Annotated in this window: 52 protein-coding genes and 1 pseudogene (1 of these 53 running past the window's edge); 34 read left to right on the forward strand and 19 right to left on the reverse strand. The window is 71.4% G+C overall.

All coding sequences use genetic code 11. The features are described 5' to 3' along the window. The 21 genes from thrB to ACFY2B_RS27420 all read left to right on the forward strand — a co-directional run. Positions 1-756 carry the 3' portion of a homoserine kinase gene (gene thrB, locus ACFY2B_RS27320; RefSeq protein WP_390765712.1) on the forward strand. 162 nt of this gene lie to the left of the window's left edge, so 756 of the gene's 918 nt are visible here — the last part of the coding sequence; its start codon lies beyond the left edge, outside the window; it ends in the stop codon at positions 754-756. Between the two features lie 402 nt (positions 757-1,158). Further along, a complete protein-coding gene (rho, locus tag ACFY2B_RS27325; protein ID WP_390765713.1) occupies positions 1,159-3,189 on the forward strand; it encodes a transcription termination factor Rho in 2,031 nt (676 codons plus the stop codon). 381 nt (positions 3,190-3,570) lie between these two features. Further along, on the forward strand, positions 3,571-5,373 hold the full coding sequence (locus ACFY2B_RS27330; protein WP_390765782.1) for a trypsin-like serine protease: 1,803 nt from the start codon (positions 3,571-3,573) through the stop codon (positions 5,371-5,373). A gap of 200 nt (positions 5,374-5,573) precedes the next feature. After that, complete coding sequence (locus ACFY2B_RS27335) at positions 5,574-6,689, forward strand: LCP family protein (RefSeq protein ID WP_390765714.1); 1,116 nt, start codon at positions 5,574-5,576, stop codon at positions 6,687-6,689. Between the two features lie 256 nt (positions 6,690-6,945). Next, a complete protein-coding gene (rpmE, locus tag ACFY2B_RS27340; RefSeq protein ID WP_014675000.1) occupies positions 6,946-7,170 on the forward strand; it encodes a 50S ribosomal protein L31 in 225 nt (74 codons plus the stop codon). Positions 7,171-7,279: 109 nt separating this feature from the next. Continuing rightward, positions 7,280-8,347 carry a peptide chain release factor 1 gene (gene prfA, locus ACFY2B_RS27345; protein ID WP_390765715.1) on the forward strand — a complete coding sequence of 356 codons (1,068 nt, stop codon included), beginning with the start codon at positions 7,280-7,282 and terminating at the stop codon, positions 8,345-8,347. A gap of 88 nt (positions 8,348-8,435) precedes the next feature. Continuing rightward, positions 8,436-9,275 carry a peptide chain release factor N(5)-glutamine methyltransferase gene (prmC, locus tag ACFY2B_RS27350; RefSeq protein WP_390765716.1) on the forward strand — a complete coding sequence of 280 codons (840 nt, stop codon included), beginning with the start codon at positions 8,436-8,438 and terminating at the stop codon, positions 9,273-9,275. Between the two features lie 88 nt (positions 9,276-9,363). Then, complete coding sequence (locus tag ACFY2B_RS27355; protein ID WP_376530371.1) at positions 9,364-10,011, forward strand: L-threonylcarbamoyladenylate synthase; 648 nt, start codon at positions 9,364-9,366, stop codon at positions 10,009-10,011. Between the two features lie 61 nt (positions 10,012-10,072). Then, a complete protein-coding gene (locus ACFY2B_RS27360) occupies positions 10,073-10,729 on the forward strand; it encodes a protein-tyrosine-phosphatase (RefSeq protein WP_390765717.1) in 657 nt (218 codons plus the stop codon). Positions 10,730-10,798: 69 nt separating this feature from the next. Continuing rightward, entirely contained in the window at positions 10,799-12,040 is a 1,242-nt protein-coding gene (gene glyA, locus ACFY2B_RS27365; protein WP_390765718.1) for a serine hydroxymethyltransferase, read from the forward strand. Positions 12,041-12,178: 138 nt separating this feature from the next. Further along, the gene (locus tag ACFY2B_RS27370; RefSeq protein ID WP_390765719.1) at positions 12,179-13,510 is read left to right on the forward strand and encodes an MraY family glycosyltransferase; all 1,332 of its coding nucleotides are present in this window, start codon (positions 12,179-12,181) and stop codon (positions 13,508-13,510) included. Between the two features lie 303 nt (positions 13,511-13,813). Continuing rightward, positions 13,814-14,260 (forward strand): hypothetical protein, encoded by a 447-nt coding sequence (locus ACFY2B_RS27375; RefSeq protein WP_390765720.1) that lies wholly within the window; start codon positions 13,814-13,816, stop codon positions 14,258-14,260. A 225-nt stretch (positions 14,261-14,485) separates the two neighbouring features. Continuing rightward, positions 14,486-15,307: a F0F1 ATP synthase subunit A gene (atpB, locus tag ACFY2B_RS27380; protein ID WP_390765721.1), complete on the forward strand. Its 822-nt coding sequence runs from the start codon at positions 14,486-14,488 to the stop codon at positions 15,305-15,307. Positions 15,308-15,380: 73 nt separating this feature from the next. Further along, positions 15,381-15,611, forward strand: a complete 231-nt coding sequence (gene atpE, locus ACFY2B_RS27385; protein ID WP_376530358.1) for an ATP synthase F0 subunit C — start codon at positions 15,381-15,383, stop codon at positions 15,609-15,611. 42 nt (positions 15,612-15,653) lie between these two features. Continuing rightward, positions 15,654-16,199 carry a F0F1 ATP synthase subunit B gene (locus ACFY2B_RS27390; RefSeq protein ID WP_390765722.1) on the forward strand — a complete coding sequence of 182 codons (546 nt, stop codon included), beginning with the start codon at positions 15,654-15,656 and terminating at the stop codon, positions 16,197-16,199. Further along, complete coding sequence (locus ACFY2B_RS27395; RefSeq protein WP_390765723.1) at positions 16,196-17,011, forward strand: F0F1 ATP synthase subunit delta; 816 nt, start codon at positions 16,196-16,198, stop codon at positions 17,009-17,011. Before ACFY2B_RS27390 ends, ACFY2B_RS27395 begins: the two co-directional genes overlap by 4 nt. Before the next feature lie 133 nt (positions 17,012-17,144). After that, on the forward strand, positions 17,145-18,737 hold the full coding sequence (gene atpA / locus ACFY2B_RS27400) for a F0F1 ATP synthase subunit alpha (RefSeq protein ID WP_390765724.1): 1,593 nt from the start codon (positions 17,145-17,147) through the stop codon (positions 18,735-18,737). 21 nt (positions 18,738-18,758) lie between these two features. Next, positions 18,759-19,673, forward strand: a complete 915-nt coding sequence (locus tag ACFY2B_RS27405) for a F0F1 ATP synthase subunit gamma (RefSeq protein ID WP_390765725.1) — start codon at positions 18,759-18,761, stop codon at positions 19,671-19,673. After that, complete coding sequence (atpD, locus tag ACFY2B_RS27410) at positions 19,673-21,109, forward strand: F0F1 ATP synthase subunit beta (RefSeq protein ID WP_390765726.1); 1,437 nt, start codon at positions 19,673-19,675, stop codon at positions 21,107-21,109. Before ACFY2B_RS27405 ends, atpD begins: the two co-directional genes overlap by 1 nt. A gap of 129 nt (positions 21,110-21,238) precedes the next feature. Next, positions 21,239-21,613, forward strand: a complete 375-nt coding sequence (locus ACFY2B_RS27415; protein ID WP_389013182.1) for a F0F1 ATP synthase subunit epsilon — start codon at positions 21,239-21,241, stop codon at positions 21,611-21,613. Between the two features lie 157 nt (positions 21,614-21,770). Continuing rightward, on the forward strand, positions 21,771-22,217 hold the full coding sequence (locus ACFY2B_RS27420; protein WP_376530344.1) for a DUF2550 domain-containing protein: 447 nt from the start codon (positions 21,771-21,773) through the stop codon (positions 22,215-22,217). Between the two features lie 93 nt (positions 22,218-22,310). Here ACFY2B_RS27420 and ACFY2B_RS27425 read toward each other — a convergent pair whose 3' ends face one another. The 3 genes from ACFY2B_RS27425 to ACFY2B_RS27435 all read right to left on the reverse strand — a co-directional run bounded on the left by ACFY2B_RS27425 (position 22,311) and on the right by ACFY2B_RS27435 (position 26,118). Beyond that, the gene (locus tag ACFY2B_RS27425; RefSeq protein ID WP_390765727.1) at positions 22,311-24,143 is read right to left on the reverse strand and encodes a glycosyl hydrolase family 18 protein; all 1,833 of its coding nucleotides are present in this window, start codon (positions 24,141-24,143) and stop codon (positions 22,311-22,313) included. Between the two features lie 155 nt (positions 24,144-24,298). Further along, complete coding sequence (locus ACFY2B_RS27430; protein WP_390765783.1) at positions 24,299-24,940, reverse strand: response regulator; 642 nt, start codon at positions 24,938-24,940, stop codon at positions 24,299-24,301. A gap of 8 nt (positions 24,941-24,948) precedes the next feature. After that, entirely contained in the window at positions 24,949-26,118 is a 1,170-nt protein-coding gene (locus ACFY2B_RS27435) for a sensor histidine kinase (protein ID WP_390765728.1), read from the reverse strand. 163 nt (positions 26,119-26,281) lie between these two features. Between ACFY2B_RS27435 and ACFY2B_RS27440 the strand changes: the two genes are divergently transcribed. Next, entirely contained in the window at positions 26,282-26,836 is a 555-nt protein-coding gene (locus ACFY2B_RS27440) for a hypothetical protein (protein WP_390765729.1), read from the forward strand. A 343-nt stretch (positions 26,837-27,179) separates the two neighbouring features. On the opposite strand, the gene ACFY2B_RS27445 is transcribed toward ACFY2B_RS27440, so the two are convergent. The 3 genes and pseudogenes from ACFY2B_RS27445 to ACFY2B_RS27455 form a co-directional block, all read right to left on the reverse strand. Further along, entirely contained in the window at positions 27,180-27,752 is a 573-nt protein-coding gene (locus ACFY2B_RS27445) for a cob(I)yrinic acid a,c-diamide adenosyltransferase (protein ID WP_390765730.1), read from the reverse strand. Between the two features lie 27 nt (positions 27,753-27,779). Continuing rightward, positions 27,780-28,529 carry an ABC transporter permease gene (locus tag ACFY2B_RS27450; protein ID WP_390765731.1) on the reverse strand — a complete coding sequence of 250 codons (750 nt, stop codon included), beginning with the start codon at positions 28,527-28,529 and terminating at the stop codon, positions 27,780-27,782. A gap of 13 nt (positions 28,530-28,542) precedes the next feature. After that, positions 28,543-29,321, reverse strand: a pseudogene (locus tag ACFY2B_RS27455) (ABC transporter ATP-binding protein); the annotation flags it as partial. Between the two features lie 91 nt (positions 29,322-29,412). Between ACFY2B_RS27455 and ACFY2B_RS27460 the strand changes: the two are divergent. The 4 genes from ACFY2B_RS27460 to ACFY2B_RS27475 all read left to right on the forward strand — a co-directional run bounded on the left by ACFY2B_RS27460 (position 29,413) and on the right by ACFY2B_RS27475 (position 34,360). Next, the gene (locus ACFY2B_RS27460) at positions 29,413-30,054 is read left to right on the forward strand and encodes a TetR/AcrR family transcriptional regulator (RefSeq protein ID WP_390765732.1); all 642 of its coding nucleotides are present in this window, start codon (positions 29,413-29,415) and stop codon (positions 30,052-30,054) included. Between the two features lie 124 nt (positions 30,055-30,178). Continuing rightward, the gene (locus tag ACFY2B_RS27465) at positions 30,179-31,027 is read left to right on the forward strand and encodes a 3-hydroxyacyl-CoA dehydrogenase family protein (protein ID WP_390765733.1); all 849 of its coding nucleotides are present in this window, start codon (positions 30,179-30,181) and stop codon (positions 31,025-31,027) included. 175 nt (positions 31,028-31,202) lie between these two features. Next, a complete protein-coding gene (locus ACFY2B_RS27470; RefSeq protein WP_186284954.1) occupies positions 31,203-31,526 on the forward strand; it encodes an STAS domain-containing protein in 324 nt (107 codons plus the stop codon). 275 nt (positions 31,527-31,801) lie between these two features. Beyond that, positions 31,802-34,360: an ATP-binding protein gene (locus ACFY2B_RS27475; protein ID WP_390765784.1), complete on the forward strand. Its 2,559-nt coding sequence runs from the start codon at positions 31,802-31,804 to the stop codon at positions 34,358-34,360. Positions 34,361-34,689: 329 nt separating this feature from the next. Here the strand turns inward: ACFY2B_RS27475 and nucS are convergent, their stop codons facing one another. Then, positions 34,690-35,370, reverse strand: a complete 681-nt coding sequence (gene nucS, locus ACFY2B_RS27480; protein ID WP_390765734.1) for an endonuclease NucS — start codon at positions 35,368-35,370, stop codon at positions 34,690-34,692. Positions 35,371-35,668: 298 nt separating this feature from the next. On the opposite strand from nucS, the gene ACFY2B_RS27485 reads away from it, so the two are divergent. After that, positions 35,669-36,061 carry an SCO5389 family protein gene (locus ACFY2B_RS27485; protein WP_376530320.1) on the forward strand — a complete coding sequence of 131 codons (393 nt, stop codon included), beginning with the start codon at positions 35,669-35,671 and terminating at the stop codon, positions 36,059-36,061. A 93-nt stretch (positions 36,062-36,154) separates the two neighbouring features. On the opposite strand, the gene ACFY2B_RS27490 is transcribed toward ACFY2B_RS27485, so the two are convergent. Next, on the reverse strand, positions 36,155-37,183 hold the full coding sequence (locus ACFY2B_RS27490; protein ID WP_390765735.1) for an LLM class flavin-dependent oxidoreductase: 1,029 nt from the start codon (positions 37,181-37,183) through the stop codon (positions 36,155-36,157). A 222-nt stretch (positions 37,184-37,405) separates the two neighbouring features. Here ACFY2B_RS27490 and ACFY2B_RS27495 point away from each other — a divergent pair, with 222 nt between their 5' ends. After that, positions 37,406-37,747 carry an ATP/GTP-binding protein gene (locus ACFY2B_RS27495; RefSeq protein WP_376530316.1) on the forward strand — a complete coding sequence of 114 codons (342 nt, stop codon included), beginning with the start codon at positions 37,406-37,408 and terminating at the stop codon, positions 37,745-37,747. Between the two features lie 210 nt (positions 37,748-37,957). Here ACFY2B_RS27495 and ACFY2B_RS27500 read toward each other — a convergent pair whose 3' ends face one another. From ACFY2B_RS27500 to mce, 7 genes are all read right to left on the reverse strand, one after another. After that, positions 37,958-38,839: an ABC transporter permease gene (locus ACFY2B_RS27500; protein WP_390765736.1), complete on the reverse strand. Its 882-nt coding sequence runs from the start codon at positions 38,837-38,839 to the stop codon at positions 37,958-37,960. Then, complete coding sequence (locus ACFY2B_RS27505) at positions 38,836-40,143, reverse strand: ATP-binding cassette domain-containing protein (protein WP_390765737.1); 1,308 nt, start codon at positions 40,141-40,143, stop codon at positions 38,836-38,838. The genes ACFY2B_RS27500 and ACFY2B_RS27505 overlap by 4 nt, the downstream gene beginning before the upstream one ends. Positions 40,144-40,269: 126 nt before the next feature. Continuing rightward, positions 40,270-41,040 carry an ABC transporter permease gene (locus ACFY2B_RS27510; RefSeq protein ID WP_390765738.1) on the reverse strand — a complete coding sequence of 257 codons (771 nt, stop codon included), beginning with the start codon at positions 41,038-41,040 and terminating at the stop codon, positions 40,270-40,272. A 3-nt stretch (positions 41,041-41,043) separates the two neighbouring features. Then, a complete protein-coding gene (locus tag ACFY2B_RS27515) occupies positions 41,044-41,997 on the reverse strand; it encodes an ABC transporter ATP-binding protein (protein WP_390765739.1) in 954 nt (317 codons plus the stop codon). Between the two features lie 85 nt (positions 41,998-42,082). After that, entirely contained in the window at positions 42,083-43,018 is a 936-nt protein-coding gene (locus ACFY2B_RS27520; RefSeq protein WP_390765740.1) for a cellulose-binding protein, read from the reverse strand. Positions 43,019-43,201: 183 nt separating this feature from the next. Next, a complete protein-coding gene (gene scy / locus ACFY2B_RS27525; RefSeq protein WP_390765741.1) occupies positions 43,202-47,050 on the reverse strand; it encodes a polarized growth protein Scy in 3,849 nt (1,282 codons plus the stop codon). A 382-nt stretch (positions 47,051-47,432) separates the two neighbouring features. Next, entirely contained in the window at positions 47,433-47,873 is a 441-nt protein-coding gene (gene mce, locus ACFY2B_RS27530) for a methylmalonyl-CoA epimerase (protein WP_390765742.1), read from the reverse strand. 150 nt (positions 47,874-48,023) lie between these two features. Here mce and ACFY2B_RS27535 point away from each other — a divergent pair, with 150 nt between their 5' ends. The 3 genes from ACFY2B_RS27535 to ACFY2B_RS27545 all read left to right on the forward strand — a co-directional run bounded on the left by ACFY2B_RS27535 (position 48,024) and on the right by ACFY2B_RS27545 (position 52,043). After that, positions 48,024-49,226 (forward strand): acetyl-CoA C-acetyltransferase, encoded by a 1,203-nt coding sequence (locus ACFY2B_RS27535; protein WP_390765743.1) that lies wholly within the window; start codon positions 48,024-48,026, stop codon positions 49,224-49,226. Between the two features lie 55 nt (positions 49,227-49,281). After that, positions 49,282-50,238 (forward strand): methylmalonyl Co-A mutase-associated GTPase MeaB, encoded by a 957-nt coding sequence (gene meaB / locus ACFY2B_RS27540; protein ID WP_390765744.1) that lies wholly within the window; start codon positions 49,282-49,284, stop codon positions 50,236-50,238. Positions 50,239-50,813: 575 nt separating this feature from the next. Continuing rightward, entirely contained in the window at positions 50,814-52,043 is a 1,230-nt protein-coding gene (locus tag ACFY2B_RS27545) for an MFS transporter (protein WP_390765745.1), read from the forward strand. Positions 52,044-52,078: 35 nt separating this feature from the next. Here the strand turns inward: ACFY2B_RS27545 and ACFY2B_RS27550 are convergent, their stop codons facing one another. The 4 genes from ACFY2B_RS27550 to ACFY2B_RS27565 form a co-directional block, all read right to left on the reverse strand. Continuing rightward, positions 52,079-52,555: a MarR family winged helix-turn-helix transcriptional regulator gene (locus ACFY2B_RS27550; RefSeq protein ID WP_390765746.1), complete on the reverse strand. Its 477-nt coding sequence runs from the start codon at positions 52,553-52,555 to the stop codon at positions 52,079-52,081. A gap of 92 nt (positions 52,556-52,647) precedes the next feature. Next, the gene (locus ACFY2B_RS27555; protein WP_390765747.1) at positions 52,648-53,448 is read right to left on the reverse strand and encodes an AIM24 family protein; all 801 of its coding nucleotides are present in this window, start codon (positions 53,446-53,448) and stop codon (positions 52,648-52,650) included. Then, entirely contained in the window at positions 53,445-54,095 is a 651-nt protein-coding gene (locus ACFY2B_RS27560) for an AIM24 family protein (protein ID WP_390765785.1), read from the reverse strand. The genes ACFY2B_RS27555 and ACFY2B_RS27560 overlap by 4 nt, the downstream gene beginning before the upstream one ends. A gap of 1 nt (position 54,096) precedes the next feature. Beyond that, positions 54,097-54,729, reverse strand: a complete 633-nt coding sequence (locus ACFY2B_RS27565; protein ID WP_390765786.1) for an AIM24 family protein — start codon at positions 54,727-54,729, stop codon at positions 54,097-54,099. A 250-nt stretch (positions 54,730-54,979) separates the two neighbouring features. Between ACFY2B_RS27565 and ACFY2B_RS27570 the strand changes: the two genes are divergently transcribed. The 3 genes from ACFY2B_RS27570 (at position 54,980) to ACFY2B_RS27580 (ending at position 56,631) form a co-directional block, all read left to right on the forward strand. Next, positions 54,980-55,324 (forward strand): DUF3817 domain-containing protein, encoded by a 345-nt coding sequence (locus ACFY2B_RS27570; RefSeq protein WP_390765748.1) that lies wholly within the window; start codon positions 54,980-54,982, stop codon positions 55,322-55,324. Then, on the forward strand, positions 55,321-55,614 hold the full coding sequence (locus tag ACFY2B_RS27575) for an MTH1187 family thiamine-binding protein (RefSeq protein ID WP_376530278.1): 294 nt from the start codon (positions 55,321-55,323) through the stop codon (positions 55,612-55,614). Before ACFY2B_RS27570 ends, ACFY2B_RS27575 begins: the two co-directional genes overlap by 4 nt. Positions 55,615-55,878: 264 nt before the next feature. Next, complete coding sequence (locus ACFY2B_RS27580) at positions 55,879-56,631, forward strand: hypothetical protein (RefSeq protein WP_390765749.1); 753 nt, start codon at positions 55,879-55,881, stop codon at positions 56,629-56,631. Positions 56,632-56,640 lie beyond the last annotated feature (9 nt).

A 56,640-nucleotide genomic window follows, 5' to 3' on the forward strand; every position in this document is an offset into this window, starting at 1 on the left:
GAAGGCAGCGAGACGCTCGCACGTGACGAGAACCATCTCCTCGTACGGGCCCTGCGCACCGCCTTCGACCTGCTGGGCGGACAGCCCCGGGGCCTGGAGATCGTCTGCGCCAACCGCATTCCGCACGGCCGCGGCCTGGGCTCCTCCTCCGCCGCCATCTGTGCCGGCATCGTCGCCGCGCGGGCGGTGACCATAGGCGGCGAGGCCCGGCTCGACGACTCCGTCCTGCTGGAACTGGCCACCGAGATCGAAGGCCATCCCGACAACGTGGCGGCCTGTCTGCTCGGCGGTTTCACGATTTCCTGGACGGAGGCGGGCGCCGCCCGGGCGATCAGGCTGGAGCCCGACGATTCCATCGTTCCGGTGGTTTTCGTGCCCGCGAAGCCGGTCCTCACCGAAACCGCGCGCGGTTTGCTCCCGCGCACCGTGCCGCACGTCGACGCCGCCGCCAACGCGGGCCGCGCCGCCCTGCTCGTCGAGGCGCTGACCCGGCGCCCCGAACTGCTGCTCGCCGCCACCGAGGACCGCCTCCACCAGGAGTACCGCGCACCGGCCATGCCCGAGAGCGCCGCGCTGGTGGAGCGGCTGCGCGCCGACGGCGTCCCCGCGGTGATCTCCGGTGCCGGACCCACCGTCATGGCGCTGGCCGACGAGGGCACCGCCGACAAGGTGCAAGCCCTGGCGGGCGCGGACTGGGCCGCCAACCGGCTGGGCCTCGATGTCCAGGGAGCGAGCGTGCTGCCGCTTGCGACCTGACACCCGGTTGCCGGATTTGGAGAGGGGGAATGTTTGTTGGATCCGGTAGTGTTAACCTCAAGTCTGCACCCGACCCCACCACGGCGAGGTGCTTCGTGTCCCCGTCCGGGACAGACATTCTTCCGGGAGCCTCCCAAGCCACTCCGTGTTCCGTACGTCGTACCTGGGCAGTGCGTCGCCCGTGGACATTGAGCGGATTGCCGGACACGCTCCGGAATCGGTGCGACCCCGCCACGTGACACTGGGTGCCACGGCTCAAGGAAGCGCCATCACCAGATATTTCTTCCGCCGCTTTGGCGGACCACCGCCCCGGCACGGTCCACACAGCAAGGACCAAAGCCGGACAGCACAACCGGTCGCCGAGCCAGACAGGCCGACGTCCGCTCCAGGGAAGGACCCTTCGTGAGCGACACCACCGATCTGATGGGCGCACGTGTCGAGGAGACCGCTGCCGCGCCCGCCACGGACGCCTCCGCGCCTGCCAGCGGTGCCGGCTCCCGGCGGCGCCGCGGTACCGGCCTTGAGGGCATGGTGCTGGCCGAGCTGCAACAGGTCGCATCCGGCCTCGGCATCAGGGGTACGGCGCGCATGCGCAAGAGCCAGCTGATCGAGGTCATCAAGGAGGCGCAGGCGGGAGGCGGCGCGTCCGCCGACAAGGCGGACGCCACCGAGACCAAGCCGAAGCGCCGGGCCACGTCCCGGGCCCGCACGGGCGACGAGGCCGGCAAGAAGGCCGAGGCCACGGACGGGGCCGCCGCCGACAAGGCCGTGGGCCAGCAGCAGATCGAGATCCCCGGCCAGCCCTCTCCCAAGGTTTCCGGACCTGCCGAGCAGGCAGCCGCCGACGACGCCCCGGCCGAGCGCGGCCGGCGCCGGGTCACCGCCGAGGCGGGCAGCCCCGAGACCGTCACCGCCGAGGCGCAGAGCGATGCCAGGGCCGAGTCGCCGGCCGCCAGGTCCGCGACGTCGGGCGAGCAGCCCGCGCAGGGCGAGGCCAAGGGCGACGACGGCGAGGGCCGTGGCCGGCGTGACCGCCGCGAGCGCGGCCGGGACCGTGACCGCCGCGGCAAGGGCGACGAGCAGCAGGGCCAGGGTCGTCAGGACCGGCAGGACCGTCAGGACCGGCAGCAGAGCCAGCAGGGCGGTCGCCAGGACCGGCAGGACCGCCAGCAGGACCGTCAGCAGGACGACGACGACTTCGAGGGCGGCCGTCGTGGCCGTCGCGGCCGCTACCGCGACCGTCGGGGCCGCCGGGGCCGTGACGACATCGCCGAGCCGCAGGTCGCCGAGGACGACGTCCTGATCCCCGTCGCGGGCATCCTGGACATCCTGGACAACTACGCCTTCATTCGTACGTCCGGCTACCTTCCGGGTCCGAACGACGTGTACGTCTCCCTCGCCCAGGTCCGCAAGAACGGCCTGCGCAAGGGCGACCACCTCACCGGCGCGGTCCGTCAGCCCAAGGAAGGCGAGCGGCGTGAGAAGTTCAACGCGCTGGTCCGCCTGGACTCCGTCAACGGCATGGCGCCCGAACACGGCCGTGGCCGACCGGAGTTCAACAAGCTGACCCCGCTCTACCCGCAGGACCGGCTCCGCCTGGAGACCGACCCCGGCGTCCTCACCACCCGGATCATCGACCTCGTCTCGCCCATCGGCAAGGGCCAGCGCGGTCTGATCGTGGCCCCGCCGAAGACCGGCAAGACCATGATCATGCAGGCGGTCGCCAACGCGATCACCCACAACAACCCCGAGTGCCACCTGATGGTCGTCCTCGTCGACGAGCGTCCGGAAGAAGTCACCGACATGCAGCGGTCGGTCAAGGGTGAGGTCATCTCCTCGACCTTCGACCGCCCGGCCGAGGACCACACCACGGTCGCCGAACTCGCCATCGAGCGGGCCAAGCGCCTGGTGGAGCTGGGCCACGACGTCGTCGTACTGCTGGACTCCATCACCCGTCTGGGCCGCGCGTACAACCTGGCCGCGCCCGCCTCCGGCCGCATTCTGTCCGGTGGCGTGGACTCGACCGCGCTGTACCCGCCGAAGCGGTTCTTCGGTGCGGCGCGCAACATCGAGGACGGCGGCTCGCTGACCATCCTCGCGACCGCGCTCGTCGACACCGGGTCCCGCATGGACGAGGTGATCTTCGAGGAGTTCAAGGGCACCGGCAACATGGAGCTGAAGCTCGACCGGAAGCTCGCCGACAAGCGCATCTTCCCGGCGGTGGACGTCGACGCGTCCGGCACCCGCAAGGAAGAGATCCTGCTCGGCGCCGAGGAACTGGGCATCGTCTGGAAGCTGCGGCGGGTGCTGCACGCGCTCGACCAGCAGCAGGCGATCGAACTGCTCCTCGACAAGATGAAGCAGACGAAGTCGAACGTCGAGTTCCTGATGCAGATCCAGAAGACGACGCCTACGCCTGGCAACGGAGACTAGGCGCTCCGCTGGGGGGCGGGGTTGTGCGGTGGTGTCGGCTGCGGTTGCCGTGGCTGGTTGCGCAGTTCCCCGCGCCCCTGTGGGGTGCTCCGTTGTCGGTTGGGTGCGGCGGAGTGGGGGGTTTGCTGCGCGGTTCCCCGCGCCCCTGTCGGGGGTGTGACGGCGTGAGCGGTTGACTGCGGCGTCGTTGTGGCTTGTCGCGCAGTTCCCCGCGCCCCTATAGGGGCGCTCGACCCCCTTCTGGTGGGGGCTTGTGGGTGGTGGAGGCCGGTTTCCGTCGGTGTGTGACGGGGGCCGGCCTTTTGGCGCTGAGAGGAACGGGTGTGTCCACGCACCCTTTCCAACGCAAGTTCATCTGGGGGGACTTTCGTGCCAACCACCATGTCCGGCCGCGGACGCCGCAGACGCCCGATACGCATCGCGCCGGCGGCCGCCGTCGTCGGCGTCGCCGTGGCCACCGCCGCCGCGCTGCTGTCGGGCTCCGCCAGCGCCGCCACCCAGCCGACGCCGACGGTCAAGCCGGCCGTCAGCACGCCGTCGCAGGCCGAGCTGAACCAGCGGATCGCCCGTGCGATCGCCGCCGACAGCGGGACGACGACGAGGACGACGTCCCGGACGAGCAGCGGCTCCGCCGTCTCGCCGAACGTCATCGGTGGTGGTACGACCACCATCTCCGCGGCGCCCTGGATGGCCCAGCTCTGGTACGACGACACCAAGGGCACCACCAGCACCAGCGACGACGTCAGCTTCTTCTGCGGTGGCTCGGTCATCTCGCCCACGAAGATCCTCACTGCCGCGCACTGCGTCAAGGGCTTCAAGTGGGGCACCACCGCCTCCGCGGTCGTCACCGGCACCGCCTCGCTGCCCACCACCAACAGCGACGGCAGCGCCAATCTGCACGGTGGCACAGTCACCGCCGTACTGCGGCAGTGGAACCACCCGTCGTACACCGTGTCGACCAGGGGCGTCCCCGACAACGACATCGCGGTGCTCACCCTGGACACCCCGGTCAAGGCCACGCCGATCCGGATGACGACGTACGGCGACACCGCTTCCTACGCCTCGGGCACCAGCGCCAAGGTGTACGGCTGGGGACGCACCTCGTCCACCTCCGAGGACATCTCCGACACCTTGAAGACGGCCACGCTGCCCGTCCAGTCGGACACCACCTGCGCCGGCGCCTACGGCTCCGACTTCGCCAAGGGCCACATGGTCTGCGCGGGCACCCCCGCCACCGGCAGCGACACCGGCACCACCTCGGCCTGCAACGGCGACTCCGGGGGCCCGCTCGTGGTCGGCGGCCGGATCGTCGGCGTCGTCTCCTGGGGCGTGACGGACTGCGTCGCCAAGGGGGCCTACAGCGTCTTCACCAAGGTCGGCCCGTACGTCGGTGCCGCCTACGCGCAGATCGACGACGCCAACCTCAGCTACACCGACGGCAAGGCCGACGTCTGGATGCGCACCGCCGCCGGCCGGACGGGGTACGAGAAGGACTCCACGGGGAACTCCTTCGGCCCCCGCCAGTCCTGGGGCGACTGGGACGGCGTCAACGTCGTCCTGCAGACCGACCTCGACCGCGACGGCTGCGAGGACCTCGTGGTCCGCGACAGCGGCACCGGTGACGTCTTCTGGGTGCACTACGTGCGCGCCGACGACTCCTGGGCGCAGACGAAGATCTTCACCGGCTGGAAGACCCGTACCCGCATCATCACGCCCGGTGACGTCACCGGCGACTACCTGCCCGACGTCCTCTCCGTGGACTCCGGCGGCACCCTGTGGATCTACCCGGGCAAGGGCAACGGGACCTTCGCCCCGCGTGTGCAGGTCGGTCCGGGCTGGAACCAGTTCAACATGGTCCGCGGCCACGGCGACTTCAACGGTGACGGCAAGGCCGACCTGCTCGCCCGCAAGAGCAGCACCGGCGACCTGTACCTGTACAAGGGCACGGGCAAGGCCGGCACCGGCGCGTTCTCCGCGCGGGTCCTGGTCCGCAAGGCATGGACCGGCTACAACGTCTTCGACGCCGTCGGCGATGTCAACGGTGACGGCAAGGCGGACTTCCTGACCCGCAGCCCGAGCGGGACGCTCTACCTGTACCGGGGCACCGGCAAGGCGACCAGCGAGATCTTCACCACAAGGATCACGGTCGGCTCCGGCTACCAGCAGTACGACATCTGGGGCTGAAACCCCAGGTGGACCGATAGATCCGGCATGTGACCCCACGTACTGTGCCCGCCCTCTCACAGGGCGGGCACAGTACGTTGTGCAACCCTGTCCCGGGTTTCGCCGTCTGACCGGGCGGGAGCGACGATGGTGCGACAGGCACCACGCCCGACCCTGACAGCAGGGGGTAACCGAAGGACCCGACCAGGACCGAGGAGCACATGTCCGCCGAGAGCACGCTGGGACCCGGCATATCCGGGTCCGGCAGCAAGAGGCCGCGCCACCGCGGGAAGCGCCGCAGGCGCAACAAGGCCCTGCGGGTCATGGCCTGGACGGCCGCGGGCGTCGTGGTGCTGGGCGGCGCGGGCGCCGGGTACGTCTACTACAAGCTCAACGGCAACATCAAGAGCGTGGACATCAACCAGGCCCTGGGCACCGACCGGCCGGCGAAGGTCGACAACGGCTCCGAGAACATCCTGGTCCTCGGCTCGGACTCGCGCTCCGGTACCAACAAGAAACTCGGCGGCGGCGTCGACGACGGCAGCGCGCGCTCCGACACGGCGATGATCGTCCACGTCTACGAGGGGCACAAGAAGGCCAGCGTGGTCTCCATCCCGCGCGACACCCTGGTCGACCGCCCCGAGTGCACCGACTCCAAGGGCGGCGTGCACCCGGCGGAGTCCGGCGCCATGTTCAACTCCGCCTACTCCACCGGCGGCGCCACCTGCGCGGTCAAGACCGTCGAGTCCGTCACCGGGCTCCGGATGGACCACTATCTGGAGGTCGACTTCAGCGGCTTCCAGAAGCTCATCGACGAGCTGGGCGGGGTCACCGTCACCACCACCCGGGCCATCAACGACCCCGACAGCCATCTCGACCTGCCGGCCGGCACCCACAAGCTGAACGGCGACGAGGCCCTCGGGCTGGTCCGTACCCGGCACGGCGTCGGGGACGGCTCCGACCTCGGCCGCATCCAGCTCCAGCAGGCTTTCATCAAGGCCCTGGTCAACCAGGTCAAGCAGCTCGGCGTCCTGACCAACCCCACGAAGCTCTACGCCCTCGCCGACACCGCCACCAAGTCGGTCACCACCGACTCCGACCTGGGTTCGGTCAACTCCCTGGTGAGCTTCGCGGACGGCCTCAAGGGCATCAGCGCGTCGCACATGACCATGGTCACGATGCCGGTCCAGTACGACCCCGCGAACCCCAACCGCGTCCTCCTCGACAAGACCAAGGCCCAGCTCGTCTGGAACGCCCTGAAGAAGGACCGGACCATCCCGAAGACGGCCACCCAGGGCACAGCCACCGGCAAGGCGGCAGGAGTGGTCAGCAACTGACCCCCCTCGCCACCGGCGGCAGGCGAGGGCGGGCGCGGGGCACGGCGTGCACAGCCGCGCATCCCCCCGCACCCGCCTCCGGCGCCGGCCTGCCATCCCCCGGCGCACCCTCCCCGGCCGGAGGCGGAATAGATCCCCCACACCCCCGGTTTTGGGGGATGGCCCCAGTCCTGGCAGACTGGTACGTCGGCTCCGGTTCACGCCTCCGCACCCCCGCAGCGGCGACCCGGCGCCCTCCCGGAAACTAGGAGAAACCTTGAAGCGCGACATCCACCCCGCGTACGTCGAGACGCAGGTCAGCTGCACCTGCGGCGCGTCGTTCACCACCCGTAGCACCATCGAGTCCGGCACCATCCGGGCCGAGGTCTGCTCCGAGTGCCACCCGTTCTACACGGGCAAGCAGAAGATCCTCGACACCGGTGGCCGTGTGGCCCGCTTCGAGGCCCGCTTCGGCAAGGCTGCCGCCGGCTCCAAGAAGTAGCGAGCCCCCATTCGCCGGTCCACGGCCGTGCCCCTCACCGGGGCACGCCCGGGACCGGCGTTTTTGGTCGCCCGCCGCCCCGCTTTCCGAGCAGTATCAGGAGCCCAAGATGTTCGAGGCCGTCGAGGAACTCGTCGGTGAGCACGCCGACCTGGAGCGGCAGCTCGCCGACCCGTCGGTCCACGCCGACCAGGCCAACGCGCGCAAGCTCAACAAGCGCTACGCCGAGCTGACTCCCATCGTCGCCACCTACCGCTCCTGGAAGCAGTCCGGCGACGACATCGACACGGCGCGCGAACTGGCCGCCGACGACCCGGAGTTCGCCGCCGAGGTCAAGGACCTGGAGAAGCAGCGCGAGGAACTCACCGAGAAGCTGCGCCTCCTGCTGGTCCCGCGCGACCCCAGCGACGACAAGGACGTCATCCTGGAGATCAAGGCGGGCGCGGGCGGCGACGAGTCCGCCCTGTTCGCCGGCGACCTGCTGCGCATGTACCTGCGCTACGCCGAACGCGTCGGCTGGAAGACCGAGATCATCGACTCCACCGAGTCCGAGCTGGGCGGCTACAAGGACGTCCAGGTCGCGGTGAAGACCCGCGGGCAGACCGAGCCGGGACAGGGCGTGTGGGCCCGGCTGAAGTACGAGGGCGGAGTGCACCGCGTGCAGCGGGTGCCCGCCACCGAGTCCCAGGGCCGGATCCACACCTCGGCGGCCGGTGTCCTCGTCACCCCGGAGGCCGAGGAGGTGGACGTGGAGATCAACCCCAACGACCTGCGGATCGACGTCTACCGGTCCTCGGGACCCGGCGGCCAGTCCGTGAACACCACCGACTCCGCGGTGCGCATCACGCACCTTCCGACCGGAGTCGTCGCCTCCTGCCAGAACGAGAAGAGCCAGTTGCAGAACAAGGAGCAGGCTCTGCGTATCCTGCGCTCCAGGCTGCTCGCCATCGCGCAGGAGGAGGCGGAGAAGGAAGCCGCCGACGCCCGGCGCAGCCAGGTCCGCACCGTCGACCGCTCCGAGAAGATCCGTACGTACAACTTCCCGGAGAACCGCATCTCGGACCACCGCGTCGGCTTCAAGGCGTACAACCTGGACCAGGTCCTGGACGGCGACCTCGACACGGTGATCCAGGCATGTGTCGACGCGGACTCGGCGGCGAAACTGGCCGCCGCCTGAGGCGCTCAGGACGACTGGGCCACGCACCGAACACCGGAGGACGAGCGTGCAGCAACCTTCTGGGGGGCGACCCCCGACCTCCCGCAGCGTGCTGCTCGCGGAGGTGGCCCAGGCCACCCAGCGGCTCGCCGACGCCGGCGTGCCCTCGCCGCGCAACGACGCGGAGGAACTCGCCGCGTTCGTGCACGGCGTGAAGCGGGGCGCGTTGCACTCCGTGCGGGACGCCGACTTCGACGCCCGCTACTGGGAGGTCATCGCCCGCCGCGAGCAGCGCGAGCCGTTGCAGCACATCACCGGGCGGGCCTACTTCCGGTATCTGGAGCTCCAGGTCGGGCCGGGCGTGTTCGTGCCCCGGCCGGAGACCGAGTCGGTGGTCGGCTGGGCCATAGACGCGGTGCGCGCGATGGACGTGGTCGAGCCGCTCATCGTCGACCTGTGCACCGGTTCCGGCGCCATCGCGCTCGCCCTCGCCCAGGAGGTGCCGCGCTCGCGCGTGCACGCCGTGGAACTGTCCGAGGACGCCCTCCAGTGGACCCGTAAGAACATGGCGGGTTCCCGGGTCGACCTGCGCCAGGGCGACGCCCTGGACGCCTTCCGGGACCTCGACGGCCAGGTCGACCTCGTCGTCTCCAACCCGCCGTACATCCCGCTCACCGAGTGGGAGTACGTCGCCCCCGAGGCCCGCGACTACGACCCGGAGCTGGCCCTGTTCTCCGGCGAGGACGGCCTCGACCTGATCCGCGGCCTGGAGCGCGCCGCGCACCGGCTGCTGCGCCCGGGCGGCGTCGTGGTCATCGAGCACGCGGACACCCAGGGCGGTCAGGTGCCGTGGATCTTCACCGAGGAACGGGGCTGGGCCGACGCGGCCGACCACCCCGACCTCAACAACCGCCCCCGGTTCGCGACCGCCCGCAGGGCCCTGCCGTGAGGCCGGCGCCCGCACCCACCGCAGTGGGCGAGCCGGCCGCGGGCACCCCGGAGGCGCCCCGAGCGACAACAGAAGGAGACCGCTAGACATGGCACGGCGATACGACACCAATGACGCCACCGACCGCGCGACCGGCCTGCGCGAGGCCGCGTCCGCCGTCCGCCGGGGCGAACTCGTGGTCCTGCCGACCGACACCGTCTACGGCATCGGGGCCGACGCGTTCTCCGCGGAGGCGGTGGCCGATCTGCTGGACGCCAAGGGCCGGGGCCGCGCCATGCCCTCGCCCGTGCTCATCGGCTCCCCGAACACCCTGCACGGCCTCGTCACGGACTTCTCCGAGAAGGCGTGGGAACTGGTCGACGCGTTCTGGCCGGGCGCCCTCACCCTGGTCGCCAAGCACCAGCCGTCCCTCCAGTGGGACCTCGGCGAGACCCGGGGCACGGTCGCCGTGCGCATGCCGCTGCACCCGGTCGCCATCGAACTGCTGACCGAGGTCGGCCCGATGGCCGTCTCCTCGGCCAACCTCTCCGGCCACCCGGCGCCGGAGGACTGCGACGCCGCCCAGCAGATGCTCGGCGACTCCGTCTCCGTCTACCTCGACGGCGGCCCGACCCCCGGCAACGTGCCGTCGTCGATCGTCGACGTCACGGGTGACGTGCCGGTGCTGCTGCGCGAGGGCGCGCTCTCCCCGGAGGAACTGCGCAAGGTCGTACCCGACCTTGAGGTGGCGAATTGACGGCCCCTGACACCTCCCCCGGGCTCCCGCTCCCGGCTGCTCCCGGGCAGGGGGGACCCCCATGGGCGGCATAGGAACCGGGTACAGCGCGGAGGAGACGACGACCTTCGGCTTTCCCCGCGACACCTTCCGCATCCTCCACGTCAGCACCGGAAACGTGTGCCGCTCGCCCATCACCGAGCGGCTGACCCGGCATTTCGTCATGGAACGGCTCGGCATCCTGGGCGGCGGGCTGATCGTGGAGAGCGCGGGCACCTGGGGCCACGAGGGCGCGCCGATGGAGGCCAACGCGGAAGCCGTGCTGGCCGAGTTCGGCGCGGACGCCTCCGGTTTCACCGGCCGGGAACTCCTCGACGAGCACGTGATCAGGGCCGACCTGGTGCTGACCGCGACCCGTGACCACCGGGCCCAGGTCATCTCCATGGGCCATTCGGCCGGGCTGCGGACCTTCACGTTGAAGGAGTTCACCCGGCTGGTGCGCGCGATAGACCCGACGACGCTGCCGCCGCTGGAGGACGGGCTGGTCGCGCGCGCCCGCGCGCTGGTCCGGGCGGCCGCCGCGCTGCGCGGCTGGCTGCTGGCCCCCACGGCCGAGGCCGACGAGGTCTACGACCCCTACGGCGCCCCCCTGACCTTCTTCCGGTCCATCGGCGACGAGATACACGAGGCTCTGGACCCGGTCGTCACGGCCCTGACGGGCGTTCCCGCACACATGTAGCGACCGCGCACCCCACCCGCCCCGGGCCTACATTGGACGTACGCCGCCGTCGACCGCCGGGAGCCCGTGATGCCGGTCACCCACACGCTCGCACCGACCGATGTGCTGCGCCGGCAGGATCCCGAGATGGCCGAGGTCCTGCTGGGCGAACTGGCCCGGCAGTCGACGACCCTCCAGCTCAGCGCGGCCGAGAACTACACCTCACCGGCCGTGCTGGCGGCGCTGGGCTCGCCGCTCGCCAACAAGTACGCCGAGGGCTACCCGGGCGCCCGCTACCACGGCGGCTGCGAACTGGTGGACGTCGCCGAGCGGCTGGCCGTCGACCGGGCCAAGGCACTGTTCGGGGCCGCGCACGCCAACGTCCAGCCGCACTCCGGCTCCTCCGCCGTGCTCGCCGCGTACGCCGCCCTGCTGCGCCCCGGGGACACCGTCCTCGCCCTGGGGCTGTCCTACGGCGGCCACCTCACCCACGGCTCGCCCGCCAACTTCTCCGGCCGCTGGTTCGACTTCGTGGGGTACGGGGTGGACGCGGAGACCGGGCTCGTCGACCAGGACCAGGTGCGGGCGCTGGCCCGCTCGCACCGGCCCAAGGCGATCGTGTGCGGGTCGATCGCCTACCCCCGGCACCTGGACTATGCCTTCTTCCGCGAGGTGGCCGACGAGGTCGGCGCCTACCTCATCGCGGACGCCGCCCACCCGATCGGGCTCGTCGCGGGGAAGGCGGCGCCCAGCCCGGTGCCGTACGCCGACATCGTCTGCGCCACCACGCACAAGGTGCTGCGCGGGCCGCGCGGCGGGATGCTGCTGTGCGGGGCCGACCTGGCCGAGCGGGTCGACCGGGCGGTGTTCCCGTTCACCCAGGCCGGCGCCCAGATGAACGCCGTCGCCGCGAAGGCGGTCGCGTTCGGCGAGGCGGCCACTGCGGCGTTCGCCGCGTACGCCCGGCAGGTGGTCGCGGGCGCACGGGTGCTCGCGGCCGAGCTGGCCGCCCAGGGCCTCGCCGTGACCACCGGCGGCACGGACACCCATCTGATCACCGCCGATCCGGCGCCGCTCGGTGTCGACGGGCGGGCCGCGCGGGGCCTGCTGGCCGCCGCCGGGCTGGTCCTCGACAGCTGTGTGCTGCCGCACGGGCACGCCCGCGGGCTGCGCCTGGGCACCGCGGCGGTGACCACCCAGGGCATGGGGGACGCGGAACTGGCCAGGATCGGGGCGCTGCTGGCCGAAGTGCTGCGCGGGGACGTCGATCCGGCAGGGGCCCGTGACGAGGTGCGCGAGCTTGCCGGTAGATTTCCGCCGTATCCCGGCTGAGCGAGGGTAGGCGCAGGACCGTGCACCTGCTGCACAGCCATGCGTGCAACCATCGTCGCTACCCGGAAGTCCCCATACATATGCGTCCCTCGCTAGGGTGTGGGGCTGTGATGGCCAGCGAGACCTGTGGGGAAGCCTGTGCGTGAATACCTGCTGACGCTCTGTGTCACGGCCGCGGTGACGTACCTGCTGACAGGGCCGGTACGGAAGTTCGCGATCGTGGCCGGTGCGATGCCGGAGATCCGGGCCCGTGACGTGCACCGGGAGCCCACTCCGCGTCTCGGCGGGATCGCCATGTTCTTCGGCCTGTGTGCGGGCCTGCTGGTGGCCGATCACCTGACCAATCTCAACGAGGTCTTCACCAAGTCCAACGAGCCGCGTGCGCTGCTGTCCGGGGCCGCGCTGATCTGGCTGATCGGCGTCCTGGACGACAAGTTCGAGATCGACGCCCTGATCAAGCTGGGCGGGCAGATGATCGCGGCGGGCGTGATGGTCATGCAGGGTCTGACGATCCTGTGGCTGCCCATCCCGGGCGTCGGGAACGTGGCGCTGACCCCGTGGCAGGGCACGCTGCTGACGGTGGCGCTGGTCGTCGTCACGATCAACGCGGTGAACTTCGTGGACGGCCTGGACGGCCTCGCCTCCGGCATGGTGTGCATCGCCGCCGCGGCGTTCTTCCTGTACGCCTACCGGATCTGGTACTCGTACGGCATCGAGGCCGCCGCCCCGGCCACCTTGTTCGCGGCGATCCTGATGGGCATGTGCCTGGGCTTCCTGCCGCACAACATGCACCCGGCGCGGATCTTCATGGGCGACTCCGGCTCGATGCTGCTGGGCCTCGTGCTGGCCGCGGGTGCGATCTCCATCACGGGGCAGGTCGACCCGGACGCGCTGGCCCTGTTCACCGGCTCCGAGAAGGCGGCGGTGCACCAGACGGTGCCGGTCTACATCCCGCTGCTGCTGCCGCTGACGATCATCGCGCTGCCGGCCGCCGACCTGGTGCTGGCGATCGTCCGCCGGACCTGGCGGGGCCAGTCGCCGTTCGCCGCCGACCGCGGGCACCTGCACCACCGGCTGCTCATGATCGGCCACTCGCACAGCCGGGCGGTGCTGATCATGTACTTCTGGTCCGCGCTGATCGGTTTCGGGGCGCTGGCCTACTCCGTGAACTCCGCGTCCATGTGGATCGTGCTCGGCGTGGTCTTCCTCAGCGCGATCGGTCTGGGGCTGCTCCTGCTGCCCCGGTTCACGCCCCGCGCCCCGCGCTGGGCCGAGCGCTTCGTGCCGCCCCGCTACCGGCGTCGGAGGGCCGTGGCGGCCGACGCCGTGGAGCCCTGCCCGTCGCCGGCTCCGGCCGAGGACGAACAGCGCACTCCGGTCACCGCGGGGGCGCCCGGGGTCAACGGAGCGAGTGCGGTCGGACCCCGTTCGCGCCTCCTGGATAGGCGCAATGCCGGTACGTCGCGCTGACGCTCAAGGTAAGAATCTGACTAGAGCATTGCCAACTCGTGGGGGAGCAAAAGCCCCTAATACCAGACAACTGAGCCGGGTTTTTGCACAGACGCGCAGCTTCACTCTCATGTGTGACAGCGAGCACACCTACCAGGTAAAGACCTCATCAAATAGTTTGTGATACGGTTCACGAGAACCCCGGACAGAGCCGACGGACCGCGCTACCGCAGCCCATCGGTGCGAGGTCTGCCCTACTCGGCCCGGGGCTACGCTCGTCCATGACGACACCCCACGCCCCCTGTGAAAAGCGGAGTTGCCGCCATGCCGTCCAATGACGTCCGGACCCTGGCCCAGGCCGCCGTGCCCACGGCTGCCGTCGGCGCGCTCGCCGCCGTCGTCAGTGCGGTGGTCGCGGGTGGCAAGGGCGCGCTCGGGGCGGTCGTCGCGGCGGTCATCGTGATCCTGTTCATGGGGCTCGGCCTCTACGCTCTCCAGCGGACCGCCGTATCGCTTCCGCATCTGTTCCAGGCCATGGGCCTGATGCTCTACACAGCGCAGATCCTGCTGCTGTTCGTGTTCGTCGCGGTGTTCAAGAACACGACGCTGTTCAACCCACGGGCCTTCGCGCTCACGCTCGTCGCCGGCACCCTCACCTGGATCGCCGCGCAGACGCGTGCGCACATGAAGTCCAAGATCCTCTACGTCCAGCCTGATTCGACCCCATCTCCGACCGGTGACCGGTCCGAGACGACTGGTCACTCGTCGTGAGAGGTAGGGCCGGGATAAAGACGCCTGAGAGATGCTGCTATCGTCCGGTGCCAACTGCGGCATCGCGGGCGCGGGCATTTGAGCTGACGCCTGCTCAATCGCGAGGCGAGATGCCCCCAAGCCGCCCCCACATCCGTAACACCAGTCCGGTGCCGAACCGCGGCCGTGTGCCGCGCCGACACAACGAGGTTGCCGTACCCATGCGCCACGCAGAAGGAGCCCGCGGTGAGTGCTGACCCGACGCAGGTGCTCGCCTTCGAGACCGACTGCCACATCTTCGACGGCTGTGGCTTCCCCGCTCCGGGCCTGCACTCGTTCCTGTTCAAGCCCCTCTGGGGCGACGCCGACAGCAACCTGTACTTCAACAAGCCGATGCTGTTGGCGCTGCTCGGTTCGATCATCGTCGTCGGATTCTTCTGGGCTGCCTTCCGCAAGCCGAAGGTCGTGCCCGGCAAGCTGCAGATGGTGGCCGAGACGGGCTACGACTTCATCCGGCGCGGTGTCGTGTACGAGACGATCGGCAAGAAGGAGGGCGAGAAGTACGTACCGCTCATCGTCTCGCTGTTCTTCTTCGTGTGGATGATGAACCTGTGGTCGATCATCCCGGTCGCCCAGTTCCCGGTCACGTCGATCATCGCCTACCCGGCGATCCTGGCCCTGGTCGTCTATGTCCTGTGGGTCTCGCTGACCTTCAAGCGGCACGGGTTCGTCGGGTTCTTCAAGAACGTCACCGGCTACGACAAGTCGCTCGGCCCGGTGTTGCCCCTGGCGATGCTCATCGAGTTCTTCTCGAACCTGCTCGTGCGGCCCTTCACCCACGCGGTGCGACTCTTCGCGAACATGTTCGCGGGCCACACCCTGCTGCTGCTGTTCACCATCGCCAGCTGGTACCTGCTGAACGGCATCGGCGTCGCCTACGCCGGCGTCAGCTTCATCATGACCCTGGTGATGACGGCCTTCGAGCTGTTCATCCAGGCGCTGCAGGCGTACGTCTTCGTGCTGCTGACCTGCACCTACATCCAGGGCGCCCTCGCCGAGCACCACTGAGGCCCCGTACCCAACCCCCTGATCGTCCGGTGGCCAACCCCCACCGGTCCGTAAAGAAGAAGGAAGAACTGGCATGCTCCAGACCCTTGCCGCCGTCTCCGGCTCGCTCGGTTCCATCGGTTACGGCCTGGCCGCCATCGGCCCCGGCGTCGGCGTCGGCATCATCTTCGGCAACGGCACCCAGGCCCTGGCCCGCCAGCCCGAGGCGGCCGGCCTGATCCGCGCCAACCAGATCCTCGGCTTCGCCTTCTGTGAGGCGCTCGCCCTCATCGGTCTGGTCATGCCGTTCGTCTACGGCAAGTGATCTAGCGATCCACGACCAGCCGACTAGACGAAAGGCACTGACATGAGCCAGCTGCTCATTCTGGCGGCCGAGGAGAGCGAAAACCCCCTCGTCCCGCCGATCCCCGAGCTTGTCATCGGCCTGATCGCCTTCGTCATCGTCTTCGGCTTCCTCGCCTGGAAGCTCCTTCCGAACATCAACAAGGTTCTGGAGCAGCGCCGCGAGGCCATCGAGGGCGGTATCGAGAAGGCCGAGGCCGCTCAGACCGAGGCCCAGAGCGTCCTTGAGCAGTACAAGGCCCAGCTCGCCGAGGCCCGGCACGAGGCCGCGCGACTGCGCCAGGAGGCGCAGGAGCAGGGTGCCGCGCTCATCTCCGAGATGCGGGCCGAGGGCCAGCGGCAGCGCGAGGAGATCGTCGCCGCCGGTCACACCCAGATCGAGGCCGACCGCAAGGCCGCCTCGGCCGCGCTGCGCCAGGACGTCGGCAAGCTCGCCACCGAACTGGCCGGCAAGCTCGTCGGCGAGTCCCTCGAGGACCACGCCCGGCAGAGCCGCGTGATCGACCGCTTCCTCGACGAGCTTGACGAGAAGGCCGAGGCCGCGCGATGAACGGAGCGAGCCGCGAGGCACTGGCAGCCGCACGTGAGCGGCTCGACGCGCTGACGGACGGCACGTCCGTGGACGCGACGCAGCTCGCCGACGAGCTGGCGGCCGTCACCGCGCTGCTCGACCGCGAGGTGTCACTGCGCCGGGTCCTCACCGACCCGGCGCAGGCCGGGGAGGCCAAGGCCGAGCTGGTCCGGCGCCTGGTGGGCGGCCAGATCAGCGGCCCGGCCACGGACCTGCTGTCCGGCCTGGTCCGCTCCCGCTGGTCGCAGCCGCGCGACCTGGTGGACGCGCTGGAGGAGCTGGCCGACGTGGCCGACCTCACGGCCGCCCAGCAGGTGGGCCGCCTCGACAGCGTCGAGGACGAGCTGTTCCGGTTCGGCCGGATCGTCTCCTCGAACACGGAGCTGCGCGCCGCGCTCACCGACCGTAGTGCCCGCGCCTCGGCCAAGGCCGAGCTGCTGCGCCGGCTGCTCGGCGGCCGGGCCGACGTGACGACCGAGCGCCTGGTGACGCGCCTGGTGACCGCGCCGCGTGGACGTAGCCTGGAGGCGGGAATCGAATCCCTGTCCAAGCTCGCCGCCGAGCGCAGGGACCGCATGGTCGCCGTCGTCACCTCGGCGGTACCGCTGAGCGACACGCAGAAGCGGCGCCTGGGCACGGCCCTGACGAAGCTCTACGGCCGCACGATGCACCTCAACCTCGATGTGGACCCAGAGGTCGTCGGCGGTATCCGGGTGCAGGTCGGGGACGAGGTCATCAACGGCTCGGTCGCCGACCGGCTGGAGGACGCCGCCCGCCGGATGGCCGGCTAGCAGCAACTCAATAAGCAGTACGTACTGATGGCGGCCCTGGTTGGGCCGTACAGAGGATTCACCTCCTGATGGGGGGAGTCCCCATCCCCCCAAAGTGAAACTTCGGGCCCAACAAGGAGAGCAGGGAACCCAGATGGCGGAGCTCACGATCCGGCCGGAGGAGATCCGGGACGCGCTGGAGAACTTCGTCCAGTCGTACAAGCCGGACGCGGCCTCGCGCGAGGAGGTCGGTACGGTCACCCTTGCCGGCGACGGCATCGCGAAGGTCGAGGGCCTCCCCTCGGCCATGGCCAACGAACTGCTGAAGTTCGAGGACGGCACCCTCGGCCTCGCGCTGAACCTGGAAGAGCGCGAGATCGGTGCCATCGTCCTCGGTGAGTTCAGCGGCGTCGAGGAGGGGCAGCCGGTGCAGCGCACCGGTGAGGTCCTCTCCGTCGCGGTCGGCGAGGGCTACCTCGGCCGCGTCGTCGACCCGCTCGGCAACCCGATCGACGGCCTCGGCGAGATCGAGACCGACGGCCGCCGCGCACTCGAACTGCAGGCCCCCACGGTCATGCAGCGCAAGTCCGTGCACGAGCCGATGGAGACGGGCTACAAGGCCGTCGACGCGATGACCCCGATCGGCCGCGGCCAGCGCCAGCTGATCATCGGTGACCGTCAGACCGGCAAGACCGCCCTGGCCGTCGACACGATCATCAACCAGCGGGACAACTGGCGCACGGGCGACCCGAACAAGCAGGTCCGCTGCATCTACGTCGCCATCGGCCAGAAGGGCTCCACCATCGCGTCGGTCCGCCGCGCGCTGGAGGAGAACGGTGCGCTGGAGTACACGACCATCGTCGCCGCCCCGGCGTCCGACCCGGCCGGCTTCAAGTACCTGTCGCCCTACACCGGCTCGGCCATCGGCCAGCACTGGATGTACCAGGGCAAGCACGTCCTGATCATCTTCGACGACCTCTCGAAGCAGGCCGACGCCTACCGCGCCGTGTCCCTGCTGCTGCGCCGCCCGCCGGGCCGCGAGGCATACCCGGGCGACGTCTTCTACCTGCACTCCCGGCTCCTGGAGCGCTGCGCCAAGCTCTCCGACGAGATGGGTGCCGGTTCGATGACCGGTCTGCCGATCGTGGAGACCAAGGCCAACGACGTGTCGGCGTTCATCCCGACCAACGTCATCTCCATCACCGACGGCCAGTGCTTCCTGGAGTCCGACCTGTTCAACGCCGGTCAGCGGCCGGCCCTGAACGTCGGTATCTCGGTCTCCCGCGTCGGTGGCTCCGCCCAGCACAAGGCGATGAAGCAGGTCTCCGGCCGGCTCCGCGTCGACCTCGCCCAGTTCCGTGAGCTGGAGGCGTTCGCCGCCTTCGGTTCCGACCTGGACGCCGCCTCCAAGTCCCAGCTGGAGCGCGGTCAGCGCATGGTCGAGCTGCTGAAGCAGGACCAGTACCAGCCGATGTCCACCGAGGACCAGGTCGTCTCCGTCTGGGCCGGCACCACCGGCCGGATGGACGACGTGCCGGTCGCCGACATCCGCCGCTTCGAGAAGGAGCTGCTGGAGTACCTGCACCGCAAGGAGCAGGGCCTCATGACCTCCATCCGGGAGGGCGGCAAGATGTCCGACGACACGCTGACGGCCGTCGCGGACTCGGTCGTGGACTTCAAGAAGCAGTTCGAGACCTCCGACGGCAAGCTGCTCGGCGAGGACGCTCCGGCCGCTGCCGCCAAGTGACGTAAGGAAGGGACCTGACTCATGGGAGCCCAGCTCCGGGTCTACAAGCGTCGCATCCGATCCGTCACCGCGACCAAGAAGATCACCAAGGCGATGGAGATGATCGCCGCCTCGCGCGTCGTCAAGGCGCAGCGCAAGGTGGTGGCCTCCACGCCGTACGCGCAGGAACTGACCCGCGCGGTCACGGCGGTCGGCACCGGTTCGAACACCAGGCACCCGCTCACCACGGAGGCGGAGAACCCGACCCGTGTCGCGGTCCTGCTCCTGACGAGCGACCGCGGCCTGGCCGGCGCCTTCAACTCCAACGCCATCAAGGCGGCGGAGCAGCTGACCGAGCGCCTGGAGCGCGAGGGCAAGCAGGTCGACACGTATGTCGTCGGCCGTCGTGGGCTGGCCCACTACAACTTCCGTGAGCGCAAGGTCACGGAGTCGTGGACCGGCTTCACCGACGAGCCGACCTACGCGGACGCCAAGAGGGTCGCGGCGCCCCTGATCGAAGCCATCGAGCAGGACACGGCGGACGGCGGGGTGGACGAACTCCACATCGTCTACACCGAGTTCGTGTCGATGATGACGCAGACGGCGCTGGACGCCCGACTGCTGCCGCTGCGCCTCGACGAGGTGGCGGAGGAGCAGCCCAAGGGCGAGATCCTTCCGCTGTACGACTTCGAGCCCTCGGCGGAGGACGTCCTCGACGCCCTGCTGCCGCGCTATGTGGAGAGCCGTATCTACAACGCGCTGCTCCAGTCGGCCGCTTCGAAGCACGCCGCCACGCGGCGCGCGATGAAGTCGGCCACCGACAACGCGGGCGAGCTGATCAACACGCTCTCCCGGCTTGCCAACGCGGCCCGCCAGGCCGAAATCACCCAGGAAATCAGCGAGATCGTCGGTGGCGCGAGCGCCCTGGCCGACGCGACCGCGGGGAGTGACCGCTAATGACCACCACTGTTGAGACCGCGACGGCCACGGGCCGCGTCGCCCGGGTCATCGGCCCGGTCGTCGACGTGGAGTTCCCCGTCGACGCGATGCCGGACATCTACAACGCCCTGCACGTGGACGTCGCCGACCCGGCGAACGAGGGCGAGAAGAAGACACTGACCCTGGAGGTCGCCCAGCACCTGGGTGACGGCCTGGTCCGTACCATCTCCATGCAGCCCACCGACGGTCTGGTCCGCCAGGCCCCGGTGACGGACACCGGCTCCGCCATCTCCGTCCCCGTCGGTGACTTCACCAAGGGCAAGGTGTTCAACACCCTCGGTGAGGTACTGAACGTCGACGAGACCTACGCCGGCGAGCGCTGGCCGATCCACCGCAAGGCCCCGAACTTCGACGAGCTGGAGTCGAAGACGGAGATGTTCGAGACGGGCGTGAAGGTCGTCGACCTGCTCACCCCGTACGTCAAGGGCGGCAAGATCGGCCTGTTCGGCGGCGCCGGCGTCGGCAAGACGGTGCTCATCCAGGAGATGATCTACCGTGTCGCCAACAACCACGACGGTGTCTCCGTGTTCGCCGGTGTCGGTGAGCGCACCCGTGAGGGCAACGACCTGATCGAGGAGATGTCCGAGTCGGGCGTCATCGACAAGACCGCGCTGGTCTTCGGCCAGATGGACGAGCCCCCGGGCACCCGTCTGCGCGTCGCGCTGGCCGGCCTCACCATGGCCGAGTACTTCCGTGACGTCCAGAAGCAGGACGTGCTGTTCTTCATCGACAACATCTTCCGCTTCACCCAGGCCGGTTCCGAGGTGTCGACCCTGCTCGGCCGCATGCCCTCCGCGGTGGGCTATCAGCCGAACCTGGCCGACGAGATGGGCCTCCTCCAGGAGCGCATCACCTCGACCCGCGGTCACTCGATCACCTCGATGCAGGCGATCTACATCCCCGCGGACGACCTGACCGACCCGGCCCCGGCCACCACCTTCGCCCACCTCGACGCGACGACGGTGCTCTCCCGTCCGATCTCCGAGAAGGGCATCTACCCGGCCGTGGACCCGCTGGACTCCACGTCCCGGATCCTGGACCCGCGCTACATCTCGCAGGACCACTACGGCGCGGCGATGCGCGTCAAGACGATCCTGCAGAAGTACAAGGACCTCCAGGACATCATCGCCATCCTCGGCATCGACGAGCTGGGCGAGGAGGACAAGCTCGTCGTCCACCGGGCCCGCCGGGTGGAGCGGTTCCTGTCCCAGAACACTCACGTCGCCAAGCAGTTCACCGGCGTGGACGGCTCGGACGTGCCGCTGGACGAGTCGATCGCCGCGTTCAACGCGATCTGCGACGGTGAGTACGACCACTTCCCCGAGCAGGCGTTCTTCATGTGCGGTGGTCTTGAGGACCTCAAGGCCAACGCGAAGGAGCTGGGCGTCTCCTGAGCCCGGTGCCGGTGCGAGAGGGGCGCGGACGCATCCCGTCAGGGGGGTGTCCGGCCCCTCTCTCCACTCCCATTAGAATTGACCCCAACACCCGGCACCCCAGCCGGGTGGTGACCCGAGGAGCCACCCTTGGCTGCTGAGCTGCACGTCGAGCTGGTCGCCGCCGACCGTCAGGTCTGGTCCGGTGAGGCCACTCTGGTCGTCGCGCGTACCACGTCCGGCGACATCGGTGTCATGCCCGGTCACCAGCCGCTGCTCGGTGTGCTGGAGTCGGGCCCGGTGACCATCCGTACGAGTGATGGCGGAACGGTCGTCGCCGCGGTGCACGGCGGTTTCATCTCCTTCGCGGACGACAAGCTGTCGCTGCTGGCCGAGATCGCCGAGCTGTCGGACGAGATCGATGTCCAGCGCGCGGAGCGCGAGTTGGAACGCGCCCGCGCGGAGGGCGATGCCACCGCCGAGCGGCGTGCGGACGTCCGCCTGCGGGCGGCGACGGCGCGCTGACCGGGGACGCCTCCCGGGCCTCAGGGTTCCGGGGAGCGTCGTGTGAAGACTTACTCAGCCGCGGCTGGTACCGGAGGGATCCGGCACCAGCCGCGGCTGAGGCAGATGTGGGTGTTTTTTCCGTTCCGTTACCTAGGAGACGAGGAGGTCGGTGCCGATGGTCCTCGCTCTGACTGTGTGCGGAGTCGTGGTAGCGCTCGTAGTGGTGGGGCTGTTCCTCTTCGGTCTGCGCCGTCGGCTCATCCAGCGCTCCGGGGGTACGTTCGACTGCTCGCTGCGCTGGGACGTGCCGGAGAAAGCCGACACCAGCGGCAAAGGATGGAGCTACGGGGTCGCCCGCTACAACGGGGACCGCATCGAGTGGTACCGCGTCTTCTCCTACGCCTACCGCCCGCGCCGCCTCCTGGAGCGTTCCGCGATCGAGGTGGTCGGCCGCCGGGTCCCGGAGGGCGAGGAGGAACTGGCCCTGCTCTCCGACGCCGTCATCCTGGCCTGTGCCCATCGGGGCGTCCGCCTCGAACTGGCCATGAGCGAGGACGCGCTCACCGGCTTCCTCGCCTGGCTCGAGGCGGCCCCGCCAGGACAAAGGGTGAATGTGGCTTAGCCACATTCACCCTTTGCTTTTCCCGGGGTTCCCCCGGACGGCGGTCCGGGGGAACCGTCAACATCGCGGGACCGTCCGGCTCCGCGAACGGTGCTACGACAGGCCGCTGTTGATGGCGCTCACCAGTTCACCGTTGCTGGTGTCACCGCTGAACTCCCAGAAGAAGGCGCCGCCCAGACCCTGGGTCTTGGCCCACGACATCTTCGTGCCGATGGTCGCCGGAGTGTCGTACGACCACCAGTTGCTGCCGCACTTCGCGTAGGCCGTGCCCGCGACCGTGCCGGTGACCGGGCAGGACGTCTTGAGCACCTTGTAGTCCTCGATGCCCGCCTCGTAGGTGCCCGGCGCGGCTCCGGTGGCGGTGCCGCCCGGGGCGTCCTGGGTGACGCCGGTCCAGCCGCGCCCGTAGAAGCCGATGCCGATGAGCAGCTTCTTCGCGGGCACGCCCTGCGCCTTGTACTTGGCCATCGCGTCGGCCGTGGTGAAGCCGGCCGTCGGGATGCCGCTGTACGAGGTGAGCGGGGAGTGCGGAGCGGTCGGGCCCTGGGCGGCCCAGGCGCCGAAGAAGTCGTACGTCATCACGTTGTACCAGTCGACGTACTGCGAGGCGCCCGCGTAGTCGGTGGCGTCGATCTTGCCGCCGGAGGAGCCGTCGGCCGTGGTGGCCGCGGTGACCAGGTAGGTGGAGCCGAACTTGGCGCGCAGCGCCGACATCAGGTTCTTGAAGGCGTCCCGGCCGCTGGCGTCACAGCTCAGACCGCAGGCGTTCGGGTACTCCCAGTCGATGTCGATGCCGTCGAAGACGTCGGCCCAGCGCGGGTCCTCGACCAGGTTGTAGCAGGACTGCGCGAAGGCGGCCGGGTTCTGCGCGGCCTGGGTGAAGCCGCCGGACCAGGTCCAGCCGCCGAAGGACCACAGGATCTTGATGTTCGGGTACTTGGCCTTCAGCTGGCGCAGCTGGTTGAAGTTGCCGCGCAGCGGCTGGTCCCAGGTGTCGGCGACACCGCTGACGGACTGGTCGGCGGTGAACGCCTTGTCGTAGTCGGCGTAGGAGTCGCCGATCGCGCACTGGCCGTTGGTCACGTTGCCGAAGGCGTAGTTGATGTGCGTGATCTTGGACGCGGAGCCGGACGTCACCAGGTTCTTGACGTTGTAGTTGCGGCCGTAGATGCCCCACTCGGTGAAGTAGCCGAGCTTGACCGCGTTACCGGTGGGCGGGGGGTTGGTGCCGCCGCCGGTGGTGTGCACGGCGACCGCGGCGCTGGCCGGGCCGGTCTGGTCGGCGGTGTCACGGGCCTGGACGGTGTACGAGTAGTCGGTGCCCGCGGTCAGACCGCTGTCCGTGTAGGAGGGGGAGGAGGTGGCCGTGACGGTGGCGACCTTGGCGCCGTCGCGCAGCACGTCGTAGTTCTTGACGCCCTTGTCGTCGGTGGCCGCCGGCCAGGACAGGTTCACCGAGGTGTTGGTGATGCCCGAGGCGGTCGGGGTGCCCGGCGCGGACGGCGGGTTGTCGCCCGGCACCGTGCCGCCGTCACAGCTGCCGCCGTTCAGCTTGCAGTTGGACGGGGAGCCGGAGCCCGCGCCGTTGAAGCCGAAGGAGACCGAGGCGCCCGGGGCGAGGGCGCCGTTGTAGGACTTGTTCTTGGCGGTCCAGTGGGTGCCGGACGACGTGACGTCCGCGTCCCAGGCCGAGGTGACGGACGTTCCGGAGGGGAAGTCCCACTCGATGGTCCAGGAGCTGATCGAGGTGGTGCCGGTGTTCTTGACGGTCCACTTGCCCTCGAAGCCGGTTCCCCAGTCCGAGGCTTTGGCGTAGGTGGCCGTCGCGGAGTCGGCGGCCTGCGCGGGGGCCGCGAGGCCGACCAGTCCGGCGAGGGGGAGCAACAGGGTCGCGAACCCTGCCGCGGCTCTGTGTCTGAAGCGCATCCTGCGCCTCCTCTTCTGTTTGCGGCCACCGGGGCGCCAGAATCGGTGACCGTGGGTGTCAGGGGCGTGACTGAGCCTTCACGCCCACAGTGCCGCGAGAATAGAAAGGTCTGGACCACGGGTCAATAGGTCTGGACCATTCCCGCTGTCGGCCGCTAGATCCCCAACTCCTGCGCCAGCACCGCGGCTTGCACCCGGCTGCGCAGCTCCAGCTTGGCCAGCAGACGGCTGACGTGCGTCTTCACAGTCCCCTCCGCCATGCCGAGCCGCTCGGCGATCTCCGCGTTGGACAGCCCTTCGCCCAGCCGGGACAGAACGTCCCGCTCCCGTCGCGTCAGCACGTCCAGCACCGCGGGATCCGCCTTCGGCTCCCTCGCGGGCCGGGCGGCGAACTCGGTGATCAGCCGCCGGGTGACCGCGGGGGCGATGACGCCCTCCCCGCGCGCCACCGTGCGCACCGCCGCGAGCAGTTCCGCCGCCTCGGTGTTCTTCAGCAGGAACCCCGACGCCCCGGCCCGCAGCGCCCCGAACACATAGTCGTCGAGGTCGAAGGTGGTCAGCACGAGCACGTCCGCGAGCCGCTCCGCGACGATCTCCCGGGTCGCCGCCACGCCGTCCTTGCGCGGCATCTGGACATCCATCAGCACCAGGTCGGGACGCAGTCGCCGGGCCAGTTCGACCGCCCGGTCGCCGTCCGCCGCCTCCCCCACCACCTCGATGTCGGCCGCGTTGCGCAGGATGAGCACGAGCCCGGCGCGGACGGCGGACTGGTCCTCGGCGACCAGGACACGGATCACTCGGGGGCTCACTCGGGGTCTCCTTCGGACACGGGAAGGGTCGCGCGTACGGTCCACACGGCGCCGTCGGACCCGGCCTCGAAAGCGCCGCCGAGCAGCGCCGCCCGCTCCCGCATCCCGACCAGACCGGCGCCGGAACCGGGGGCGCGCGGGCCGTCCGCACCGCCGTACGGGCTGGTCACCCGCACGTCGAGGACGCCGTCCCGCTGGGCGACGCGGACCGCGACCCGGCCGGGTCCCGCGTGCTTGAGCGCGTTGGTCAGGGACTCCTGCACGATCCGGTAGGCGGCGAGTTCCACGGGCGCCGGCACCCGGCCGTGGTCGGCGTCGAGGGCGACGTCCAGGCCGCCCGCACGGGCGCCGTCGACCAGGGCGGCCAGGCCGTCGAGCGTGGGGGTGGCGAACACACCGCCGCCGTCGTGGTCCCGCAGTATCCCGATCAGGCGCCGCATCTCGGCCAGCCCCTCGACGCTGTTCTCGCGGATCACCCCGAGCGCCTCCCTGGAGGTGGCGGGATCGTCGATCGACAGCGCCGCGGTGGAGTGGATGGCGATGGCGGACAGATGGCCCGCCACCAGATCGTGCAACTCGCGTGCCACCCGGGCGCGTTCCGCGTTCACCGCCTGGGTGCGGTCCTTCTCGGCGAGCAGCGCGGTCTGCTCCGCCCGCAGCCGCGCCGTCTCGGCCGCGTCCCGGTGGCTGCGCACCACCCAGCCGGTCGTGGCCGGCGCGAAGGCGACGACGCCGACCGCGACCCCGATGAGCAGCCCCTGCGCGGAGCGCAGGAGCGCGGCGGGCAGCACGCCGCCGAGCACGGTGAGCAGCCCGGTGATCCAGGTGAGGCGGCGGGCCGCGGCGGGGGAGCCGTACAGAACGGCCGCGTACACCAGGTCCGTGTACAGCACGACGGTGACGATGCTGCCCCGGGTCAGCAGGTCCGCGGCCAGCGCGGCCGTGCCGAGCAGCAGGCCGAGGCCGGGCCGGACGCGGCGCAGCGTCGCGCAGCCCGCCATCACGGCCAGCGGCACCAGGGGCGCCCAGTACGCGGGCCACCCGACCAGGGCGAGCGAGACCCCCCGGCTGAAGACACCGAACGCCCACAGCAGCAGCCCCCCGGCCAGCCCGCCCACGGCGATGCGCAGGTCGTCGCGGTGCGGGCGGCAGCGGGCCTGGGACATGCCCTCCAGTGAACACGGTCCGCGGCACGACCGCCTGCGCCCCGGGAAGGGTCCGCGACTGCATCTTTCGATGTATGGGCAGGGCCCGCGAGTTCATCGCGGCCGACGACGAAACCGGCGGCCGGGGCCGGGAGCCTGGAGGGGTGAGCGAAGGGAGCGAACTGTGATCGTCGGGTTGATCATCGCCTGTGAGGTGGCGTTCTGGGTGCTGCTGGCAGCCGGACTGGCCTTCCGCTATCTGCTGCGGATGCCGCGCACCGGGCTGGCCCTGCTGCTGTGCGAGCCGCTGTTGGAGGTCGTCCTGTTCGTGGTGACCGCGATCGACCTCAAGAACGGTGCCGAGCCGGACTGGCGGCACGGGCTGGCCGCCGTCTACATCGGCTTCACGGTGGGTCTCGGGCACGCCACGATCAAGTGGGCCGATGCCCGGGTCGCGCACCGCTTCGCGGGCGGGCCGCCGCCGGTGAAGCCGCCGAAGTACGGCCGGGCCCGTGCGGTCCACGAGTGGCGGACGGCGGGTCGGTGGACCCTCGCCTGTGTGGTCGCCATCGCGCTGTTGCAGGCCGCGATCTGGTACGTCGGTGGGGAGGGCGAGACCGGTTCGCTGCGGGCGTGGCAGTCGAGGATGGTGGTTCTGATCGGCATCAACGTGGTGATCGCGGGCAGCTACACGCTGTTTCCCAAGCGGGAGCGCTCCGCTGGGAAGGGTGGGGTGTGACCTGCGGGTCGGCCGGTGGTGAGGGGGGTGTGGTGGGTTGTTGGTCGGGTGCGGTGGGGTGGGGGCTGGTCGCGCAGTTCCCCGCGCCCCTTGGTTGGTGGGGGTGGGCCCGTGCTGTGGCCTGCGGGTCGGTCTGGTGGGTTTCTGTGGCTCTTGGTTGGTGGCGTGGCCGGTGGTGAGGGGTGGGGTGTGATGGGTCGTCGGTCGGGTGCGGTGGGGTGGGGGCTGGTCGCGCAGTTCCCCGCGCCCCTTGGTTGGTGGGGTCGGTCGCGTGGTTCCCCGTGTTCCTTCGGGGCTCGGGGCGGGGTGGAATGGGGGCTTCCGGCGCTTCTTCGGGGTGCTCCTAACGGTCTCCGCCCGGTACCCACAGGACGTCGCCGGGCTCCTTGTTCGCCGTGCGGGCCAGGATGAACAGGAGGTCGGACAGGCGGTTGAGGTAGGTCGCGGTGAGCGGGTTCATGGTGTCGCCGTGTGCTTCGAGGGCCGCCCAGGTCGAGCGTTCGGCGCGGCGTACGACCGTGCAGGCATGGTGGAGCAGGGCCGCGCCGGGGGTGCCGCCCGGGAGGATGAAGGAGCGCAGTTTCGTCAGCCGCTCGTTGAAGCGGTCGCAGTCCGCCTCCAGTCGGTCGACGTAGAACTGCTCGACCCGCAGCGGCGGGAATTCCGGGTCCTCCACCACCGGGGTCGACAGGTCCGCGCCCACGTCGAAGAGGTCGTTCTGCACCCGGGTGAGGACCGCGACGACCTCCGGGTCGAGGCCGCCCAGCGCGATCGCCGTGCCGAGCACCGCGTTGGCCTCGTTGGCGTCCGCGTACGCGGCGATCCGCAGGTCCGTCTTGGCGACCCGGCTCATGTCACCGAGGTTCGTGGTGCCCCGGTCGCCGGTCCTGGTGTAGATGCGTGTCAGATTGACCATGCGACCAGCGTAGTTATGCTCCGCCCGTCACGCTCCGGCCGTGCGGAACACCCGCGTGCCCACCGTCACGGCGAAGGCGGCGAAACCGACCGCGACCAGGACGCCGTACAGCATGTGGGCCGTGGCGTACGAGCCGGCGTAGGCGTCCCGCACCGCGTCCACCAGATAGCGCAGCGGGACGAGGCGGGAGAGCAGGTCCAGCCAGGCCGGCGCCAGGGTCATCGGGAGCATCAGGCCGGACAGCAGCACCGACGGCATCGAGACCGCGTTGACCACCGGGGCGAACCCCTGCGGGGTGGGGACCTTCAGCGCGAGCGCGTACGACAGGGAGCCGAGCGAGACGGCGAGCAGGGCGACGAACGCGAAGCCGATGAGCACCCCGGGCAGCGGGGCCCGCAGGCCCAGCGCCACCGCGGCCAGCACCAGCAGCACCGCCTGGCCGACGAGGACGGTCGCGTCCCGCAGCACCCGGCCGAGCAGCAGCGCGAGCCGGCTCACCGGGGTCACCCGCATCCGCTCGACCACTCCCTGCCCGTTCTCCAGGATGATCGCGAAACCCGCGAACGAGGAGCTGAACAGGCCGAGTTGCAGCAGCAGGCCGGGCACCAGGACCTGCCAGGAACTGGTCCGCCCGCCCAGCGGCAGACCGGTCAGCAGCGGTCCGAAGAAGAAGAGGTACAGCAGCGGCATCAGCAGTCCGAAGACCAGACCGGCACGGGAGCGCAGCGACTGGCGCAGGCAGCGCCCGTAGCCGAGCGCGGTGTCGTGGAGGAGCATCGGGCGGGTCCTGTACGGCTGCGGGGGCGGAGCCGGCCGGGGCGGGGCCGCGGCCGGTGACGGCGAGGAAGGCGTCCTGGAGCGAGGCGTCGAGGGAACCGCAGTGCCGCAGTCTGAGCGCGCTCGGTGTGCCCTCGGCGGCGACCACGCCCCCGTCGACGATCACCAGGCGGTCGGCGAGGGCGTCCGCCTCGTCCAGGTAGTGGGTGGTGAGGAAGACCGTCGTGCCGTGCTCGTCGCGCAGCCGGCGGACCAGGTTCCACAGGTCGGTGCGGGCGGCCGGGTCGAGGCCGGTCGTCGGTTCGTCGAGGAACAGCAGCCGGGGGCGGTGGGTGAGGGCCATGGCGATGTCCAGGCGGCGCCGCAGGCCGCCCAAGAGCGCGGACGTCCTGCGTTCGAGCAGGCCGGTGAGGTCCAGGTCGCGGGCGAGTTCCGCGGCCCGCTCGATGGCGCGGGCCTTCGGCAGGCGGTACAGGCGGCCCTGGGTGACAGTTCCTCCCGCACCGTGAGCTGTCCGTCGACCCCGCCGGTCTGGGCGACGTACCCGCAGGCCCGCCGCACCCCGGCCGGGTCCGTGGCCAGGTCGTGGCCGGCCACGGTCGCCGCGCCGCCGGTCGGCCGCAGCAGCGTGGTCAGCATCCGCAGGGTGGTCGTCTTGCCCGCGCCGTTGGGGCCGAGGAAGCCGATGATCTCGCCGGCCCGGACGGTGAGGTCGATGCCGCGCCCCGCCGCCACGGGGCCTTGTTTCGTCCGGAAGGTACGGGCCAGTCCGGCCGTACTGATGAGGGGCATGCTCCACAGAAAAACAGACGCTCACCATTTTTGCAATGTCACCAAAATTTAAGTCACGCCAAATAACGGTGGACGCGCCTAGGATGCGGGCATGGCAGAAGGGCTCAGGGAACGGAAGAAGCGCGAGACCAGGCAGCGGATCTCGGACATCGCCACCGGGCTGTTCCTGGAGCACGGCTTCGTGACGGTGACGATGGCGGACGTGGCCGAGGCGGCCGACGTCTCCGTGAACACCGTCTACAACTACTTCCCGGCCAAGGAGGACCTGATCTTCGACCGGTCCGCGGGCACCGTCGGCCGGCTCGCCCGCTGGGTGCGTGGCCGGGACGCGGGGGAGTCCGCCGCCCGCGCCGTGCTGCGCGAACTGCGCGCGGAGGTAGAGGCGGTCTCGCCGCGGGTCGGCCTCATGGCGGGCTGCGAGCGCTTCCTGCGCGTCGTCCACGAGGCGCCCGCGCTGCGCTCCCGGCTGTGGACGATGCAGCAGGAGACCCAGGACAGCCTTGAGGAGACCCTGCGGGCGGAGGTGGCCGCCCCCGTCGACGACCCGCTGACCGGGTTGATCGCGAGTCAGATCTGCTGGATCCACCAGACGGCGGTCGCGCGCATCGGCCGTGAGATGATGACCGGGCGCAAACCGGACGAAGTATCACGTGAGGTACTCGTCCTCCTCGACGACATCGAGGAGCTGTTGAGTGAGAAGGTGCTCAACTACGCCGTGCGGGGCGAGCGCTGACCGCTGCCGGTGTGACGTCCGTCAAGTGGGACGTGACCCGCGTTACTTACCGGTCACACGGCGGCTCCGGGGCGCTAGGGTCCGCCGGAGAAGCGTACGCGAACAGCGGGTAAGGGGAGTCGGAGTGGCAGGGAAGCTCGCCGTCGTCGGGGCCGGCCTCATGGGGTCCGGCATCGCCCAGGTCGCCGCTCAGGCGGGCTGGGACGTCGTCCTGCGTGACGTCACCGACGAGGCTCTCGAGCGCGGCACCGACGCGATCAGGGCCTCGTACGACAAGTTCGTGGGCAAGGGCAAGCTGGAGGCGCACGCCGCCGACGCCGCGCTGGCCCGCATCACCGCCACCACCGACCTCCAGGCCGCGGCCGACGCCGACCTCGTCGTCGAGGCCGTCTTCGAGAAGCTGGAGGTCAAGCACGAGATCTTCCGCGCGCTCGACAAGCTCGTACGTCCTGAGACCGTGCTCGCCTCCAACACCTCGGCCATCCCGATCACCAAGATCGCGGCGGCCACCGAGCACCCGGAGCGGGTGGTCGGCGTGCACTTCTTCTCACCGGTGCCGATGATGCAACTGGTCGAACTCGTCCGCGGCTACAAGACCAGCGACGAAACCCTCGCCACCGCGCGGGAGTTCGCCGAGTCCGTGGGCAAGACCTGCATCGTCGTCAACCGCGACGTGGCCGGGTTCGTCACCACCCGGCTGATCTCGGCGCTCGTCGTCGAGGCGACCAAACTGTACGAGTCCGGGGTCGCGACCGCCGAGGACATCGACCTGGCCTGCAGACTCGGCTTCGGCCACGCCATGGGCCCGCTCGCCACGGCGGACCTCACCGGCGTCGACATCCTGCTGCACGCCACCGGCAACATCTACGCCGAGTCGCAGGACGAGAAGTTCGCGCCGCCGGAGCTGATGCGCCGGATGGTTGACGCCGGTGACATCGGACGCAAGAGCGGGCAGGGCTTCTACACCTACTGACATCCGGTCGGGTGGCAGCACTGAGACCGCACAGGCCCCTGGGGTATCACCCCAAGGGGTGAATTCGGTATCGGTTCGCTTACAGACGGCAACCTGAATGCCACTGAAGCAGTCAGACGGTGCACAGCACTGGCACTGTCATGGGAGTACGCCGCAGCACTCACGGGGAGCGCATATGCACATCAGGGGCGACCACGCCGAGCTGGTCGTCGGGGGCCGCCTCGACGTCCGCAGCGCGGCGGACGCCCGTACGGTCCTGCACTCGGCTGTCGACGACGGCGTCGGCGACCTGGTGCTCGACCTGTCCGAACTCGACTCCTGGGACGCCACCGGGCTCGGGGTGATCATGGGGGCGCACCGGCGGGCCGGCCGCTGCGGCAGACGCCTGGTGCTGCGCGGCGTACCGCCCCAGATGCAGCGCCTGCTGGTCGCCACCCGGCTGCACCGGATCCTGGCCATCGAGGGAGGCATCGGGGTCGAGTCCCTGCCCCGGGTGTGATGCCGCCGCCGCGACCGCCGGGGGAGCACCCGGTGGCGGGGGAGACCGGGGCGCAGGCCGCATAACCGCGCGTCGTGCGCAATCCTCATGAGACCGTGATGTCTCGGGCCGTCCGGTACCCCGGCTTGTCGTGGATACGGTGCGAAGGTTTAAGGTGCGGTCGCCCGCTGCCACGCAACCCTCAAGCGGGCCCGGACCAGAAGCGACAGCGCGGCGTGCAGGAGGCCGGGAGGGGCCGGACACGGGCACACGACGCTTTTGGGGGCTTGACACCTATGGACCCGATCAACCCGGGACCCGAGGACCACGGCCGGGGCGACGGCTTCACACCGCGCCCGCGCCCGCCCAGGGAATCCCTCACTCCGGACTTCGGCCAGAGCACACCCGTGCCCGTCCGCACGGTGCGGCTCGTCTCCGGCGACTACCTGCTGACGGTCAACCCCGTCGACGGCAGCGAGATCGAGCCCTGCCCGCCGGGCGAGCGGCCCGGCAGGCCCGAGAAGTTCACCGCCGCCGAGCGGGCCGAGGCCGGCCGCACCGCCCGGCCGCCCGTGCCGCCGGGCCCCGCACAGCCCACCCTGCCGCTCCTGGCCCGCCAGGACGAGCGCGAGCGCCTGGTCCGGCTGCTGGCCCGCGGCCGTTCCGTACGCCTCACCGGTCCCTCCGGATCCGGCCGCACCGCCCTGCTCGACCTCGTCGCCGAGGACTGCGCGGACCTCGCCCCGGACGGCGTGGTCCGCCTCAGCGGCTTCCACCGCACCGCGGGCGAGTTGCTGTACGACCTCTTCCACGCCGTGTACGACGCGCCCCTGCACCGCCCGGAGCGGGAGGAACTGCTCGGCCTGGTCGGGGAGATCGGCGCCGTCGTCGTCCTCGACGACATCGAGTTCGGCGGGGCCGCCCTCGACGAGCTGATCGAGGCCACCCCCGAGTGCGCCCTCCTGATCGGCGCCACCCCCGAGGTGCCCGCGCCGTCCGCCGACTCCGCCGTCGAGGAGGTCTTCCTTCCCGGCCTCGACCGCGCCGCGAGCCTGGACCTGCTGGAGCGGGCCGCCGGCCGGGTCCTGACCGAGGAGGAGGCCAACTGGGCGGGCGACCTCTGGTTCGAGTCCGAGGGCCTGCCGCTGCGGTTCGTCCAGGCCGGGGCCCTTCTCCGGCAGCGCGACCGGCTGCGGGCCGGCGCCGGTGCCGTGGACGAGTTCGGGGTCTTCGAGAACGTACGCCCCGCCTCCCCGCTGCCGACGGCGGGCGACCCGGGCGACGGCCCGGTGCCCTTCGACGCGGACGCCGGCGCCGCCGACGAGGTGCCCCTGCCGTCCCTCGGCGAGGCCGCGGCGCCCGCGCCGCTGCTCGCCTCCCGGCTGAGCGCCTCGGCGCGCACCACGCTGCGGTTCGCCGTCGCGCTCGGCGGCGAGTTCCCGCACCAGGCGCACCTGCCCGCCCTGATCGGTGACACCCACGCGGACGCCGCGCTCGGCGAACTCGCGAGCTGCGGACTGGTCTCCGCGGCCGGCTCCCGCTACCGGCTCGCGGCGGGCGTGCAACTGCAGTTGGAGGCCGCCGGATACGCCGACGACCTCGTCACCGAGGCCCTGGCCGCCGCCCAGCACTACTCCTGGTGGGCCGGTCACCCCTCGGTCACGCCCGGCCGGGTGTGCGCCGAGGCCGACGCGGTGCTCGCCGCGCTGGCCGTCCTGGTGCCGGTCGGCACGCCACCCGGCGAGGACGCGGTGAACCCCGCCGTGCAGCTCTCCCGCGCCGCCGCGCCCGCCTTCGCCGCGGGGCTGCACTGGGGCGCCTGGGAGCGGGCGCTGCGGTCCGGCGCCGAGGCCGCCCGGCTGGCCGGAGACGTCGCCGAACAGGCTTACTTCCACCACGAGTTGGGCGTACTCGCGCTCTGCGGCGGACAACTCGACCGGGCCCGCGCCGAACTGGAGGCGTCCATCGGCCTGCGCGGCGCGCTCGCCGACCGGCGGGGGGCCGTGGCCGGCCGCCGCGCCCTCGCCCTGGTCGTCGACCGCACGGGCGGCGTGCCCGCGGTCGGAGCCACCGGGGGCGAGGAAGTGCCCGACGCGCGCCACGACGAGTCCGTCTCGCCGTCCGCCGCCGCCCAGGCGGCCTTCCCGTCCGCCGCACCGCGGTTCGGCGACACGGCCGTCACCCAGCGGATCGGCGCCCCGGTCCCGGCTCCGGTACCCGAGTCCCGTGGGGGCAGGCTGCGCCGGCTGGCCCGCCGCAACGCCGTGGCGGCCGGATCCGGCGTCCTGCTCGCGGCCGTGCTCGGCACGGTGGTGACGCTCGGCATGACCTCCCACGACAGCACCGACGACCCGTCCGGCACCATCGACGTCAGCCCGTCCGCGGGCCAGGGCACCGACGACGGCGTCCCGGGCGCGGGCACCCCGGAGAACGGCGGCGGAGCCACCGGCGGGGCGACCGCCACGCCGAGCGGCGCGGACTCCGACGGCACGCCCGGCACCTCGGACGACCCGACGCCGTCGGCGTCGGCCACGACCGGGGCGTCGGACCAGCCCAGCGAGACGAGCGGACCGGGCGGTCACGACCCGTCGGACCCGACGTCCGAGCCGCCCACCAGCAAGCCGCCGACGTCGAAGCCGCCGACCTCCAGGCCGCCGACGTCGAAACCGCCCACGACACCGTCCACCCCGCCGCCGACCAGCGAGCCGCCGAGTTCGCAGCCGCCGCCGTCCTCGCCGTCCATGTCCGACTCGGCCGGCGGGCCCCTTCCCACCGGGTCGGTGGAGACGAGCGGCGCGGCGAGCGCCCGCGGCGGCGGCGCCGGTGCGCCGGGCGGCCGGGACCAGCTCGCCTGAGACGGCGCGGGCCGGATCCGTACCCCGGATCCGGCCCGCGCCGTTTCGTTTCCGCTGCCGTCGAGCGCGCCGCCCATCCGGCCCTCCGACGGACATCGCGCCGCACGGCCCTACCGCCGCCCAGCGGACGACGGCCGGACCAGGCCCCGCCGTTGTCCACAGGTGCCGGATCCGGTGCCGGTGCGGTCGCCCCGGCCGGTCGCCTGCCGGTACGGAGTCGTGGCCGCCGGCCCGGAACAGCCCCGGCACCTCTTCCCGGAAGTCCCGGAAGTCCCGGAAGTCCCGGAAGTCCCGGAAGTCCCGGAAGTCCCGGGAAAACCCGGAACGATTCAGAACAGCCGCAGCTTGTCGTCCTCGATGCCGCGCAGGGCGTCGTAGTCCAGCACGTGGCAGCCGATGCCCCGGTCGGTGGCGAGGACCCGGGCCTGGGGCTTGATCTCCTGGGCGGCGAAGATGCCGCGGACCGGGGCGAGATGCGGATCGCGGTTCAACAGCTCCAGATAGCGGGTGAGTTGCTCCACGCCGTCGATCTCACCGCGCCGCTTGATCTCGATGGCGACGGTCTGCCCCGCCGCGTCCCGGCACAGGATGTCCACCGGGCCGATGGCCGTCATGTACTCGCGGCGGATCAGCGTGTAGCCCTCGCCGAGCGTCTCGATGCGGTCGGCGAGCAGTTCCTGGAGGTGCGCCTCCACACCGTCCTTGATCAGGCCGGGGTCCACGCCGAGTTCGTGCGAGGAGTCGTGGAGGATCTCCTCCATCGTGATGATGAGCTTCTCGCCCGCCTTGTTGATGACGGTCCACACCCCGCCGGCGCCGTCGGCGTCCCCGGTCTCCTCCTTCAGCGTGCAGGGCGGCGACATCCAGTTGAGGGGCTTGTAGGCCCGGTCGTCCGCGTGGATCGAGACGCTGCCGTCCGCCTTGACCAGAATCAGACGGGGAGCCGAGGGAAGGTGGGCGGTGAGCCGGCCGGCGTAGTCGACGGAGCACCGGGCAATGACGAGACGCATGGTCGGCAACGCTACTGGACGCGCCCCGGTACCCGCGATTCGACCACCGGTCTCCCGCCGCCTCCCCGACCGGGCCCCGGTGGGCCGTCCCTCTTGCCCGTGTAAACAGTTGTTCATCCCTGGCCGATTGTGTGCTCAAAGAGATCGGTCCATGTACGCATTCTGGTGGTGGCGTCACCGTCGGTTGCCTACCGTAGGAACGGGAGGTCGCGACATGTGTACTCAGCGTGTCCGGTTGTCGCGTGCTCCCTTACCTGTCCGGCAACCCCCGCTGTTCGGGGGTGCGAGAGGAGAACCCATGTCGCTCGACGTCTCACCGGCCCTACTCGAACAGGCCGAGCGAGGCGAGGTCGACGAAGCCGAATTCGTCGACTGCGTCCGGACCTCCCTGCCTTACGCATGGGAGATGATCAGCTCCCTGGTGGCCCAGCTCAAGGTGGACGGCGGAGACTTCGCCGACAACCAGACGCCGCCGCCCGACGAGCAGGCGCGCGGACAGCTGCTGCGTGCGCTCGCGAGTGACGCGATACGCGGCGCGCTGCAGCGGCACTTCGGTGTACGGCTGGCGTTCCAGAACTGCCACCGGGTGGCGGTGTTCCCGCTGGACGCCTCGGTCGACGAGAGGCTGGCCCGCTTCACCTCGGTGCGCGCCCAGCTGCTCAACCAGTCGCCCGAACTGCGGGACTGCTGACGATGTGAGCTGCCTGCTTGCCGCCCCACCCGCGGGAGGTGCGATCAGTACCGGGGCGGCAAGCTCCCCGCCCGGCAGGGGAGCAGAACGGCGTCACCGCAGGTGGGGGAGGACCTCGGCGCCCAGCCGCCGTACGTTCTCCTCCGTCGTCGCGAGGTCGCCCGAGCCCTCGACGAGCAGGGCGAAGCGGGAGATGCCCGTCCGCTCGGAGGTCGCCGCGAGCCGGTCGGCGCACAGCCGCGGGGTCCCCACCGGGTGCAGCCCGCAGAGGAGTTCGGTGTAGGCGACGGGATCGCGCATCGTCCGCTTCCGGCCGTCCACCGTCACGTGCGCCTCCAGGCCCTGTTTCAGCCAGCCCGGCAACGACTTCAGCAGCGTCTCCACGGCGTCGGTGCGCCGGTCGTCGATCTGGCAGACGCCCGCGGAGACATGGGCGGCGTCGGCGATCTCGTCCGCGGGCCGTCCCACCGCGCGCGCGTACTGCCGCCACGCGGCGATCATCTCGGCCTTCTCCTCGTCCCCGACGTGCATCCCGAGCAGCATCGCGAGACCGTGCTCGGCCGCCAGCCGCACGCTCGCCCGCGAGGTGCAGGCCACCACGACCTCGGGTCCCGGCAGCTCCGTCAGGGCCTCCACCGGGCGGGGCACGACGGGCACCTCGCGGAAGGTGAACCGCTCGCCCGCGGCGGCGACCGCCGGTTCGCGCAGCCAGCGCACCAGCAGATCGAGTGATTCCGGGAACCCCCGCTCGTACGCCGCCAGGCCCGAGCCGAACACCTCCAGATCCACCCAGGGGCCGCCGCGGCCCACCCCCAGGGTGAAGCGCCCGCGGCTCGTGACGTGCAGCAGCGCGGCCTGTTCGCCGAGGGCGACCGGATGGGCCGTGGGCAGCACGCTGACGGCCGTGCCGACCCGGATGCGACGGGTGCGGCCGAGCAGCAGCGCGGCCAGGGTGATCGCGGACGGACACGTGCCGTACGGTACGAAATGGTGCTCGGCCAGCCAGACCGCGTCGAGCCCCGCTTCCTCGGCGGCCTCCGCCGAACGGACCGCCCGGTGCAGCGCCTCCCCCTGGCCCTGCCCGGGGAACTGGGCGGCCAGCACAAAGGTTCCTACGCGCATGGTGCTTCCTGCTTTCCTGGCTCCGACACGGAGCTCCCCCACCCCGGCATAACCGCCCGCCACGTGCCGAGGACACGGCCTGGGAAGGGATGTGCGGATTGTCGGCGGAATGCCTCGTTCTGGACGGCGACTTATGCGGTTTGACGTCCTTCGCCTACCCCCGTGCGGGCCGCGTAGGCTGGACAGGGCCCCTGCTTCCCGTACAGCCCCGTGAGGTGTCCCGTGTCCCCGCGTCGCAACCGGCCCAAGGACCCCAAGGGCGCGGCCTCGTCCGGCCGGAGCGCCGAGGACGACCGTGCCGGCCGCTACGGCGGCTGGCAGTCCACGGAGTCCTGGCAGGGCGAGGAGTGGAGTGTGCGCCATGTCGCCGGTGCCAGCGCCGAGGGCAAGACGTACCGCTGCCCCGGCTGCGACCAGGTGATCCCGTCCGGCGTCCCGCACGTGGTGGCCTGGCCGGAGCACGCGGGCGTCGACGACCGCCGCCACTGGCACAAGGCCTGCTGGAACGCGAAGGACCGCCGCACCACCAGGGTGCAACGGCCCCGAAACACCCCCCGCTTCTGAACACCCCCACCACGCCACCCCAGGACGAGCAGGGGCCCCCGAAGGGGCGCGGGGAACTGCGCGCCCAGCCCCAACGCACCCGCAGCCGCGGGACGGCCTGTCACCCCTGAAGGGGCGCGGGGAACTGCGCGACCAGCCCCAGCGCACCCGCAGCCGCCAACATCCCGGAACGCCCTACGAACCCGCGCCCCCCCTGCCCCACCAGCGGAGCTACACGTCGCGCTTCTCCAGCGACAAGCAAGCCACCGCGAACATGACCGCCGTCACGCCCAGCGCGATCCACAGCGGGTCCCAGCCCGACGGACCGGAACGGCTCAGCGAGTTGGAGTAGAAGATGCTCATCTGGTTCGGGATCGAGTACTCGAACAGGGCCTCGCGCAGCTTCTCCAGCGACGACGAGAACATGAACAGGGCGATCACCAGCGGCGCGAGCAGGACGCCGATCATGATGGTGATGGCGCCCGCCGAGTGCCGGATGATCGAGCCGACGACGAGCGAGAGCAGCCCGAGCAGCGCGACGTACAGGCTGACGCCCACCGTGCCCTTCAGCCACTCCGCGCCGCTCGGCGTCCGCGCGCCGGGGACGCTGTCCAGCATGGAGGTCTGCGCCAGGGCGACGACGACGGTGCACACCAGCGTGATGACGAAGGCGAGGGTGAAGAACACGATCGCCTTCGCGGCCAGCACCCGCACCCGGGAGGGGCAGGCCGTCGTCGTCGTACGGATCATGCCCGTGCCGTACTCCGACGCGGTGGTCAGCACGCCCAGCGTGATGATGCACATGCTGCCCAGCAGCAGTCCGAAGAAGCCGAGGGCGAGCGAGTTGTCACCGGACGAGGCTGACGCCGCGCGGCTGACCAGCAGGCCGGCCAGCAGGCCGATGCCGACCACCAGGACGATGAACACGCCGAGCGTCCACATGGTCGAGCGCACCGACTTGATCTTCGTCCACTCGGAGGCGAGCGCGTGCCCGAGGTGCGTGCGCACCACCGGGATCGGCGAGGTGTAACCGGGGTACGACCCGTCGGGCGCCGGCTGCCGCAGCGCCGCGTCCGGCACTGCCTGGGGCATCGGGGGCTGGTGGGTGCTCATCGGGCGTCCTCGGGCTCGGTCGGGTCGGCGGCGGGCGCGGCAGGCGCGGCGGGCTGGGCCGGCGCAGCCGCCGGCGGCTGCGCCGGGGGCGGCGGCGGGGCCGGCTGGGCGTACGGGTTCGGGTGCCCCGCGGCGGGTGCCGTCGGCGCGCTGTACGGATGGGGCGCGCCCCCCGCCGCACCGTACGGCCCGGCGGGCCCTCCCTGTCCGCCGTACGGCCCCGCGGGCGCCGCGCCGGGCCCCTGCTGCCCCGGAGGCATCGCGAACGGCTGACCGCCCTGCTGGGGCGCCGGCGGGGCGTACCAGCCCGGCTGGCCCTGACCCGGTACCGGCATCGGCGGCTGCGCCCCGGGCGGCAGCGGCTGCTGGAGCCCCGCCTTCTGGTCGATGGTGGAGCGGTAGTCGACGGCGCCCTGCGTCATGCGCATGTACGCCTCTTCGAGCGACGCCTGGTGCGGCGACAGCTCCCACAGCCGTACGTCGGCCTCGTGCGCCAGATCGCTGATGCGGGGGAGCGGCAGCCCCGTGACGCGCAGCGCGCCGTCCTGCTCCGGCAGTACGTGCCCGCCCGCCTCGGTGAGCGCGGAGGTCAGCTTCTCGCGCAGCTTGGGCTCGGTGTCCGGCGTCCGCACGCGCGCGAAGTCGGCGGAGTTGGCCGAGATGAAGTCCGACACACTCATGTCGGCGAGCAACTGTCCGCGCCCGATGACGATCAGGTGGTCGGCGGTCAGCGCCATCTCGCTCATCAGATGGCTGGAGACGAACACCGTCCGCCCCTCCGAGGCGAGCGCCTTCATCAGGTTCCGCACCCACAGGATGCCCTCGGGGTCGAGCCCGTTGACCGGCTCGTCGAACAGCAGCACCTGGGGGTCGCCGAGCAGCGCCGCCGCGATGCCCAGCCGCTGGCCCATACCGAGCGAGAAGCCCTTGGACCGCCTCCTGGCCACGTCCTGGAGGCCGACGACGCCGAGCACCTCGTCCACCCGGCGGGCCGGGATGCCGGACAGCTGTGCCAGGCAGAGCAGGTGGCTGCGCGCGGCCCGGCCGCCGTGCACCGCCTTCGCGTCGAGCAGCGCGCCCACCTGGCGGGGAGCGTTCGGCAGCCTCCGGTAGGGGTAGCCGCCGATCGTCACCGAGCCGGCGGTGGGATTGTCCAGGCCGAGGATCATCCGCATGGTCGTCGACTTGCCCGAGCCGTTCGGCCCGAGGAAGCCGGTGACGGCCCCGGGCCGCACCTGGAAGGAAAGGTTGTGGACGGCGGTCTTGTCGCCGTAGCGCTTGGTCAGGCCGACAGCCTCGATCATGCTCCGGTCCCCATCGGAAGGTTTGCCTCGAACAGTTCAGGACGACGGGGCCACGCCCCCGTAAGGGTTAGGAGCTTATCGGGGCGCTGACGGTTCCGCCCAAGAGAACGCAAAGGCCCGCGATCACTACGCGTCCCGCTTCTTCAGCAGGACGTAACCGCCGATCAGGGCCGCGAGCACCCACAGCACCATGATGCCGAGGCCGCCCCAGGGCCCGTACGGGGGGTTGTCGTCCACCCGGGGCACCACCCGCATGATCCGGCTGCCGGCCTGGTCGGGCAGGAACCGGCCGATCTTCTTCGTGGCGTCGACGTTGCCGAGGATGTTCGAGATCAGGAAGAAGAACGGCATCAGGATGCCGAGCGACAGCAGCGGTGAGCGCAGCATCGAGGCGACGCCCATCGAGAACACGGCGATCAGGGTCATGTAGAGCCCGCCGCCGACGACCGCCCGCAGCACCCCGGGGTCGCCGAGCTGCGTCCGGTGGGAGCCGAGCATCGCCTGCCCGAGGAAGAACGCGGCGAAGCTCGTCGCCATGCCGACCACCAGGGCCAGCGCGGTGGCCACCGCGATCTTGCCGAACAGGAACGTGCCGCGGCGCGGGACCGCGGCCAGCGAGGTGCGGATCATGCCGGTGCTGTACTCGTTCGACACCACCAGCACCCCGAAGACGATCAATGCGAGCTGGCCGAGGGTCATGCCCGCGAAACTCACGTACGTGGGGTCGAAGGACACCCGCTCCCGGGCGGGCATGTCGGCGAACTGGCTCCGCGACAGGGCGGAGATCAGCATGCCGAGGGCGATCGTGACGACCACGGCGAGGGACAGGGTCCACACCGTCGACGCCACGGACCGGATCTTCGTCCACTCGGACCGGATGACCTGCGCGGCCGCCATGGCTCAGGCTCCCTTCCAGTCGGCACCCCAGTCCCGCGGGACCGGGGTGGTCTCGGAGTGCGCGTGGTACTCCACCGACTCCGCCGTCAGCTGCATGAACGCTTCTTCGAGGGATGCCTGCTGCGGGCTCAGCTCGTGCAGCACGACCCCGTGCCGGGCGGCCAGCTCGCCGATCCGCTCGGCCTTGCCGCCCTCCGCCTCCAACGCGCCGCCACCCGTCTGGACGACCGTGATCCCGTCCTGGTGCAGCACGTCGAGCAGCCGCTCGCGCTGCGGGGTGCGGATACGGACGTACGACCGCGAGTTCTCCCGGATGAAACCGGCCATGGAGGTGTCGGCGAGCAGCCGCCCCTGCCCGATGACCACGAGGTGGTCGGCGGTCAGCGCCATCTCGCTCATCAGGTGGCTGGAGACGAACACGGTCCGGCCCTGCGCGGCCAGAGACCTCATCAGGTTCCGGATCCAGTGGATGCCCTCGGGGTCGAGCCCGTTGACCGGCTCGTCGAACATCAGGATCCGCGGGTCGCCGAGCAGCGCGCCCGCGATCCCGAGCCGCTGCCCCATCCCGAGCGAGAACCCCTTGGCCTTCTTCCGGGCCACCGCCGTCAGTCCCACCGTGTCCAGCACCTCGTTCACCCGGCTGACCGGGATCCCGTTGCTCTGCGCCAGACACAGCAGATGGTTGTAGGCGCTCCGCCCGCCGTGCATGGCCTTCGCGTCCAGCAGCGCACCGATGTATGTCAGGGGGTCCGTCAGCTGGTCGTAGTGCTTGCCGTCTATGCGGACGTCGCCCGCGGTGGGACGGTCGAGCCCGAGGATCATCCGCATGGTCGTGGACTTGCCGGCACCGTTGGGCCCCAGGAAGCCCGTGACGACACCCGGCCGCACGGCGAACGTGAGGTCGTCCACCGCGACCTTGTCGCCGTACCGCTTGGTCAGCCCCGCCAGCTCAATCATGCGCACACGCTAAGACGCGACGAAGCCCTCTGCCACCCGGAGTGGCAGAGGGTTTCGTCACTGTTCAGCCGGTGTACGGCGGGTGTCAGCGCGACTGCTGCGCCGGCACACCCCGGGAGATCGGCTCGTCCTCGGCCGGGGAACCGGCCGCGGCCACCGCGGCGCCGGTGAGCGTGGCGAGCATCTCGCGCACGTTCGTCAGCTGGGCGTTGATGCTGTCGCGGCGGTTGGTGAGCGCCGCCAGCTCGCGCTCGGACTCCGAGCGGATCCGGTCGGCCTTGGCGTTGGCGTCGGCCACGATGTCCTCGGCCTGACGCTGGGCCGTCTCCACCGTCTGACGGGCGCGGCGCTCCGCGTCGGTGCGCAGCTTCTCGGCCTCCAGGCGCAGCTGCTCCGCGCGGTGCTCGATCTCGGCCAGGCGCTTCTCGGCCTTCTGCTGACGCGAGGCCAGGTCGCGCTCGGACTGCTCGCGGCGCTTGGCGAGGTTCGTCTCGAAGTCGGCGGCGGCCTGGGCGGCCTTGGCACGGGTCTCCTCGAAGAGGGCGTCCGCCTCCTCGCGCTTGGACTGCGCGTCCTTCTGCGCGTCGGTGCGCAGCTGCGAGGCGTCGCTCTTGGCCTTGTCGACGATCCGGACGCCCTCGTCCTCGGCCTTGGCCTTGCGCTCGGCGGCGAACGACTCGGCGTCGTTGCGCACCTGCTGGGCCGCCGACTCGGCCAGCTCGCGGTGCTGCTCGGCCGCCCGGCGTGCCTCGTCGCGCAGGTCCTTGGCCTCTTCCTCGGCGAGGCGGAGGATCTTCTCGACACGCGCGCCGAGACCTGCGTACGACGGCTCCGCGTCGCTTACCTGAGCCTGGGCGTTCTGCGTTTCGAGGTGCAGTTCCTCGATGCGCTTTTCCAGAGCGGTGATGCGGGTGAGCGCGCTGTCACGGTCGGAGACGAGTTTGGAGATCCGTTCGTCCACCTGAGCGCGGTCGTACCCACGCCGCACAAGCTCGAAGCCGTAGGGGGAAGTGTCGCTCATGGGGTTCCTGTCGAAAGAGACCGGTGAGGTGATAGGTGGAATCCTAGGCGCCGATGCGGTGTGTCATCGAGCGGATGCGTGTTTGATCTGGAGAATGACACCCCTTTTGAGTGGCTGACCTGTGGACGACTTGCCAAGGACTTGGGCAAAGACCCCAGAACATACCGGAACGCGCCCTGCCCGCTAGCCTTCTGACGACTTGCCACCCGATCGGGGAGCGCCGACCGTCGCGCCCGCCTTGACCCCCGGGTCCTTGCCGGACGACGGGGCCTCGAAGGACTCCAACGCCTCCAGGACGTCCTGGACACGGGAGATCTCCGCGTTGATGTCCTCGCGGCGGCGCACCAGGATCTCAAGTTCGCGCTTGCCTTCCTCGACCGTGCGCCTGGCCTCGCGGATCGCCTCGGCCTTCAGCGCCTCGGCCTCCTTGACGAGCGCCGACTTCTTCTGCTCGGCCTCCTTGAGCAGCCCCTCGGCCTTCTTGACGGCGGCGATACGGACCTTGCCCGCCTCGGAGTTGGCCTCCGAGACGATCTCCTTGGCCTTCGCCTGCGCCTTGGCGAGCTGTTCCTCGGCGGCCTTGATGAGCGCGTCGCAGCGGTCGCCGGTCGACTTCATCGTCTCGGCGGCCTCGCGGCGGGCCCGCTCGTGCAGTTCCTCGATCTCGCCCGTGAGCCGCTCGCGCAGCTCCTCCGCACGCTCCCGGATCGCGGTGGCGTCCCGGCGGGCGCCGACCAGCAGTTCGTCGGCGTCCGTACGGGCCCTCTCCACCAGCGAGTTGCCCTCGACCGTCGCCTCGGACACCAGCCGGTCGGCCTCGCTGCGGGCCGCGCCCACCATCGTGTCGGCCTGTGCCTCGGCGTCCGCGGTGGTCTTGTGGGCCTGCTGCTGCGCCTCCGTGAGCAGCTTGTCGGCCTCCGCCGTGGTCTCCGTGATGAGGGTGTCGACCTGTTCGGCCGCCTCGGAGCGCCGCTTGTTGGCCTCCTTGCGGGCCTCGTCCAGCAACCGGTCGGACTCGTCGCGCGCGGCGGACACCAGCCGCTCGGCCTCCGCCTCCGCCTCGTTCCTGACCCGTTCGGAGTCGCTGCGGATCCGCTCGGCGTGCTGCTGCGCCGAGCCGACGGTCTCGGCGGCCTCGGCGCGCAGCCGCTCCGCGTCCCCGGTCGCGTCCGAGATCAGCTGCTCCGCCTGGGCGACCGACTCGGCCCGCACCCGCTCGGCCTCGGCGGCGGTCTCCGACTGGAGCCGTTCGGCCTCGCTCCGCGCCTCGGTGATCAGCGTGTCCGCCTGCGTCGCCGCGTCCGACCGGATGCGGTTGGCGTCCTCGCGGGCCTCCGCACGCGTGCGCGTGGCGGCCTGCTCGGCCTCGGCGATGGTGTCCGAAGCCTCGGTGCGCACCCGCTGGGCGTGCGCGGCCGCGTCCGAACGCAGCCGCTCCGCCTCGGCGATGGCCTCCGCCGTGGTCCGCTCGGCGAGCGCGCGGGCCGCCTCCGACTCCTCCTGGGCCTCGCGGCGCATCCGGCTCGCGTCGTCACCGGCCCGCTCCCGCTCGGCGTAGGCGTCGGCGCGGACCCGGTCCGCCTCCTCCTGGGCCTCCCGCCGGGTCCGCTCCGCGGCGTGCTCGGCCGCCGAGCGCAGCCCGGCGATCTCCTCCTGGGCCTGCTCGTGCAGCCCGGCCACGGAGTCCCGGACCTGCTGGGCGTGCTGCTCGGCCGCCGCCACCATCTCGGTGGCGCGCCGGTCGGCCTCCTCGACCAGCCGGACCGCCTCGGCCTGCGCGTCCTCGACCCGCTTGCGCGCCGAGGCCAGCAGCTCCTCGCTCTGCTCGCGGGCCCGCTCGCGTTCCTGGTCGGCCTCCTGACGGGCGGAGCCGAGGAGTTCCTCGGCCTCGCGGCGGCGCCGGACGGCCTCCTCCTGGGCCGCGGCCAGCGTCTCGGACGCCTCCGCGGCCAGCCGCTCCGCGGCGGCCTGCGCCTCGGCCCGCACCCGGTCGGCGGTGTCCTGCGCCTCCGTCTTCAGCCGCTCCGCCTCGGCCGCGGCCTCCGAACGCAGGCGTACGGCGACGGCCTCGCCCTCCGCGCGGGACGCCGAGGCGTCGGCGGCGGCCTCGGTGCGCAGCCGCTCCGCCTCGGCCTCCGCCTGCTGCTGGAGCGTACGGATCCGCTCGGCGGCCTCGGTGCGCAGCCGCTCGGTCTCCTCGGCGGCCTCGCGGCGGATGCCGGCGGCCTCCTCGCGGGCCTCGGACAGCGCCCGCTCGGCGGCGGTCAGCCGCTCCTCGGCCTCGGTGTGCAGCCGGGTCAGCTCCTCGGCCGCCTCCGTGCGCCGGGCCTCGACCGCCTGCTCGGTCTCCTCGCGTAGTTCGCGCGCGGCCCGCTCGGCCTCCGCCGTGGTCTTCTCGGCCTGCTCGGCGGCCTCCGCACGGTGCCGCTCGGCCTCCTTGCGGGTGCGCTCCAGGGTCTCCTCGGCCTGCCGACGCAGGGTCGTCGCCCGTTCGATGGCCTCCGTACGGACCTTCTCGCTGTCCGTCGTGGCCGCCTGGCGCAGCTCGTCCGCGTCCGCCTTGGCCTTGGCCAGCAGCTCCTCGGCGGAGCCGGCCGCCTCCTCGATCTGCTGGACCGCCTCGCGCCGGGCCTCGGCCCGGATGCTCTCGCCCTCGGCGACCGCGTCGGCCCGCAGCTGCTCGGCCTCGCCACGCAGCCGGCGGGCCTCCTCCTGCAGCTCGACCGTCTTGGCCCGGTACTCCTTGGTGTCGTCCTTCGCCGCGCCCTTGAGCTGCTCGGCGATGTCGTGCGCCTCGGCGCGCAGCCGGTCCGCCTCGGTCTCCGCCTCGGTACGGATCCGCTCGGCCTCCTCGGCCGCCGCCCTGGTGGTCCGCTTGGCCTCCTCGGCCGCCTTGTTGAGGACGTCCTCGGCGGTCTTCGCGGCCTTCGACAGCTGGGAGGCCGCCTCCTCGGCGGTGGCCGTACGGGCCTTCTCGCCGGCCTCGGCGACGATCTTCTCGGCCTCGGCGCGGGCGTCGGCGACGACCTGCTCGGCCTCCGCCTTGGTGTTCTCGGCGTCCTTCGTGGCCTCGCTGACCAGCCGCGCGACCTGCTCCTTGGCGGTGCGCGTGCGCTGCTCGTTGGTCGCCTCCGCGCCGGCCAGCGCCTTGGCGGCGCTCTCCTTCGCCTCGGTGACGAGCTTCTCCGCCTCGCTGCGCGCCTCGCGCAGCGCCGTGTCGGCCTCGGTCATCCGCTGCTCGGCGGCCCGGCTCAGCTCACCGGCCTGCCGGCGGGCCGCGTCCGACTCGGACGCGGTGGAGGTGCGCAGCTGCTCGGCGTGGTCGGTGGCCTCCTGGGCCTGCGTGGAGGCGGCGTTCAGCAGCCGTTCGGCGTCGGCGCGGGCCCGGCGCAGCACCTGCTCGGCCTCGGTGCGGGTGCTCTCGGCCTCGGCCTGGAGCCGCTGCCGGGCCGCGGCGGTCAGCCGCTCGGCCTCGGTGCGGGCGGCGGCCATGGCCTGCTCCGCCTCGGCGCGTGACTCGTCGAGCAGCCGGCGGGCCTGCGACTCGGAACGGGCGCGCAGCTGCTCCGCCCACGCCACGTTCTCGTTGACGTGCGACTCGACGGTCTGCCGGCGCTCGGCCAGCTCCTGGTCCAGCTGCTGGCGGCGGGTGACCGCCTCCTGGTGCAGCTCCGCCTGGAGCCGGGCGGCCTGCTCGGCGTGCTCCTGGAGGATGCGCTGGGTCTGCGCGCGGACCTGGCTCAGCTCGCGCTCGGCGTCCTGGCGCAGCTGGTCGGCCTGCATCTGGGCGTTGCGCAGCATCTGCTCGGCCTGGTAGCCGAGGTCACCGCCGTCGTAGGCGGGCCGGGACATGACGGTGCGCCGCGCCTCGTGCAGCTTGGCGCGCAGCACCTCGACCTGGTAGCCGAGGTCCTCGGCGTGCTGGATCGCCTTTTCCCGCTCGGTCTTCAGCCGCTTCATCTCGGCCTCGAACCGAGAGAGGTGGTCGACGTCAGCCGCCGGCTCTCGCTCCTGGCTCTCGTAGCCCCGCACTGCGCGGTCCCATCCGTCCCCTGGTCGCAAGTTTCTCCGAACGAGCCCTGTCCGTCCGCCGAACGGGGCCCCCGGGGAATGGTGTCAGATCAACGGCGGAGCGCGGGCTGCCGCCCCGGCGCTCGTCCCCCGAAACCCGGACCCCGGTGGTCCTTCCGGCAAAGGAGGAATCGTACGCCCACAGGGCGTACCGCACGGTGTCCGGTGCAGGCGACCGCAAGGTGCCGGAAGGTCCTCGTAGCGGAGCTACCAGGGCCTTTGGCAACGCGGCGAGCGTGCGTGCCAGACGTCGCGCGGCAGATGCCACCTTTGACGGCAGGACCGGGCCGCCCCGCCTTCCGGGGCGACCGGTCCCAACCCTACCGGCCCTTATGTACGCGGGTCAGTGCCCAGGTGACTCAACAGGCGCCGAAGTGACCAGTTCTGTGAGTACGCCGTGGCAGTCCTTCGGGTGCAGGAAGGTGATCCGCGACCCCATGGAGCCGCGCCGTGGCTCTTCGTACAGGACGCGTACGCCCTTGCCGCGGATGTCCGCCGCGTCCGCGTCCACGTCCGCCGTGCCGAAGGCGATGTGGTGCACGCCCTCGCCGTTCTTCGCCAGCCACTTCCCGACCGCGGAGTCCTCCCGGACCGGTTCCAGCAGCTGGAGGTACGAAGCGCCGCCGTCGGACGTATCGTTGATCTTGAGCATGGCCTCGCGTACGCCCTGTTCCTCGTTGACCTCGGTGTGGAAGACCTCGAAGCCGTACGTGGCCCGGTAGAACTCGACCGTTGCGTCGAGGTCATGACAGGCAATCCCGATGTGGTCGATTCGCGTCAGCATGGAATCAGTGGAGCGCTCCGGAGGTGGTTACGCAACGTGCGCGCGATCACACCGAAAGGCCGATGACGGCCGCGACCGCCCCTCAGTACATTCGATGTAAACCCTCGTTCACTCCTCAGCTTCTGTGCAGCTGAAAGGGGATCGCACCTCATGTCCGCTACGAACAGCACGACCTCCGTCATCGTCGCAGGTGCCCGGACTCCGATGGGACGGCTGCTCGGCTCGCTCAAGTCCTTCTCGGGAGCCGACCTCGGCGGCTTCGCGATCAAGGCCGCCCTCGACCGTGCGGGGATCGGCGGCGACCAGGTCCAGTACGTGATCATGGGGCAGGTGCTCCAGGCCGGAGCGGGGCAGATCCCGGCCCGGCAGGCCGCGGTCAAGGCCGGCATCCCCATGAGCGTGCCGGCGCTCACCGTCAACAAGGTCTGCCTGTCCGGGCTCGACGCCATCGCCCTCGCCGACCAGCTGATCCGCGCGGGTGAGTTCGACATCGTGGTGGCCGGCGGCCAGGAGTCCATGACCAACGCCCCCCACCTGCTCCCGAAGTCCCGCGAGGGCTACAAGTACGGCGCGGTCGAACTGCTCGATGCCATGGCCCACGACGGTCTGACCGACCCGTGGGAGGCCATCCCCATGGGCGAGTCCACCGAGAGGCACAACACGCGCCTCGGCATCGGCCGCCCGGCGCAGGACGAGATCGCCGCCCTCTCCCACCAGCGGGCCGCCGCCGCCCAGAAGAACGGCGTCTTCGAGGCCGAGATCACCCCGGTGGAGATCCCGCAGCGCAAGGGCGACCCGGTCCTGTTCAGCCAGGACGAGGGCATCCGCGGCGACACCACCGTTCAGACGCTCGGCCGGCTGCGCCCGGCCTTCACCAAGGACGGCACCATCACCGCGGGCAGTTCCTCGCAGATCTCGGACGGTGCCGCGGCCGTCGTCGTGATGAGCAGGGCCAAAGCCGAGGAGCTGGGCCTCGACTGGCTCGCGGAGATCGGCGCGCACGGGAACGTGGCGGGCCCGGACAACAGCCTCCAGTCGCAGCCGTCGAACGCGATCCGGCAGGCCCTGAAGAAGGACGGCCTGGACGTCTCCGACCTCGATCTGATCGAGATCAACGAGGCTTTCGCCGCCGTGGCCGTCCAGTCAATGAAGGACCTCGGCGTATCCACCGAAAAGGTGAACGTCAACGGGGGCGCCATCGCCCTCGGCCACCCGATCGGCATGTCCGGCGCCCGGCTCGTGCTGCACCTGGCGCTGGAGCTGAAGCGCCGCGGCGGCGGGGTCGGCGCCGCCGCCCTGTGCGGGGGCGGCGGTCAGGGTGACGCGCTGATCGTGCGGGTACCGAGGACCTGAGCCCGCCCGTACGGCAGGAGGCCGCGGGCACGTCGAGCGAGCGAACGGAGCAGCGATGCAGGACGTCTCCTCTCTGGTGGCCCAGGCCAGGGACGGCCGGCCGCGGGCCGTGGCCCGGCTGATCTCCCTGGTGGAGGGGGCGTCCCCGCAGCTCAGGGAGGTCATGGCGGCGCTCGCGCCGCTGACCGGCACCGCGTACGTGGTCGGCCTCACCGGTTCCCCGGGCGTCGGCAAGTCGACGACGACGTCGGCGCTGGTGACGGCCTACCGCAAGGAGGGCCGGCGGGTCGGCGTCCTGGCCGTCGACCCCTCCTCCCCGTTCTCCGGCGGGGCCCTGCTCGGCGACCGGGTGCGCATGTCGGAGCACGCCTCCGACCCCGGCGTCTACATCCGGTCCATGGCCACCCGTGGCCACCTCGGCGGGCTCGCCTGGGCCGCCCCGCAGGCGATCCGCGTCCTGGACGCGGCGGGCTGCGACGTGATCCTCGTCGAGACGGTCGGCGTCGGCCAGTCCGAGGTGGAGATCGCCTCCCAGGCCGACACGTCCGTCGTCCTGCTCGCCCCCGGGATGGGCGACGGCATCCAGGCGGCGAAGGCGGGGATCCTGGAGATCGGTGACGTGTACGTCGTCAACAAGGCCGACCGGGACGGCGCCGACGCCACGGCCCGGGAACTGAACCACATGCTCGGCCTCGGCGAGTCCCGCGGCCCCGGCGACTGGCGCCCGCCCATCGTGAAGACGGTCGCCTCCCGCGCGGAGGGCATCGACGAGGTCGTCGAGGCGCTGGAGAAGCACCGGGCCTGGACCGAGGAGCGGGGTGTGCTGGCCGAACGCCGGCTGGCCCGCGCCGCCCGCGAGGTCGAGACGATCGCCGTCACCGCCCTGCGCGAGCGCATCGGCGGCCTGCCCGGCGACCGCCACCTGACCGCCCTCGCGGAACGGATCGTCGCGGGCGAACTGGACCCGTACGGCGCCGCGGACCAACTGGTGGCGGACCTCACGGAGAGCTGACGCGCGGCTGCCCGCGCGGGACTGCTTGCGCCAGGCAGGCCGCCGAGGGCGGGGACGGGATCTCCACGCCGGTCGGTGCGGCCCTCCGGGGCCGTACGGCCATGACGGGCCCTGACCCGTGTGCGACGCCGCGTCGGGGCGGGCGGGGCCCGGCCCCCGCCGACGCCCCGCCCGGCGGGTTACGTGCCGGGCAGGCCGCGGGCCGAAGGCAGGGGCGGGGACTGGGCGTGCGGGCCGGGGTGTGCTCGGCGGCCGGAGCGTCGGTCCGGTGGTGCGGAGGCCGGGGTGGGCGTCGGGCGGGGCGGACGCCCGTCGTATGCGGCCGGGGGCGCGGGCCGCGGGTGTACCGGACACCTGCCGACCAGGGCCGCGTGGCGGCGGAGCGGGTGCTCGCCGCTTGTGACGGGGCCGGGCGCGTCGTCGGGGTGTCGGGGCTGCTGGTACGTTGAGCCGCATGTTCCTCTCCTTGGCGTAGTGCGCACCGTGGCCGCGCGTACCGTGCCGGTCCCCAGTGACCGCCGGCCTGCGCGGCGCCCCGGTGTCCCCCCGCCACGCCCGCCTTGAGGAACCCACTCATGTCCGCGCCCGCTTCGTCGCGCCCCGCCTCCCTCCCGCGGCCGTCGTACGCCGCCGTCCTGCGCGTCCCGCACGCGCGCCGTACCTTCGCCGCCGCCCTCGTCGCCCGCCTGTCGTACGGCACGGTGTCGCTGTCGGTGCTGCTCTCCGTCACCCGGGCCACCGGGTCGTACGCCGTCGCAGGCGCGGTGATGGGCCTGTTCGGCGCCGCGACCGTCTTCCTGCTGCCCGTGCGGGCGGCCCTGGTGGACCGGTACGGCCCGCGCCGGGCCCTCGTCCCCATGGCGTCGGTGTACGGCGTCCTGCTGTGCGTCCTGGCGGCGCTGACCTGGCGCCCCGGGGCGCCAGCGGCGGCGATCGGCGTGGCCGCCGCCCTCGCGGGCGCCTGTGCGCCGCCGCTGGGGCCCACCATGCGCGCCCTGTGGGCCGAACTCGTCGCCGACCGGCGGCTGCTGCAACGGGCGTACAGCCTGGACGGGGTCGCCGAGGAACTGCTGTTCGTGACCGGTCCCGTGCTGGTCGGCGCGCTGCTGCCGTACGCGCCGCCGGCCGGCGGCGTGCTGCTGAGCGCCGTGCTGAACGTGGCGGGCACGCTCGTGTTCATGGCATCCCCGGCGGTGGCCGGCCCGCGGGCCAGGCCGCCCGCCCGCCGGGACCGGCCGTGGCGCCGGTCCGCGGGCGGCCGGGGACTGCCGGCCCCCGTCGTGGTGGCCGCCGCCGTCGGGCTCGTGCTGAGCGCGGTGGAGCTGCTGGTGATGGCCTTCGTGACGCGCCACGCGTACGACGACACCGTGGTGCCCTGGATGCTGGCCGCGCTCTCGGCGGGCAGCGCGCTGGGCGGGCTGCTGAACGGCGCCGTCGACTGGCGGGCCCCCGCCCGGGTACGCCTGCCGTGGTGCGCGGCGGGCCTCGGCGGCGTGGTGGCCGCGGCGGGCCTCGCACCGGGCCTGGGCACGCTCACCGTGGCCATGGCCTGCGCGGGTGTCTTCATCGCCCCCGCGCTGACGACCGCGTACCTGCTGGCGGACGAGACCGCCGCGGCGGGGCGCCGGACCCGGGCGGGGGCCTGGGTGAACACGGCCGTCAACGCCGGGAGTTCGAGCGGCGCGCCGCTCGCCGGGCTGCTCGTCGGGCGGCTGCCGCTCGGGATGTGCTTCCTGCTGACGGGCGTGGTGACCGCCGTGGCCGCGCTGGGCGCGGTCCGGCGTGCCGCGGCGGACGGGACCTGAACCGGCCCGGCCCGCCGTCCGGCCGCCCCGCGGGCTCAGGGGCGGCCCCGCTGGCCCCTCAGGTGCTCGGCGATCGGCTTCAGGCCCTTCTCCAGCTCCACCAGGGACTCCGGCGCCAGCAGGTCGATGAAGTGCCTGCGCACCGATGCCACGTGATGCGGCGCGACCTTCCGCATCGTCTCCATGCCGTGCTCGGTCAGCACGGCGTACAGCCCCCGCCGGTCGGACTCGCAGTTCTCGCGCCGCACCAGGTCGGCGTTCTCCAGACGGGTGATCTGGTGCGAGAGCCGGCTCTTGGACTGGAGGGTGGCGGACGCGAGGTCGCTCATCCGCATCCGCACGTCCTCGGACTCGGAGAGATTCACCAGGATCTCGTAGTCGTTCATCGTCAGTCCGAACGGCTGCAGATCCTTTTCGAGCTGGTACGTCAACAGCTTGTTGACCTCCAGGTGGGTGCGCCAGGCGCACTGCTCCGCATCGGTCAGCCAGCGCGTGGTCGTCTCGGTCTCCATGAATGAAGTCTACCTAAGAGGTTGAAAGGCGAACTAACGGGAGTGGCGTGTCCCTGGGCACGCGTTCGACATCACACTCCGCAGACTATCGTTCACAGCCCGAAGCGGCGCTGGAGGTCCCCCAGCTGTCCGGGCAGGCGTGGTGCGCCCTGCCCCGGTCCATGGCCCCCGGACGCCCCGCCGCCGGGCACCCCGGGCTCGTCCGGAACGGCCCCCGTGAACTGCTCCTCCATCAGTTTCTCGGTCGACTGGAGCAGCACCGTGCCGGCGCCCACGAACTCGAACTGGTGCTCCTCCCCGGAGGCCCCGCCGAGGCCCGTCATCGCCCGCAGGCCGCCCATGACACCGGTCAGGTACCCGTGGTCGTAGTGGTGGCACGGGGAGGGGCAGTCGGCCCAGCCGACCAGTGCCTGCGGGTCCACCCGGAGCGGGGGCTCCATGAAGACCACCGGGCCGTTGGACGCCGCCACGAACTTCCCGGTGCCGATGAGGGTCAGAAACCCGGGCACGATCGACTGTTTGAGCGCGAGGGTCGGCTGAAACGCGAGCAGGTTGCCCGCGCGAATGGTCAGATTGCCGTCGTCCAGGTCGAACGAATTGACATCGAAGGCCCGGTCGGCGAGCAGCATCTTGCCCGAGCCCTCCGCCACCACCCAGTCGCTCGCGTGCAACGGCGAATGGAACGACGTGCGCACCAGCCGGTCCAGCCGTCCGTGCCCGATGCCGTTGAACTCGATCGCCCCGTAGTAGGCGATCATCTTTCCCTTCTGCAGGAACCACTGCCCGCTCAACAGCTCCACGCAGAAGGTGTAGCTGTTGACGTTGTCGTCGGCGGGCAGCGTCATCGGGTCGTACACCACCGGCCCGGCGCCCGGACCTCCGTAGCCGCTCACAGCTTCTCCTCCGAGGCCTGGACGTACACCGTGCCGTTCCCGCTCAGCTCCAGCTGGAACGCCTCGCCGCTGCCGCGGCCCACCATCTCGCGCCAGCCCAGGGCGGTGGACAGCTTGTTGCGTACGTCGCCGTGGTGGGCGACGTACGCCTGCGGGTCCACGTGCACCGGACGCTGCGGCGTGATCGCCAGCTCGAACACCCCGCCGTGCGCCATCACGGCCACCGCCCCGTGCCCCTTGAGTGTCGTGGTGAACAGCCCCTGCCCGGTGACCTGCCCGCGCACCATCCCCATGACCCCGCCCTGGGAGCCCATGAACATCGTCCCCTGCTGGAGCGTGCCCTCGAAGGCGAGCAGCCGGTCCGCCTCCACGTACAGGGTGTCGCCGGAGAGGTTGATCACCTGCACGTGGTGGCCGCCGTGCCCGAAGAACACGGTGCCGCTGCCCTCGACGGACATCAGCGGGGTGGCCTCGCCCGCCACCCGGCGGCCGAGCATCGACATCAGACCGCCCTGGCCGCCCTGGATGTTGGGGGTGAAGGAGACGTCGCCCCGGTAGGCGAGCATGGCGCCGCGCTGGCTGTACAGCCGCTGACCGGGCACCACGGTGGCCTCCACCATCTTCGAATTGACCTCGCGCAGCCCCATCTCACACATCCCCCGCGACGGTGTTGCGCTCACTCGGCTGCACGTACACCAGGCCGTCCCCCTCGAACCGGATCTGGAACGCCTCGCCGCCGCCCTCGCCGAGGAAGGTGCGGAAGGTCACCCCCGACTGGAAGGTCTGCCGCACGTCGCCCTGGTGGGCGATGTAGGCGCCGGGGTCGACGATCAGCGGGTACTGCGGGCTGACGCGCAGCACCACCGCCGGCCCGTCCGACATGATCGCGGCCTGTCCGCGGCCCTCGACGGTGGTCGTGAACAGCCCGTTGCCCTGCGAGGCGCCGCGCAGGCCGGTGAACGTCGTCCCCGTGCGCAGCCCGGCATCGGTCGCGAGCAGATTGCTCGACTCCACATACAGCTTGTCCCCCTGGAGATCGACGAGGTTGATCTCCGAGGCCCGGTCCGCGAACCAGCACGTGCCGTGCCCCTTCACCTCCATCACGGTCATCTGCTCACCGGTGATCCGCCGGGTCACCATGCCGCGCAGCCCCTCACCGCCCCCGGTCAGCTTCTTGAAACTCATCCGCCCGTCGTACGCGACCATCGCCCCGTTCTTCGCCTTCACGGCGTCCCCGGTCATGTCGACGGCGAGCACCCTGCTGCCTTCAAGTCGAAACATCGCCACCCGGCGACGGTAGCGGGCGCGCGCCCGGCCGGGGAGGGGTTCGGGCCGACGGCGGGGCGCGCCGGGCTCCCCGGTGGGAGACCGGCGCGCCGGACGGGACCGTCGCCCGGGTGGAACCGCGCCCGCGGTCGGCCCCCCTCCCGAGTACGTCTCCGCGGTTTGCCACAATGGGGGAACGTTTGTGCTTGCGTTCACAAACCGGCGCCGCACGAACTGCCGACCCCGCTCCCACCGAAGGTGACCCGTGGACATCAAGACCGCCACCGCCCTCCGCCGCCTCCGCCTGGTCTCCGCCCCCGAGGCCGTGTCCTTCCTCCTCCTGCTGATCTGCTCCGTGCTGAAGCGGACCACGGACTTCAACGCGGTGCCCGTGATGGGCTCGATCCACGGCGTCCTGTTCATCCTGTACGTGATCTTCTGGGCCGACGCCTGGAACCGCGCCAAGTGGAGCCTGGGGACCGCCGCCCTCTACTTCGTCCTCTCGGTCCTGCCCACCGGCGGTTTCTTCGCCGAGCGCAAGCTGCGCCGGGCGGCCGAGGACGCGGTGATCGCCGCCCGCGCCCGCAAGGAAGGGGTCGTCAACGCATGATCGTCGCCTTCTCCGTGACACCGCTGGGCGTCGGCGAGGACGTCGGGGAGTACGTCGCCGACGCCGTCCGCGTCGTGCGCGAGTCCGGGCTGCCCAACCGCACCGACGCCATGTTCACCTCCGTCGAAGGGGAGTGGGACGAGGTCATGGACGTCGTGAAGCGTGCCGTCGCCGTCGTGCAGGAGCGTGCGCCGCGCGTCTCCCTGGTGGTCAAGGCGGACATCCGGCCCGGTGTCACCGACGGCCTCACCTCCAAGGTCGAGACCGTGGAACGCCATCTGGCCGGCTGAGCCCGGCGACCCGGCCCACGAAAACCCCGGCCCACGAAAACCCCGGCCCACGAAAACCCCGGCCCGCGGGAACCCGGGCCCGCGGGAACCCCGGCCCAGGGAACTGTGGCCCGCACCGGAACCCCGGCCCCTCCAGGGCCGGGGTTCTTCATCTCCCGCCGTACTCCCGCCTGTTCAGCAGTTTGAGCGGTCGCTCAAACGGGTGTACGTTGCCGTCGGGTGGTTGAGCGATCGCTCAACTGCGGTCCGGCTTGGGGGAATCAGGTGGGGCTCTACGCGGAGACACGTGTACGTGCCGGTCTCGACGCGCTCTGGGACCGTACGCAGGATCCCGTCCAGCGCCGCCGCTGGGACCTGCGGTTCACCCGGATCACCCGCATCCCGGGCGCCGAGGACGGACCCCGGCGGTTCCGGTACGCCACGCGCGTGCTGCCCTTCCTCACGGTCTCCGGCATCGGCATCACGGCCGGGCAGAAGGAGCGGCCCGACGGCAGCCGCGCCTCCGCCCTGCGCGTCGCGTCCGCGCACCCGCTCTCCCCGATCACCGAGGGCGGCGGCTACCTCCGCTACGTCCCCGACGGCGACGGCGTCCGCTTCCTCACCGGCTACGACTACCGCCCGCGCGGGGGCACCCTCGGCGTGGTCGCCGACCGGCTGCTGCTGCGCCCGCTGCTGGCCTGGGCGACGGCCTGGTCCTTCGACCGGCTGCGGCTGTGGCTGGAGCGCGGGATCACCCCCGAGCGCGCCCTGCTGAACTGGCTGGCCGAGCTGCTGGTCCGGGCCCTCGTGCTCACCACGGGCGGCACCGGCCTCGCGCTCGGCTCCCCGGGCCGCGCGTTCGGCGCGCTGGGCCCCGCCGTGGCGTACCTGTGCCCGCTGCTCCTGCTCGTCGCCATGTCCCTCGCGCTGTTCAAGGCGCCCCTGCCCGGCACCCCCGCCGCCCGCCGCTGCCTGCGCACCCCGCCCGCACGCGCGCGTGCCCCGCGCCTGCTGTGCTCGCTGGAGAGCCCGTCATGACGTTCCCCG

The organism is Streptomyces sp. NPDC001270, assembly GCF_042896695.1.
In the GTDB taxonomy this organism is placed as follows: Bacteria; Actinomycetota; Actinomycetes; order Streptomycetales; family Streptomycetaceae; genus Streptomyces.

Excerpts from the sequence above, each read along its gene's own strand:
- ACFY2B_RS27435 (WP_390765728.1), bottom strand. The coding sequence starts at position 26,118 with ATGTCCCAGGCCCGCTGCCGCCCGCACCGCGACGACCTGCGCATCGCC.
- ACFY2B_RS27490 (WP_390765735.1), bottom strand. The coding sequence starts at position 37,183 with ATGCGCGTAGGAACCTTTGTGCTGGCCGCCCAGTTCCCCGGGCAGGGC.
- nucS (WP_390765734.1), bottom strand. The coding sequence starts at position 35,370 with ATGCGTCTCGTCATTGCCCGGTGCTCCGTCGACTACGCCGGCCGGCTC.
- ACFY2B_RS27395 (WP_390765723.1), top strand. The coding sequence starts at position 16,196 with ATGAACGGAGCGAGCCGCGAGGCACTGGCAGCCGCACGTGAGCGGCTC.
- ACFY2B_RS27390 (WP_390765722.1), top strand. The coding sequence starts at position 15,654 with ATGAGCCAGCTGCTCATTCTGGCGGCCGAGGAGAGCGAAAACCCCCTC.
- ACFY2B_RS27560 (WP_390765785.1), bottom strand. The coding sequence starts at position 54,095 with ATGGGGCTGCGCGAGGTCAATTCGAAGATGGTGGAGGCCACCGTGGTG.
- ACFY2B_RS27545 (WP_390765745.1), top strand. The coding sequence starts at position 50,814 with ATGTCCGCGCCCGCTTCGTCGCGCCCCGCCTCCCTCCCGCGGCCGTCG.
- atpA (WP_390765724.1), top strand. The coding sequence starts at position 17,145 with ATGGCGGAGCTCACGATCCGGCCGGAGGAGATCCGGGACGCGCTGGAG.
- ACFY2B_RS27425 (WP_390765727.1), bottom strand. The coding sequence starts at position 24,143 with ATGCGCTTCAGACACAGAGCCGCGGCAGGGTTCGCGACCCTGTTGCTC.
- mce (WP_390765742.1), bottom strand. The coding sequence starts at position 47,873 with ATGCTGACGCGAATCGACCACATCGGGATTGCCTGTCATGACCTCGAC.
- ACFY2B_RS27335 (WP_390765714.1), top strand. The coding sequence starts at position 5,574 with ATGTCCGCCGAGAGCACGCTGGGACCCGGCATATCCGGGTCCGGCAGC.
- ACFY2B_RS27500 (WP_390765736.1), bottom strand. The coding sequence starts at position 38,839 with ATGAGCACCCACCAGCCCCCGATGCCCCAGGCAGTGCCGGACGCGGCG.
- ACFY2B_RS27470 (WP_186284954.1), top strand. The coding sequence starts at position 31,203 with ATGCACATCAGGGGCGACCACGCCGAGCTGGTCGTCGGGGGCCGCCTC.
- ACFY2B_RS27510 (WP_390765738.1), bottom strand. The coding sequence starts at position 41,040 with ATGGCGGCCGCGCAGGTCATCCGGTCCGAGTGGACGAAGATCCGGTCC.
- ACFY2B_RS27485 (WP_376530320.1), top strand. The coding sequence starts at position 35,669 with ATGTCGCTCGACGTCTCACCGGCCCTACTCGAACAGGCCGAGCGAGGC.
- ACFY2B_RS27565 (WP_390765786.1), bottom strand. The coding sequence starts at position 54,729 with ATGTTTCGACTTGAAGGCAGCAGGGTGCTCGCCGTCGACATGACCGGG.
- ACFY2B_RS27330 (WP_390765782.1), top strand. The coding sequence starts at position 3,571 with ATGTCCGGCCGCGGACGCCGCAGACGCCCGATACGCATCGCGCCGGCG.
- ACFY2B_RS27360 (WP_390765717.1), top strand. The coding sequence starts at position 10,073 with ATGGGCGGCATAGGAACCGGGTACAGCGCGGAGGAGACGACGACCTTC.
- ACFY2B_RS27445 (WP_390765730.1), bottom strand. The coding sequence starts at position 27,752 with ATGGTCAATCTGACACGCATCTACACCAGGACCGGCGACCGGGGCACC.
- ACFY2B_RS27505 (WP_390765737.1), bottom strand. The coding sequence starts at position 40,143 with ATGATCGAGGCTGTCGGCCTGACCAAGCGCTACGGCGACAAGACCGCC.
- ACFY2B_RS27460 (WP_390765732.1), top strand. The coding sequence starts at position 29,413 with ATGGCAGAAGGGCTCAGGGAACGGAAGAAGCGCGAGACCAGGCAGCGG.
- prfA (WP_390765715.1), top strand. The coding sequence starts at position 7,280 with ATGTTCGAGGCCGTCGAGGAACTCGTCGGTGAGCACGCCGACCTGGAG.
- ACFY2B_RS27375 (WP_390765720.1), top strand. The coding sequence starts at position 13,814 with ATGCCGTCCAATGACGTCCGGACCCTGGCCCAGGCCGCCGTGCCCACG.
- ACFY2B_RS27550 (WP_390765746.1), bottom strand. The coding sequence starts at position 52,555 with ATGGAGACCGAGACGACCACGCGCTGGCTGACCGATGCGGAGCAGTGC.
- ACFY2B_RS27520 (WP_390765740.1), bottom strand. The coding sequence starts at position 43,018 with ATGAGCGACACTTCCCCCTACGGCTTCGAGCTTGTGCGGCGTGGGTAC.
- ACFY2B_RS27575 (WP_376530278.1), top strand. The coding sequence starts at position 55,321 with ATGATCGTCGCCTTCTCCGTGACACCGCTGGGCGTCGGCGAGGACGTC.
- ACFY2B_RS27450 (WP_390765731.1), bottom strand. The coding sequence starts at position 28,529 with ATGCTCCTCCACGACACCGCGCTCGGCTACGGGCGCTGCCTGCGCCAG.
- ACFY2B_RS27475 (WP_390765784.1), top strand. The coding sequence starts at position 31,802 with ATGGACCCGATCAACCCGGGACCCGAGGACCACGGCCGGGGCGACGGC.
- atpD (WP_390765726.1), top strand. The coding sequence starts at position 19,673 with ATGACCACCACTGTTGAGACCGCGACGGCCACGGGCCGCGTCGCCCGG.
- ACFY2B_RS27515 (WP_390765739.1), bottom strand. The coding sequence starts at position 41,997 with ATGATTGAGCTGGCGGGGCTGACCAAGCGGTACGGCGACAAGGTCGCG.
- ACFY2B_RS27405 (WP_390765725.1), top strand. The coding sequence starts at position 18,759 with ATGGGAGCCCAGCTCCGGGTCTACAAGCGTCGCATCCGATCCGTCACC.
- glyA (WP_390765718.1), top strand. The coding sequence starts at position 10,799 with ATGCCGGTCACCCACACGCTCGCACCGACCGATGTGCTGCGCCGGCAG.
- meaB (WP_390765744.1), top strand. The coding sequence starts at position 49,282 with ATGCAGGACGTCTCCTCTCTGGTGGCCCAGGCCAGGGACGGCCGGCCG.
- ACFY2B_RS27355 (WP_376530371.1), top strand. The coding sequence starts at position 9,364 with ATGGCACGGCGATACGACACCAATGACGCCACCGACCGCGCGACCGGC.
- ACFY2B_RS27420 (WP_376530344.1), top strand. The coding sequence starts at position 21,771 with ATGGTCCTCGCTCTGACTGTGTGCGGAGTCGTGGTAGCGCTCGTAGTG.
- atpE (WP_376530358.1), top strand. The coding sequence starts at position 15,381 with ATGCTCCAGACCCTTGCCGCCGTCTCCGGCTCGCTCGGTTCCATCGGT.
- ACFY2B_RS27535 (WP_390765743.1), top strand. The coding sequence starts at position 48,024 with ATGTCCGCTACGAACAGCACGACCTCCGTCATCGTCGCAGGTGCCCGG.